Source organism: Coriobacteriia bacterium (assembly GCA_013334745.1).
Lineage (GTDB): Bacteria > Actinomycetota > Coriobacteriia > Anaerosomatales > JAAXUF01 > JAAXWY01.
On record JAAXWY010000002.1, the window covers coordinates 114,557 to 163,980 of the forward strand.

Below are 49,424 nucleotides of genomic sequence, written 5' to 3' on the forward strand. Positions count from 1 at the left end.
TCAGCCAATACGGACAGGCATAAGGAGATACAAGAAGCCGTCGTCCCCTTCAGTCTTTAACAGACCGGGCTTCAGGGGAGTCTCCACTTCCAGCCTGACCGTCTCCGCGTTAGCTGAGTTGATTCCATCCATCAAGAAGCCGTGATTGAAGGCTATCACCACGTCGTTACCTTCTGCCTTGACCATAAGGTCCTCGGAGGCGTCACCAACGTCTTGCGTGGTTGCTGAAAGCGAGAGGGTCTGATCGGCTACGTTCACCGAGATTCTGAGAGCCGTGTTGTGCAGCGCCATCAGCGAAACTCGCTTCACGGCCGCACTGAACTCTTCACGGGAGATGATCGCCGTGGTCTCAGCGGCCTTTGGAATGAGCTGCTTGTAGTTAGGGAACGATCCTTCGATCCGACGAGTGACAAAGACCGTCGAGCCGAATTCAAAGATGATCTGATTCTCGTTCACTCCGATAAGAACCCTCTCGCCGTCACCCGCGAGCCGGGTGACCTCTTCGAGAGCCTTTCCGGGGATGACCACTTCCGTGTCCTCTCCCGGCTTCTCTTCGAGAACAACCTCTCTGACCGCTAGCCGGTAGGAGTCGGTGGCCACCATCCGAGCACCAGGCCCGTCAATGGAGAACAGGATTCCTGTCAGGACCGCTCGTGTCTCGTCTCTGCTCACTGCACGGGACACTTGCTTGACCATCGCTGAGAGTGTTTCGGCTGGGATCGTAATCTGCTTATCGATCGCAACCTCCGGGAACTTCGGGAAGTCCCCCGGGTTGAGAGCCTTAACTGTGAAGGACGACTGCTGACAACGGACGTGAGCAACCTCCCCCTCCACCTCGATGGTTACCGCGGCCTCGGGAAGATTTCGAACTATGTCAGAGAGGAGCTTACCGGGAAGAACGGTCTGCCCCTCGCTCTCGACCAGCGCCGGCACGACACTGCGAATCGACACTTCAAGGTCTGTCGCCTGAAGCTGGATTTCTCCACCAGAGGCTACAACGAGAATTCCGGAAAGGATCGGCAGCGTGGAGCGAGCGGACATTCCCTTGCCGACGGTGGAGAGAGCTTCGAGGAGCTCGCTGCGAGCGATGCTGAACTTCATGTAGTGATCCTTTCCTTCAATCACCTAGCAGTAGAAGTAATAAGGCCTGTGGACATGTGTACATCCATCGTTCCAGCAGTTCACAGAAGGTGTATCTCATCAATTCTGACTGTGGACAGAGTGTTGCGCGAATCCACACTCTCCCCAGCCGGCGCTTCTGTCCATAACGAGTACCTGACTGTACCCAACTTCTCCCGATGTTGTCCCCAACCTTACCAACAACAACAGGACCCTTCTCCGACCGTCCGACCCTACGTCTTCTGCTTAATTACGTTCGTGAGCTGTTGTATCTGGTTGTAGACGTCACGCTGCTGCGTCATAAGCTTCCGGATCTTGGCCTCGGCGTGCATCACGGTTGTGTGGTCTCTCCCACCGAACTCTTCACCGATCTTAGGGAACGACATCTCAGTCATTTCTCGAGACAAGTACATCGCGATCTGCCGAGGATAGACGATCGACTGTGACCGCTTGCTGCCGACAAGCTCAGCCTGAGAGACGTTGAAGAATTTGCAGGTCTCACGCTGGATTGTAGCTATGGAGATGGGGCGAATCGAGTGCTCAGGGAACACCTTTAACAAGACCTCTTTCGCCATCTGCAGGTCAACGACCGGACGCTTTGAGAGAGCCAACCACGCGCCTATGCGGTGAATAGCGCCTTCCATCTCCCGGATGTTGGGAGTGGTTACATCGGCGATGTATGAGAGCACGTCCGCTTCAATCGGAAGACCCTCGGTTTCAACATAACGACGAAGAATTGCAAGACGAGTCTCGTAGTTGGGTGGCTGGATGTCGGCTGGAAGACCGCTGCCGAAACGTGAGCGATACCGCTCCTCCATATTGATGTCCTTAGGAGCCCTATCAGACGCGAGGACCACAGCCTTACCGCGCCGCTGCAGTTCGTTGAAGGTGTGGAAGAACTGCTCCTGGGTCCCCTCCTTCTTCTCCAAGAACTGTATGTCGTCGATCAACAACACGTCGACCGAACGGTACTTCTGCCGGAAGCGATCCGTGGTCTTGGATGGCAGCGAGTCGATGTAGTCGTTCGTAAACTGCTCAGAGGTCACATAGATGACCTTCTTCAGGGGGAAGTTCTCGGTCACGTAATGCCCTATAGCGTGGAGAAGGTGGGTCTTCCCAAGCCCCGGTCCACCAAAGATGAATAGAGGATTGAACTTAGCTCCCGGCATCTCCGCCACCGACAACGCGGCCGTTCTCGCGAAGGCGTTCGAGTCACCCACAACAAACGAGTCAAAGGTGTACTTCGGGTTGAAGGGGCTCTCGACCGGCGCAGCAGCGTGGTCGTCCGCCGCCACACGGGGCTGATCGCGAGAAAGCGAGGGTTCATCAGCCTCAGGGCGTGAGTCCACCATGGAGCCGTCGACGATTACGTTAAAGGTCAGAGCCACGCCGGTGACCGCAGTCAGCGCGGCACTTAGGCGAGGGGTATAGCGGTCAGCAAGCCACCCCCGGGCGAATTCGTTCTGCACTCCGACAATGAACACGGCGTCGTCGGTCAACTCCACGGGCCGCGCATGCTCGAACCAAGTATGGAAGCTCGTAGCGGTGATCTCAGGCCTGATGATGTCGAGTACTCCCGCCCACACCGCATCGATGTCTATCGATGGCGTGATGTGATCAGGCATAGCAGCAGGAGCCAGTGACGCATTATCGGGTGACAAGGTGATCCAGACTCCTCAGGCCGTCGTCGGTGAGCGTACGCTTGCCACCATCGCTAGAGATCAAGCCGAGCTCCTCAAGAGAGGCCAGGTCACGATACGCGGTGGACACACCACACCCGAGCTCGCGGGACACAAAGCTTGGGCCGGCAGAACCGGACTCCATGACCAAGGCCAAGACCTGCTTCTGCCGAGTCGACAACCGAATCCTGCTCAGGGGGGCGAATCCATCGAGCGGGGTCTGGTTGTCCTGCTGATGCCCCTGGGAGAACGGGCTAAGGCCCGACTCAGCCACCGTGTGCGTATCCGAGGGAAACTGTGTCTCACGTGCTCGCCGGCCACACACCGTGACAACCGAACCCCCACCAAGGTTGTCCTCGATAACAAGGCTGCCTCCGGAGAGGTTCAGAAAGTCCCGCACGATCGGAAGACCAGACCCCACTCCTCGGATGTAGCGCTTCATCTCGCCGTGGGCAGTTGTGAAGCCAGGCTGAACGGCCCGGACCTTATCACTGATGCCCGGACCTTGGTCGGCGAAGCGGACAGTCATCCCCTCATCCATGATGGAGACGACCGGCTCGGCGAAGTCCGCGTGGATGAAGTTCTCAGCCACCTCACGGATGGCGGCGTACGGCAGGGAGCCTCCCTGTTCCCGCGCGAGATCGTAGACGCGGGTCGTGAGGGCCTCGATGAACGCTTCCACCGAAGCCGGTTCAACATCTTCGACTCGAGGCGCGGCACCCGGAGACTCATACACAGCGACGCGCGCACGCGTACATATATAAGTGGTCGGAGCCGTAGGGGTGTCACTGATTGCGGGAGGGATCTGCAGGACCTGTGGTGGTGCGGGGTCATTCCCGCGCGTGGCGTCGGCCACATAAAACGATTTCATAGCCCCCAGCTTTCCAGACGTGCCGGATCAATGATGAGATGTGCACAGGTTAAGCAGCTCCGCGACCTAGAAAACGCCTGCTCTCACCCGTATCTACCGCCGGTCTCCCCCGGACTTTCCAACCCATCGCGCCTCTAACCAGCGGTTTCCGTGACTGTCCACAAGGCTTTCCACAACTGTGGAAAGAATGGCAAGCTGCCTGACCGAGGAAACCGCATTTGCCTGCTCGGGAAGCGCGTTTGCGAGGAAAGGAGCACCAGACCGTGTGGAAAGCGCTCCGATCATCGACTGTCGCTTGTGGAAACCCCGTGGAAGGTCGGGCGGCTCTCTTGGAAAGAGAAGCCGTGACGCTGGGCCACAGATTCGCGGCGTGGCGTAGAGGGCGATGAAAGGTAGATATGCTGCGCTGAGCGGCGCTTTTCAAGGTCAACAGTGCACTTATGCACAGGTTCTTGCGAGGGGCCGATGATAGCAAGTGGCGCCGGCGCCCACAACGCGCCTCAGGGAGTTGTCCACAGGTTCCACAAGCGTGAGTCCTGCGTTTTCCACAGTGTCCACAGATTCGCAAGGAGTTTTGCGAGGTCTTGAGCGGGGTTGGGCTTGGTGCGCAACGACTACAAGCATTCAGCACACACCACGCAGTTAGTAGTATGCTCCACGTCCGCATGCGGAGAACGGTGGGGTGTATTCACTCCGAGTACACGATGGTGATTGACACCCCGATTCACCCGCGCATATAATCGTCGGGCTTTGCCCCAGATCCAGGGGGCATCCCTAGGAGGAACAGTGAAGAGAACTTACCAGCCGAATGTTCGGAAGCGTGCGAAGACGCATGGCTTTCGTGCTCGCATGTCGACCCGGGGTGGCCGCGCCATCCTGGCCGCCCGCCGTCGCAAGGGACGCAAGGTCCTTAGCGCCTAGTGCCGCCAGGCGCTAGTAGGGTACACGCCAATGAGCACAATCAAGTCGACGCGCGAGATCGACGGCATCTTCCGGTCCGCGAAGAGAGCGGCCCACCCGGTGCTGATCGCGTTGACGACAAAGACGCCAGAAGGACGCGGCCCTGAGGGCCGCGTTGCTTTTGTTGCTGGCAAGAAGCTGGGCAACGCCGTCCACCGGAACAGGTCCAAGCGTGTGCTTCGTGAGATGGCCCGTCGAGGCGGGGCCCCATGGGACGGATACGACGTCGTTCTCATAGCGAGGCCGGGCACGGCCGATTCCGCTGCGCGTGAGCTCGACGCCGCCCTGGTGGCGGTCCTGCTGAAGGCCGGGGTAACGAGATGAGGAACCTCGGTGCGTGGCTTCTGCTTCTCCCCCGCCGGATCGGCGTGTTGCTTATCCGCTTCTACCAGCGGTTCATCTCCCCCGGGCTGCCAAACACCTGCCGGTTCACGCCGAGTTGCTCTGCATATGCGCTAACATCAGTGGAACGGTACGGGCTCCTCAAGGGAAGCTGGCTCGCGGCGTGCCGCATTGGCCGATGCCACCCATGGAACCCAGGAGGCTACGACCCCGTCCCCTAAGGGACGGTTTCCATTTCGGACCAGGAGGTCTTTGTGGGCGCACTTTGGGCACAGTTCCAGGGCCTGATCTTCCAGGCGCTGCTCTACCTGGAAGGAATTACCAACGACTGGGGCATGGCGATCATTCTGTTGACGCTCGCCATCAGGATGATGCTGCTCCCTCTGACCTGGAAGCAGACCAAGTCGATGGTCGAGATGCAGCGCGTGCAGCCGCACCTCAAAGCCCTGCAGGAGAAGTATAAGGACGACAAAGAGAAGCTCCAGGAAGAGACCCTCAAGTTCTACTCGGAGAACAAAGTCAATCCGTTCGGCGGGTGCCTTCCCCTTCTGCTCCAGTTCCCGGTTCTGATCGCGCTGTACGGAGTCTTGGGACCTGGGAACCCGAAGAAGGGTCAGCCCGGACTGATGATCGACTACCTAGCCAAGCACGGCGAGGTTGGCACGTTCTATGGGATAATTCCAGATATTTCCAAGACACCAGCAGCCGTATGGGCATCTCATGACTACATCACCTTCATCCCGTACATCCTGCTGGTCATTCTCTTCGCCGTCAGCATCTGGTTGCCGCAGGCCCTCATGCCCGGAGATAAGCAGCAGAAGATGATCGGCGGCTATATGGCGGTCATCATGCTGTATTTCGGCTGGGTCTCCCCCGCCGGCGTTCTCTTGTACTGGGACGTCTCATCTCTCTTCGGGATCGCTCAGCAGCAACTCACTATGTCTGTCACCAAGCGAGACCTCGAGAAGTTCGAGAAGGACGTCGCTGATGCGAAGGCGGCCGAGAAGGCCGCGAAGAAGGCCGGCGGCGCGACTGACGCCCTTGCCGGCAAGAAGCCAGCAAACACCGGTCAGAAGAAGTCAAAGAAGAAGAGCTGATCTGATCGGACTGGTTCTGGCCACACGGCATGACCCGCGTCCGCAGACGGACGCTGCATGAAGGAGGATCGGCATGGAACGGGAGTGCATCAAAGAGGCGGCGACGGTCGCTGAGGCGGTGGACGCCGCTCTGGAGGAGCTTGGCGTTCAGCAGGATGCCGTGGGCTATGAGGTTCTCGAAGAGCCCGGGCGAAAGATGTTCGGAATGGGGGCCGAGCGTGGCGCCAAGGTGCGCGTTTGGGTCCGAGATGAAGCTGTTGCAGAAATCGAGGACGCAAAGCGCATTGCGCGCGAAGTGCTTGAGATCGAGGAACAATCCCCCGGCGCCCCGGTTGTAATAGTCGAGGATGGCGGCACCGAAAACAGTCGCGGAATCGAGAGGCCAGATCTCAGCGACGAGGAGCTCGACAAGGTCGCGGACACTGCGGTCGAGGTTGTCCAGACGATACTGAAGACCTTCGGGATTGAGGGAAGCAGTATCGAGGAGTACGAGGGCGACGAGGGTGAGATCATCCTGGACGTCGTCGGAGGCGATCTGGCGGTGCTCATCGGGCGCCACGGGCGTACTCTGGACGCGCTCCAGGCGCTATCTTCGGCGATAACGAGCCGAAAGCTCGGGTTCCGGTACCCGATTATTGTGGATGTCGAAGGATATCGGCACCGCCGCCGCCAGAAGCTAGAAGACATCGCACGTAGGTCTGCGGACCGCGCAGCGCGTCAGCATATATCCGTCAAGCTCCGCCCGATGACGGCGTTCGAGCGCAGAGTTGTTCACGTTGCGCTGCGAAACGACTCACGTATCGTCACACAGAGCGAGGGCGAGGATCCGTTCCGTATGGTGGTCATCGTACCCAAGTAGTCTGAGTGAGTATAGGTAGTGCAAAAAGGGCGCCCCGAGGGGCGCCCTTTGTTGTGTCAGCAGTAGCGAGACGGGCTTGATCGCTCAGCCTGCGGGGTAGACGGCCGGGGAAACTCCTCCTCCTCGGCGGCCACTCGGCAACCGGCAATTCGCCGCGTCAGGCTCGCTTCAGATGCTTGACGTACGTGCGGAGCCGAACGTGGCAAGGTGGTCTTCAGGGAACGAAATAGCGACACGTGCACTTACCGGACTGCCGCTGTCACAAGACGGCGATGTTTAGGGCGCCGACAGGCGTCTAGCCTACTATCGGCGGTCCCACGGCTCCTGTGCGGCCGGATCGACCCCCGTTTATGGTGTTCGTACAAAGCCCCCACGCGATTGAATGCGGAACAAGTGCCCGAGAGCCACGAGTCGTGGATTCTAGGCGCCAGAAGGCATTTGGCGCAGCGCGGCATTATCGATCTGCCGCAGCCAGGGCGGCCGGTCGGCCGACTAGGCTCGGAACGAGGACCGGATCGCACGACTGAGTCTGGCCCGTGATCTCGGGCCCGCAGTCACAGGCAAACGGACTTCTCCCCGAGCCGCTTGATGTTTCACGTGAAACATCCGTCCGAGCAGTGCTACACTCTCGGCACGGGTGAAGGAGGAATGTTTCACGTGAAACAATTGACAGGGGACGCGCTGCTGGCCTCACTACTCAATGAGGCGGGAATTGAGATCTCCCCTGAAGCTCAAGGCGCGATCCTTTCGTATCTCCGCGCGCTTTCTGAGATCAACACACGCATCAACCTAACCAGAATCGTCGACGAACAGGACGCAATCCGCCTCCACCTAGTCGACTCGCTCCTTGCTCTTTCGGAGGTCCAGGACGCGCCGGCCGGCGGGATGCTCGATCTTGGCACCGGGGGAGGCTTCCCCGGAGTTCCCCTTGCAGTCGCATCAGGGCGACATGTGGACCTTCTCGACTCGGTCGCGAAGAAGGTCAGGGCGGTGGACGATGTACTTCATGGTATTGGGCTTCAGCATCTGGCGGCGGGTGTGCCAATGAGGGCAGAGGAACTTGCCCTTCAGCGGCGGGACTCCTACTCGGTGGTGACCGCTCGTGCGGTAGCGGAACTTCCATGCCTTGTGGAGCTGGCTTCACCATTGCTTGCCACAGGAGGTCGACTGCTCGCTTTCAAAGGCTCGCCGTCGGAGCAGGAAGTAGTGCGTGGCATAGATGCTGGCAAGATTGTGGGAATGCGCCTACTGCGCCGCTCGGAGTTCGACCTCCCCGGAGGCGGCGAGAGGCGATCGATCATTGTCTACGAGAAGGTTAGTCGTCCACGGGTGGCCTTGCCTCGCCGAGTCGGTCTGGCAAAGCATTCTCCCCTTGCGTAGTCCTGGGGTGTCTTTCGTCCACCGAGTCGACTATACTTCTGTGTCGCATTGGGTAGCACCCGAGAGGGGGGCACGTGAATTGGTCGAGTGATCAGGGACCGGAAGCTGCGAAGCGCGCCAGAGTTCTCGCGATCGTCAATCAAAAGGGTGGGGTGGGGAAGAGCACAACCTCCGTCAACCTTGCTGCCGCATTGGGCCAGGCGGGCAGGAAGGTCCTTCTCTTGGATCTCGACCCCCAGGGAAATGCGACGTCGGGATTTGGGCTCAACAAGAATCAGCGCGAGCTCTGCATCTACAATGCGCTCCTTGGCGATACCCCGCTCGAGCAGATTATAGAGCCTGTCGAAATCGAACACGTGTTCGTAGTCCCGGCAACAATTCAGCTGGCCGGTGCCGAGATTGAACTGGTCAGCGCGATTAGCAGAGAGGGCCGGCTCAAGGCCATTCTGGCTCCGGTGCTGGCGGACTTCGAGTTCATCATTATCGACTGCCCGCCGTCACTCGGTTTGCTTACGATCAATGCCTTGACGGCCGCTGACGGCCTTCTTATTCCAATCCAGTGCGAGTACTACGCACTGGAAGGACTTTCCAAATTGTTGGACAGCGTGCGCTTGGTACGCACGCACCTGAATCCTCAGCTTGAAGTGTTCGGCGTGGTCATGACCATGTATGACTCTCGAACGCGCCTCGCGCAGCAGGTGGTTGACGAGGTCAGGGACTTCTTCGAGGAAAAGGTCTTCAACACGCTCATTCCCAGGACGGTTCGCCTTTCCGAGGCCCCGAGCTTCGGGCAGCCGGTCCTGCTCTACGATCCCAATGGCAAGGGTGCGGATGCGTATCGGAACCTGGCGAAGGAAGTGATGGACCGTGTCTAAGCGGGGGCTCGGCCGAGGACTATCGGCGCTCATACCCAGCGCATCGCAGGAATCACAAACATCCGGGGAGGTCACTGAACTGGCTGTCGACATGATCGCGCCGAATCCGGAACAGCCGAGAACCGATATCACCGAAGAGGGCATCGCGGAGCTCGCAGACTCCATCAAGAAGGTGGGCCTGCTCCAGCCGATCATCGTACGTGCTCACGGCGAGGGATACCAGATAATCGCAGGTGAGAGGCGGTGGCGGGCTTCTCGGCAGGCTGGTTTGGACCGGGTGCCGGTACGCGTGCTGTCGAAGAGCGCGACCGAGTCGCTCGAGATCGCGCTGATCGAGAATCTACAGCGAGAAGACCTCAATGCGATCGAAGAGGCGAGGGGTTATCGAAAGCTGCTATCCGAGTACCGAATGACCCAAGCCGAACTCGCGGACAAGGTCTCGAAGTCGCGTTCGACGATCACGAACTCGCTACGCCTGCTTGATCTTCCGGATGAGGCGCAAGAGCTCGTGTACACGGGCAAGATGTCTGCCGGCCACGCGCGCGCTGTGCTCTCCGTGCCTGACGAGGCTATCCGCATGAAGCTCGCCGCTCGGATTGTCGAAGACGCGCTGTCGGTTCGAGAGGCCGAGAATCTCGCGAGGCTGTATGCGGCCGGTCAGACCGAGAGGACGCCGCGGCCGGCATCTCCGAAATCGTACAAGGTGGTTGCTCGCAAGCTTCGACGGATTCTCGGAACGAACGTTCGCGTCAAGAACGCCAAAGACAAGGGCAAGATCGAGATCGACTTTCAGGGCGAAGAAGAGCTGGAGCGGATCTTCCTGCTGCTTGCGACGGGCGAGGAAGCGTCGTCGGAGGATGAAGAGTGAAGCGGAACCTGGAATATCTTGCCATTGGACTGATCGTCGGAGCGCTCACCGGCTTTGTCGCCGGACTGCTGTTCGCGCCGAGTAGCGGGTACAAGACGCGACAGCGCCTTGCGAACGAGGCTCTGAGGGCGGCTGACGCCGCGCGAGCCATCGCGGAGCGAGCGGAGCACGCCGCGCAGGTGCTCAGCGGTCAGGTCGAGCACTACCTTGGTCGCGACGAGGAGTTGGCGTGGCGCAAGGTGCGCGAGATTCGCGAAGGCGTCCAGCGCTACACAGAGGCGCAGGCTTAGATGTCAGACCCCCGAGGCAAGATGGACGGACCATCGACGGGGGAGTGACGTGGCGCTACATCTGATCACGGGGCCGGCGAACGCCGGGAAGACGGGGTTGCTAAACGAGCATCTCTTTGGCGCACTCGAGCGCGGGCAGTCTCCGACGTTGGTGGTGCCCAGTGTTGCCGATGAGCGTCGAGCCCGGGCCGAGCTCGCCCAAAAGGCGCCGGTCGGCGTCACCATCACGAGCACCCGTCGGTGGATTCAACGACTTTGGCTCGGGAACGGTGACGGGCGACGGATCGTCGGCAATGTCGCACGTGAGGCGCTCGTCCGTCAGGCGATCGACGACGAGAAACCGGTGGAGTTGTCGGGCATCGCACACACTCCCGGATTTGTGCGGTTGATAGCGAGCGCAGTGAGCGCCATAGAGGGAGACTTGGAGCCGGAGACCGCACCGACCGCAGCGATGGCTGAAGCGGTTCGAATCTGTGGCAGGTGCAGGGATCTTGAGGTAGCCAACGGCCTGGTGGACTTCGCGGAGGTTGTGCGCTCGCTGACGCAGGCACCGCCGGCGCTGGACGGACCGGTACTGCTCAACCGCTTCATCGCGGTGGACGACGGGCTCGTCGAGCTCTGCCTTTCGCTTTCGACCAGCTCAGATGTGGTGATTGCGCTCTCGTGGCAGGAGGGCGCGGTCGCCTCTCAGGCGCTCGGCGGCGCCGTCGAGCGCTTGGCACAGCGAGCTAAGTCGCACGTGAAACCTCCGGTCGTCGCACGTGAGACCGAGATTGATCAGGTGCTGCAGCACCTCTACATCAACACACCTACGGCAGTGCGTCGGGAAGACTCGGTGCGCTTCGGTGTCGGGACCGGCGTTGACGCTGAAGCGCATCTTGTAGCGGACGCGGTGGCCACGGCGCTCGCAGACGGCTTCCGGGCAGAGCGCATCGCCGTGGCGTATCCCCGCCTTGAGGAGCCGCTTCGGCCTCTCTGCAATGCGCTCGATGTTCTCGGAATCGCATACGACATCGATGTCACGCGAGCCCTCACGGTGACGCCGTTCGGTCAAGCGATCGGGGCGGTGGCCGACCTGGCGCTGGGGCGTGCGGACCGAGCGACGGCGATGAGCGCGCTGCTCGGGCCGTTCTCTGACCTGTCTGCCGACGAAGCAATCAGGCTCGATGCCGTCTGGCGTGGGAAGCGGGTCGAAGAACCGGCCATGTTCAGGCGTGACGTGCTTGCGCTCAGCCGGACGGGGCAGAGGCTTCGTAAGGCCGTTGACCTCATCCGAGAAAGCGCCGAGGGTCCTCTTGATGCGGCAGCTGCCAATAAATGGCAAACGGCTCTCGATCTGCTGCTGACCTCTCGGCTCGTGGGCGCCCACCGGGCAGGCATCGAGCCGCTGGAGTCCAGAGTGACTCTGGCCGAGGACGCTGCGGCATCCAAGGCCCTCGCTCGCACGATTTCAGAGATGGCTGCCGTTGTCGGCTCGCCGTTCACGAGTCTGGATGTGCGAGAGGGCATGCCTGACATCGACGTCGGCGGGACCAAGGGCGAACCGGAAGGGCGCGTGCAGGTCACGGAGTTCGCGCGCATCCACTCACGCCGCTTCGACGTGCTGATACTGGCGGGCCTCACCTCGGACGAGCACTCACTGGGAGATCCCGATTCACTCGGCGCCCAGCTGAGGTCGCTTGTCGGCGCGCCGGCACCGGCGGACGAAGAGGCGGCCCTGAGGCTGACGTTTCACACGATGCTGTCCAGAGCGCGGGAGCGAATCGTCTTGCTCAGGCGAGGGGCGGACGAATCGGGTACGCCCGTCGCCGCCTCATTCATGTGGGATGAAGTCGTTGCGACCTACGCGTCGGAGACGGATGAAATAGGGGAGTGGCCGGCCGCCGCACCTGAGTTGGTGCGGTTATCGCAGGCCGACATCGCCGGTACCGCTCCCGCGTTCACGATCGGGCGGCAGGAGCTGCGCAGACGGGCAACAGAGGATGTCGAGGGTCGTCGTAGGTCTACGGCATCGACACTTCGCGACCCCGAGGTACTCGCACAACTGGCTGCGAAAGAGACGTTCTCAGCAAGCGAGATCGAAACGTACCTGAGCTGCCCATATCGATGGTTCTACGCGAAGCTGGTCAATCCGCAGGAACTTGACGAGCAGGTCGACAGCCGGGCCTACGGGACGCTCGCGCACGGTGCCCTGGCGGACTTCTACGGAACCTGGGGGAGTCGACGCGTGGCGGCTGCCGACTACGATGCCGCGCTTGAGGTCATGTCGAGCGTGTTTGCCGACCGAGTGCGCAAGCTGCCAGAACTCACGCTCGCCGAGCAGGTGCACGTGGAGCAGGTCGAGCGCTGGGTGCGCACGGTGATCTCGGACGACATCGAGATACTCCCCGACTTCCAGCCGGCGCGATTTGAGGAGTCCTTCGGGCCGAAGGTCGGGACACCCGTCACGATTGGCGGGGTCGTCTTCAAGGGGCGTATCGATCGCATCGATGAGAGCGCCCACGGCTGCTTTGTCACCGACTACAAGACGTCTTCCAGCGTGAAAGGGCACGGCGGGTTTGAGAAGGAGGGCCTCGTCCAACCGGTCGTCTACGCGCTGGCCGCCGAGGCCCTCACGGGGAAGCCGGCGACCGGGTCGATGTACCGCTCGATCAAATCCCGAACGATGCGTGGGTTCTTCCTCGACTCTGTCGATCGCGGAGGCAGGCTGATCTCGAGCGGGGACGCGTGCACCGTCGATGAGGTCGCAAGAATCATCGACGGTGCAGAGGGGCGGATCGCGCGGGCGGTCGAGGGCATCCGGGCCGGTCGCATACCACGAGAACCGCACTCCTCGGCCGCATGTAGGTACTGCGACCTCGCGTCCGTGTGCGAGAAGGGGGGAAAGTGATGGCTTTCAAACTGAATCCCGAACAGGAGCAGGCTGCCACGACCCTCACCGGAACCGTACTCGTTGTGGCGGGCGCGGGCTCGGGCAAGACCAGAGTGCTCACCGAGCGATTCATCAATGCGGTCAAACCCGATGCCGTGGACAGGTGGGCCGTCGCCGATGTGGGCGAGATTGCGGCCATCACCTACACGAACAAGGCGGCATCGGAGCTCACAGAGCGAGTGCGCGCAGCTTTGCGCGCGGCGGGGCTCGACGAGGCATCTCGGCACTTGGACACCGCCTGGGTGTCGACGATCCACGGTCTCTGCAGCCGCCTGCTCCACCGCCATGCGTTCGAAGCCGGAGTGGATCCGCAGTTCGCTGTCGGGGACGGCGTCATCGTGGATCGGACCAATTCGGCCGCCCTTGATGAGGTGGCCGCCGCGCTCGTGAGATCCGATCAGGGCGTCGCCGAGCTGTTCGATATCTACACTTACGCAGCCGTGCGTGCTGCGGCCGAGGAGCTCGCGACCGCCGTGGCGACGAACCTCCTATCCTTCGACGACGTGCGAACTGAACCGGCAGCCGGGGTCGACGAGGTGCTCGTCGGGATGCGCGAGGTCTTCGAGATGGGCGTCGGCATCTGCTCGGATGTGGACATGGCGAATCCCGTCAAGCATCTGCTGGCGTGCCAAGATCGACTCGATGCGATCAATACCATGACGCGTGTCGACGGGGCTGTTCAGGCCAGCGATCTGATTCGCTGCTTCTCGGGATTCAGGCCGATGAAACCGCAGAAGGACGTGGACTACGAGGAATGCGTTCTTCAGGCGATTCGCTTCGAGACCGTCTCCGATAAGCTGGCGAGACTTGTCTCGGCGCACTTCTCGGCGGCCCTCATTCGCCTTGCGACCGCGTACTCGGTCAAGGTGGCCGAGGCGAGGCAGGATGCAGGCATCCTCGACTTCGATGACCTGCAGGTCGAGGCGGTCCGACTGCTCACGGAGCACCCCGAAATCGCGCAGCGCTACCGCGAGAAGTTCAGACTCGTCATGGTCGATGAGTTCCAAGACACAGACCGACTTCAGCTCAAGCTCGTTAACGCGCTCTCCGACGATGACCTGTGCACGGTAGGCGACGAGAAGCAGTCGATCTACCGGTTCCGCGGTGCTGACGTGGAGACCTACAGGCGCCATCGCAAAGCCGAGATCGCGAACGGAGCGGTTCAGGTGTCGCTGAGCGTCAACTACCGATCCCACCCGGACATCCTTGGGTTCGTGAATGCGCTGTTCGCTGGGCCGGAGTACTTCGATGACATGCTGCTGCTCGATGCCCCCGACGGCGCGATCGAAGCAGCCGACGCGCAGCCCAAGGGGCTACCGCCACGTATTGAGGCGATCTTCATCGATGAGGCGTGCGGCAACGTCGCCGAGAAGCGGCCAACCGAAGCCGAGGAGATCGCGAAGCGGTTCATCGCCCTACACGAGCAGGGAGTCCCGTACGGGGACATGGCCATCCTGGTGCGCAAGTACAAGCAGGCCGAACATTTCATTGACGCGCTGTCACGCAGGGGCGTTCCCGCGACTGTACTCGGCGGCAGCCGCTACTTCGGGCTGAACGAGGTCGCGGTACTGAGGTCTCTGACGCGCGCGATCGCCAACGTGAAGGACAGTGCAGCCATCGGCCGGTTGCTCGTATCGGATTTCTGTCCACTGTCTGAGGACTCACTTGCGCTTCTCGGATTGAGCAATGCAGACCGGGGCGCCGACCTGTGGCAGTTGCTCGGCGAGTGTATGGCGCGGCTGTCTCCGGCAGACGGGGCCGCCGTGGCGGCGTTTCGCAGTGCGATTGAGAACGCCACTGCCGAACTGGGCACCAGACCGCTCTCCGAGGTCCTGCTTGGCGCGGTTGAGCGTTCGGGATGGGATCTGCGCCTGCTCCAGCAAGGGAACCGCGGACGGGACGCGTTCGCTAACGTCCTGAAGTACTCACGGCTGGCTGCAGCGTTTGAGTCGAACCTGGGCACCGGTCCGGCGGCTTTCGCAGAGTATCTCGATGCGCAGGAGGATGCCCGAGAGAAGCAGTCCGCGGCGGTGATCGCCGATGACGGCACGCAGGCGGTTCGCATCATCAGCGTCCACTCGGCGAAAGGGCTCGAATTCCCGGTGGTGGCGGTAATCGAGCCGGACGCCGGCGGCAGGAACTCCGGGCCGCTTGCGCGCATCGAGGCAGATGACGCCGAGATTCGCCTTGCCGTGAAGCCTGCCAAGATCGAGGACAACCTCGAGGCCCCTGCAACTCCATGGTGGACCGCGATGGAGCAGGAGGACAAGGCGGCTTCAGCGGAAGAGTCCAAGCGGCTTCACTACGTGGCGCTCACACGCGCCCGCGACCACCTCATCGTGAGCGGACCGCTCGCGCTCGCGCCCGGCAAAGCGAAGTCGGGCCACATGGCTCTGCTCGCGGCAGCGGTCGGGTTGTCCGAGCAACCGGCCGACGCCGACGAATTCGTCGCCACGCTGATCGATCCCGCGTCCGCTCGGGAGATTGCGTGTGCGGTTTCTCTGGTGCGTCAGCCGTGGTGCGAGGAGCCTGACGGCGAAGACGCCGATTCCGGGATTGAGGTCGCCGGCCAGGGCACCTGCGAGCCGGTGCGTCGCGATCGCCCGCAACCCGCCATGCCCGAGCGCCTGTCGTACTCCGCCTTCTCGCTGTATGCGGACTGTCCGCGCAAGTTCCTGGCGCATCGCGTGCTGTCCATGGGACGGATCGAGGTGTCGGAAACCGGGTCCACCGACGCGCTGACGTTTGGAAGCGCGATGCACTCGGTGCTTGAGTTGGTGGGTGCCGACGGCCGACTGCCTGCTGCGGAGCGAATAGACGCCCTCGCCCGGTACTACGAGCTCGCGGACACCACGCGCGTCCGGCTCGACGATGCCTTGCGCCGCTATGTTGACTCGTCGGTCGCGCGAGACGTGCTTGCTCATGAGCGCATTGCGCGAGAGATGTCATTCGATCTTCCCATCGCGGACGGACGCGCTTTGCTCGGCGGCAACATCGACATCTACGCGCGAACGGGCAGCCGGGGGCTCGTCGTCGACTACAAGTCTGGCCGCTCGAAGTCTCCTGGCGAGATTCTCGAGAAGTACGAGCTGCAGGCCAAGTGTTATGCGCTCGTCGCGTTGACCGACGGATGCGAAGAGGTCGACGTGGTCTTTGTGATGCCAGAGCGCACTGCCGCTGACGGCAGCGCGGAGACGGCCGTTCGAACCTTCACCTCGGCGGACGCCGACGCTCTGCGGTCGGAGATTGATCGCCGCTACTCGGAGATCGCGGGGAGCAGCTTCGATCCGCTGCCGAAGTACAGCGAATGGATCTGTGGTGAATGCGCAGCGCCCAACGGGCTGTGCCCCAACGCGAAAGCGTAGGTACGGAGTTGCGGCAGCACACGGACGACGGGGCGACGAGCGGGGGGCTATCCTCCGGCCCGTTGCCGTAGCTGTCCGCAAGCGGCATCGATGTCCGCGCCACGCTCGGTGCGCACCGACGCCTCGATGTGAGCGGCCCTCAGAGCGCGCTCGAACGCAAGAACACGATCCGACGCTGAGCGCGAAAAGCCACTCTCTGTGACCGAGTTGATCGGGATCAGGTTCACGTGGACGAGCATGCCGCGCGCGAAGTCCAGAAGCGCGGTCATCTCGGCATCGCTGTCGTTGACGCCCTCAATCAGCGCGTATTCCAGGGAGGGCCTTCTCCCGGTGGCCCCTGCGTACGCTGTGAGCGCCTCTCGCAGCTCCGGAAGCCGCATGGCACGAACGCCCGGCATGAGCCGATCGCGGGTCTCCTGGACCGCCGAGTGCAGCGACACGGCCAACGTGAACTGCTCGGGCTCCTCGGAGAAGCGGCGAATGCCCGAAAGCAGCCCGCAGGTCGACACGGTGATGTGGCGCGCACCGATGTTTGGCCCATTGGGGGCGTTGAGGAAGCGAAGCGCGCCGAGCGTCGCATCGTAGTTGGCGAACGGCTCGCCCTGACCCATAGCGACGGCGTTCGTCACGCGGGTCCCCAAGTCGGCAGCGACGAGCCGCACCTGGTCGACCATCTCTCCTGGACCAAGGTCGCGCACGAGTCCGGAGATGCCGGTTGCGCAGAAGGTGCAGCCCATCGCGCACCCTGCCTGGGTCGAGAAACACACCGTGAGCCGATCGCCCGAAGGCAGTCCGACGGTCTCGACGGTCGCTCCGCCAGCGAGCTGCAGCAGGTACTTGACGGTGCCGTCGCTCGAAGCCTGCCGTTGGAGTACGACAGGGGAGGGAAGCGCGAACCGGCCTGCGAGGGATGCTCGCAGGCCGGTCGGCAAATCGGTCATATCGTCAAACGTCTTGGCATCGCGCTCGTACAGCCAGCGCTCGATCTGGGCCGCTCGGAACGCGGGCTGACCGAACTCCGCGACCAGGGCCACAAGCCCCGGTCGGTCGAGTGCCTTGATGCCGGCGACGTCGGATCCGGGCGTCACTACGCGTTCTCGAGCTCCTCAAGCGCGGAGACGTACGCGCCGCGGTGCTCGGCCTCGAACTTGCCGACGACGCGGAAGTAGCCGGCGATATCGCTCAGACCCTCTGCATCGGCGGTCTCAGCGAACGACGGATACATCTCGGTGCACTCGTAGTCCTCGCCACCGGCAGCGGCCTTGAGGTTCTCCGCAGTGGTGCCGAACCCTCCCATGTAAGCGAGATGGCCGAGGGCATGCGCGGTCTCCTCGGCTGCGGCACGATCGAACGCGGCCAGAGCGGAGGCGGGAGCACCCTCGAGCTCGGCGATGCGGCGCCACAGGGTGTACTTGCGATTGGCCTGGGACTCGCCGGCGAACGCCGCCTTGAGATTCTCAAGCGTCTTGGTGCCCTCGAGGTTCGGCAGCTCCGTGAAGGGGGAGAAGGCCGATGCGGGGGCTCCGCAGACGGGGCAGTGCTCGGGCGCAGGACCGACGTGCAGGTAGCCGCAGGCGCAGCGATTCAACTCAACCATGGTTCTTCCTTTCGTACGTGTATGCGTGGGTGTACCTTGATAGCGTTCGTACCCGCTTACGCGAATCGAAATGCCACCGCGATAGTAGCATATGACCGGGGCGGGTGTTCAAGAGCGATCCTTCGGGGAGAAGGGGCGATAAGGGTGCGAGGCCTTTCCCGGCTCTTGCTGCTGGTGATCGCGGTTTGTCTGCTCGTGGGCGCAGGCGAGGCGACGGCGTTCGCCGCCCCGGTGCCCGTCGAGGAGAACGTCGTCGGCCCAACGCAGTTCCCGCAAGGTCCGCAGTGCGTCTGTCACGGTGTGCTTCTGCGCGACTGGCAGGAGTCAATGCACAGCCAGGCGCTGACAGATCCGATCTTCCGCGCGAAACTCGCCGAGACGGAAGCCGCAGCCGGCAAGAAGCTGGGCAAGTTCTGTCGCCGCTGCCACGCTCCCGTCGCATACATGACCGGGCAGGACGGCAAGGACACGCTCACTCCCGCTGCAGGGCAGGGCGTGGTCTGCTCGTTCTGTCACCAGGTCACCAGCCTCACAAAGCCGCTCGCCAACGTCCCCCATCTGCTCGAGCCGACCGGCGTACTGCGGGCGCAACTGAAAGACGCGCAGGCGCCGCATTTCACGCAGTACTCGGCGCTGCATGAGTCATCGAGGCTCTGCGGCGGGTGTCACAACGTCAACCATCCGGGCAACGGGCTGAAGCTCGAGACGACCTACGACGAGTGGGAGGCGAGCCCCCAGGCGGCCAAAGGCATCCAGTGCCAGGACTGCCACATGAGCGAGGCGCCGCCGATCGTGGGCCCAACAACCGGCTTCGCTGCCGAGAATGCGCCGCAGCGCTCGAACATCTACCGGATGACCTTCGCAGGCGCGCAGGTCGCGCTCGGTAACGCCGCACGCGCGACGGCGCTGCTCAAGAGCGCAGCGAAGATCGAGCTCGTCGTCCCCGAAATAGTCGGCACAGCGAAAGCCGACGCGAAAGTGACCATCACGAATGTGGGCGCCGGGCACTACCTTCCCACTGGGCTGACCGATGAGCGGCAGATGTGGCTGAGCGTCGTGCTTGTTGATTCGGACGGGGTCGAGACGGAGATCGGCCGCAGGCAGTTCGGCACCGAATTCAAAGACGCCAAGGGCCAGCACCCCGTCGGCGTTCCGGAGGCCACCGGGATTGCGAAGGACGATCGCATTCCGCCCATGAAGTCCGTGAGCGAGACCTACGCGTTCACCCTTTCCAAGGGCGTCGAATCCGGCGAGGTGGTTGCTCGGTTGCTCTACAAGTCGGTCCCCGACGAACTGGCGAGGAAGGCGAACGTCGAGAATCCGACCACCGTCATGACCGAGGCGGCGATACGCGTTTATGCGACCCCCGAGGCCAAGGCGGTAGGCGTGCAACAGCCCCGCAACGAAGGCGATGCCCCTGCGGCTCAGAAGTCGCCTCTCGGGCCCGCGCTGTGCGGGGGATCTCTCCTGTTCGTTGCGGTTCTCGGTGGGGTGATGTTCATCCGATCTCGGCTTCGGGGTGGAGGAGACGATGAGCCGCGGGACGATCAGGGCTAGAGGCACCTTGACCGAGGCAAGGCACTGGCCCCTCCCCATAAATGCACTCGCCGTGGTAGCATATCGCCTCGATATCGCCGTCGCTGCCGGGTGACGGCACTGCCGCCCAGGAGGTACCGAATGTCCGCTTCACGCTTCATGTCACGACTCGGGCTGCTGACGCTCGCCTTTTCCGCGCTCTTGGCGGTGCAGGCCTTCGCCGCGCCCGTGAAGGTCGCGCCGGGTACCGCCGCGTCAGCGCAGTTCCCGCCCTCGACCTCGTGCCGCTGTCACGGCCAGCTCGTCTCGGAGTGGCAGAAGTCGCTGCACAGCAAGGCGCTGAGCGACCCGCTGTTCAAGGTGAAGGTCGCCGAGGCGGAGAAGGCCGCTGGCAAGGAGATCGGCGTCTTCTGTCGCCGCTGCCACGGTCCCGTCGCGAACATGTCGAAGGAGGACGGCGGTCCGATGAGCCCGGTCTCGGCCGAGGGCATCACGTGCTCGTTCTGCCACCAGATCACAGGAGCCAAGACACCGCTCGGGAACGTCTCGCAACTGGTCGAGCCCAACGGAGTCATGCGCGCACAGATTCAGGATCCGAAATCGCCGCACAATCCGGCCTACTCGGAGTTCCATACGACGTCGGACATCTGCGGCGGCTGCCACAACGTGAACCACCCGATCAACGGGATGCACCTGGAGTCGACGTACGCGGAGTGGAAGAAGAGCCCGCAGGCCAAGCAGGGCACGCAGTGCCAGGACTGCCACATGAGTGAGACCCCGCCGCTGGTGGGCCCGTCGACGGGTCAGGCCGCGACGAACGCGCCCCAGCGCGACAACATCTATCACATGACCTTCGCGGGCGCGCAGGTTGCGCTCGGCGACGCGGGACGAGCGACGGCGCTGCTCAAGAGCGCTGCGAAGGTCGACGTGGTCGCGCCTGAGATTCTCGCTGGCACGACCGCCCCCAAGGTGGAGGTCACGGTCACCAACGTCGGTGCGGGGCACAAGCTGCCCACCGGCCTGACCGAGGTGCGCCAGATGTGGCTGGTCGTCGTCGCCACCGATGAGACGGGCAAGGAGACCGAACTCGGTCGCCACGTGTACGGCACCGAGCTCAAGGACGCCAAGGGCAACTCCCCGGTCGAGCTGTGGGAAGCCGTCGGCATCGCGAAGGACGACCGTATCGCGCCGGGCGGCTCGTCGAAGGACTCCTACGAGATCGCGTTGCCCGCTGGAGTCGAGGCCGCCGACATCACCGCTCGACTGCTCTACAAGTCGGCGCCGGATGAGCTCGCAAAGAAGGCTGGAGTCGAGAATCCCACGACCACGATGGCCGAGGCCGTGACCCGCGTCTTCGCGACCGAGGAGGCCAAGGCGGCCGACGCTGCAAAGCCCAAGCCCACCGAGGAGGCCAGCGCTTCAGCCGCAGGCTCGACCTCGGGCAGCTCGTCGATGCCGTGGATCATCGGCGGTATCGTTCTGCTCGCCGCGGGCGTACTCGGCGCCGTCATCTACTTCGGGGACAAGCGCAAGCGGGCGTAGCGCCCGAATGACCGGCAACGCGAAGGGCCCCGGCAACGCGCCGGGGCCCTTCTTCATGGTGTGATGCGGAGGCGATCAGTCGCCTGATGAACTCGTGGTATCCGTGGAGGGCATCGAGAAGTCACCCGGCTTGTCGCCGACGACCACGTCAAGCTCGAGCGTCTCGGTTCCGCGCATGACGGTCAGCTTCACGGTGTCGCCGATCGCGTGACGCCTGACGGCGATCACCAGCTCGTCCATGGAGCGAATATCCTTGCCATCGACCTTCGTGACGACGTCGCCCACTCGGACCCCGGCCTTATCGGCGCCAGCGCCCTTGGTGAGGCTATCGACGAGTGCGCCCTGCTCGACCGAGGTCTTCTCTTTCGCGGCCATCTCGGGGTCGAGCGTCAGTCCGATGAGCCCGATGAACGGGTGACCGACCTTGCCGCCGGCGATGAGTTCATCGGCGACGCGAGAGGCTGTGGAGACGGGAATCGCGAAGCCGATGCCGCCGCTCTGACCGGTGTCGCTGTAGATGGCGGTGTTGATCCCGACAAGGCGGCCGGACTTGTCGACCAAAGCTCCGCCGGAGTTGCCGGGATTGATCGCGGCGTCGGTTTGGATGACGTCGGCCAGCGAGTAGCCGGCACTCGCGGAGTTGCCGTAGTTGGAAAGCGAGCGGCCCAGCGCCGAGACGACGCCGGATGTGACCGAGTGCTCGAAGCCGAACGGTGAGCCGATGGCGACCACGGTCTGACCGACCATCAGCCTGGTCGAGTCGCCGGTCTCGATGACCGGCAGTTCCTCGGCAATGCGAACGACTGCGATGTCTGTGTCCGGGTCGCGTCCGACGAGTGTGCCCTGGTACTTCTTGCCGGAGGAGTCGGCGACGGTGATCTTGGTCGCGTCCTCGACCACGTGATTGTTGGTCAGGATGTACGTGCCGCCGCTGTCGACCTTCCTGAATGCGACGCCGGAGCCGTTGCCGCCCTGCGGCACGCTCGGGTGCGACTGCGGCAGACCGCCCTCACCCTCCGAGACGGCCTTGCTGGTGACGTCGAGATTCACGATGCTCGGTACGGCGGCAGCGGACGCCGCGATCACGGGCTCATCGGTGGTCTGCGGAACGACCTTTACGGTCTGTGTTCCGTCACCGGTCTTCTGTGCGAAGACCTGCGAGCCGAGGATTCCTCCGCCGACCCCTGCGATCGCGCCCATCACAAGTGCGGCGACAATCGACAGGGTGACGATGGCGGCACCGTTGCCGTGGCTGTGCGGCGGCTGTGGCTGCGCGGCCGCGACTGGCGGCGCGGTGGGCGCAGGCGGCATCGGCGGTACAGCCTCGGGAGCGGGTGGCGCGGCGAAGGGCGGCGCAGGCTGCGGGGGCGCGCTCTCCGGCGCGTAGACGGGCGGCTCGGACGGAGGCGCGGGCGCCGGTGTCGGTGGCTGCTCGGCGGGTACTCCGGGCTGGAGGTTCTCGTCGGACATGGTCGTTGCTCCTTCGTGCTCGGCTGTGCGACGCTGCACGGCAGGCACCGGCAGCGGGGTAGACTGTTCGTCAGTCGATTACGAGCATACGCGCGGTTCATGCCCGCCCGATGGCTACGCGGGGGATTCCATCACATCTACATGCCCGATTCACACGGCTGCGCGCCCCTAAGCAACGCGTAGTTGAGCGGAACGCCTCGGGTGCGTAGACTCACCGAAGGCGATTGAGGAGAGGTGCATGGGGGAGATCGAGGACGGTGTGGGCGAGGGAGCGGACGGCATCGAGTCGGTTCCCGTCCCTGGCGAGCCGATGTCAGCCGACCTGATTGTGCTGGGTGAGGCGGAAACTCAGACGGAGCCGGCGGTCGAGCCGGAGCCTGAAATCGCCGCGATTCAGCAGGAGCTCGAGGCGGAGCCAGCTGCCGAGCCGGAGCCAGCCGCTGGGCCGGACTCGGATGTCACCTCCTCAGCCGCCGATGAGCCCCTCGTTGAAGACGCCGACACGCAGCCGGATGTCGCAGAGGGGTCGCAGGCCGACGAGACCGAGCCAAGCGATGCCGCAGAAGTCACCGAGGTCACCGAAGCTGCGGAGACCGCCGAGGGGGCGGACGCAGCTGCTGACGACGATATCGACGACATCGCAGCCGCGGTCGCCGCGGCAGACGCTCAGGTGGGTGCGGAGTCGACTCTCGACGACATAGCCCCGGGATCAGTCCACACGGACGACGACGCCGAATTCGATGACGGCACGAGGCGTTATGGCGCTCCGTGGTGGCCCTACCTGGTCTATCTCGGGCTGTGGGCGATTCTCTCGGGAGTCGCGATCTGGCAGTTCGAGCAGTTGCCCGCTGACGCGGTTATGTACGAGACGCTGCAATACACCATCTTCGTGTTCGCCGGGCTCGCTCTCGGCGTCATCGGCATCTTCCTCATCGTGGGCGTGTGGCTGGCGAGCCGAGCCAGCGAGAGGCGGCACCGTGCGGGTCTGCTCTCATCGGCGATGCTCAAAGGAGCGATCGTGGTGTTCGCCGGCGTCTTCATCTGGTGGGGCACGTTGTTCGTGCTCGACTACCTGCGGTTCGGGCGGCTTCTCTAGCTCACCTCCCCGCCTGACCTTCTCGCCGCACGCTGCTCGTTGGGGTACCATCGCCTGCGAAGGGGAGTAGCTGCCCGACGAGTGTTTCGTCGGGATGCAGGCCGTCATCACGAGCCACCGAAGGCTCCGGTCCTGCAACGGAGAACCCGATCCCTAGCGAGACCTTCGACGACCGCGGCCACGCCGCGCGAGGAGGATTGCGCATGCCCAGCGTTCCCACTACGCCCGAATCACCGCATGCACTTACGGTGGACGAGGCGCTCAGCGCCGTTGCGAGCTCACCCGAGGGGCTCGGCGCCGCCGATGCAGCGGCCCGGCTCGCCGAGATCGGCCCCAACGAGTTGCCCGAGGCCGAGACCCGCTCGATCCTGGCGATGATCGCCGACCAGTTCAAGGACTTCCTGATTCTGCTGTTGCTCACGGCCGCCGTGATCTCAGGCGTGCTCGGAGAAGTCGCCGATACGATCGCCATCCTCGTGATCGTCGTGCTCAACGCCGTCATGGGCGTCGTCCAGGAGTACCGCGCTGAGCGCGCGATGGAGGCGCTTCGGCAGATGGCCGCCGAGACGGCCGCAGTGCGCCGCGATGGCGTCGTCACCGAGATACCCGCGTCGGAGCTCACGCTCGGCGACATCGTGGTGCTCGACGCAGGGCGGGTCGTACCCGCCGACATCCGTCTGGTGGAGACCGCGAGCCTGCGCGCTGCCGAGGCCGCGCTCACCGGCGAGTCGGTGCCGGTGGAGAAGGACGCCTCGGCCGTCGTGGCGCCGGACGCGTCGCTCGGCGACCGCCGCAATATGGCGTACAAGGGCACGCAGATCGTCTACGGTCGCGGACTGGGTCTCGTCACGTCGGTCGGGCTGCAGACCGAACTCGGCCGCATCGCGAACCTGCTCGAGTCGACCGGTGACGTGAAGACGCCGCTGCAGAAGCGACTCGCGGCGTTCGGCAAGGGCCTCGGCATCGCTGCGGTGGGACTGTGCGGCCTCGTCTTCGCGATTGGAGTGCTGCGAGGCGAGAACGTCCTCGACATGTTCCTGACCTCGGTGAGCCTTGCGGTCGCAGCCGTTCCCGAGGCACTCCCGGCGGTCGCCACCATCACACTGGCATTCGGCGCACGACGACTCGTAAAGACCAACACGCTGGTGCGCAAGTTGCCGGCGGTCGAGACGCTCGGCTCGGTCACGTTCGTCTGTACCGACAAGACCGGCACTCTGACCGTCAACTGCATGACCGTGGAGCGCGCGGCCACGGGCTCTGCGCTGCAGCCCGCCGAGAAGCTGCCTGCCAAGGGCGCGGGCGACACCGCGTGGGACAGACTGTCGATCGCGATGGCGGTCTCCAACGACGTCACCGGCGAACACGGCGACTACGTGGGCGATCCGACCGAGGTGGCGTTCCTGGTCGGGGCGCTCGAGGCGGGCTACGAGCGGGCCGCGATCGAATCGACCCTGCCTCGCTCCGCCGAGATCCCGTTCGACTCGGACCGCAAGCTGATGACCACGGTGCACACCGCCGAGAACGGCTCGTACGCGGCGTTCACGAAGGGCGCCGCGGAGTCGGTCGTCGACCGGTCGGTCGGTGCGCTCGCGGCCGACGGCAGCATCGTCGATATCGACCGGGCAGCCGCGCAGGCGCTCATCGACGCGTGGTCGGCCGACGGTCTGCGCGTGCTCGCCTTCGCGACGCGCGAGCTGACCGCACTGCCGTCGGAGGACCACTACGACGGTATCGAGACCGACCTGGTGCTGCTCGGCTTCGTGGGACTCGCGGATCCGCCGCGTCCTGAGGCGGCCGTCGCTGTCGCTGAGTGCATCAAGGCCGGCATCGTCCCGGTCATGATCACCGGCGACCACCCGGCGACCGCGCTTGCGATCGCTCGCAGGCTGGGAATCGCGGAGCATGAGCACGAGATGATGACCGGCGCCGAACTCGACGCGATGAGCCTCGAGGAGTTCGAGACCCGCGTGGAGGAAGTGCGCGTATACGCGCGTGTCGCTCCCGAGCAGAAGCTCAAGATCGTGCAGGCGCTGCAGGACAAGGGCGAGTTCGTCGCCATGACCGGTGACGGGGTCAACGATGCGCCCGCGCTGGCGCGTGCCGACATCGGCATCGCGATGGGGGTCACTGGCACCGACGTGGCCAAGGAAGCCGCGGCGATGGTGCTGCTCGACGACAACTTCGCATCGATCGTCGCGGCCGTCCGAGAAGGCCGGCGCATCTTCGACAACATCCGCAAGTTCATCAAGTACGCGATGGCGTCGAACTCCGGCGAGATATGGACGATCCTGCTCGCGCCGTTCTTTGGTCTGCCGATCCCGTTGCTCCCGATTCACATCCTCTGGATCAACCTGGTGACCGATGGTCTCCCCGGGCTCGCGCTGGGCTCGGAGCCGCAAGAGAAGGGCATCATGGAGCGCCCCCCGCGCCCCCCGAAGGAGAGCATCTTCGCCGACGGGCTTGCGGTGCACCTCGTGTGGGTTGGACTGCTGATGGGTGGCGCGTCGCTTGTGACGCAGGCGCTCGCGCTGAGAATGGGCTGGCACTGGCAGACGATGGTCTTCACCGTGCTGTGCTTCTCGCAGATGGGCCACGTGCTTGCGATCCGTTCGGACCGGCAGTCGCTCTTCAGCCAGGGACTCGGCTCGAACAAGCCGCTCACCTGGGCTGTCCTGCTCACCATCGTGATGCAGTTCGCGACGATCTACGTGCCGATGTTCCAGACCGTGTTCAAGACGCAGCCGCTCACCGGTGTCGAACTCGCGGTCGCTCTCGCGATGTCGACCATCGTGTTCTGGGCGGTCGAGGTCGAGAAGATACTCAAGCGACGCAAGGACGCACGGCTGCGCGCCGCGTAGGGAAGCAGTCGTACGCCCACTAGTGCGTGAGCGGCAGCTCGATGCGCACGGTGGTGCCGCCTCCGGGTCGATCGAGGATCCGAGCGGTGCCGCCGTGCGCGCCGACCACCGACGCCACGATCGAGAGCCCCAGACCGGTACCCGGTAGCTCGGCATCGCGATCGAGGCGCTCGAACGGCTCGAACAGACGCTCGTGGTCTTCGCTCGGTATGCCGGAGCCGCGGTCGCTCACCTCGAGTACCGCGATGTTGCCCATGGATTGCGAGACCTCGCTCGCGACCCGGATCGTGACCACCGACTCGGCGGGGGAGTACTTCGCAGCGTTGCTCACAAGGTTTGAGAGCACGCGCGCGAGTGCTTGCTCGTCGCCGACCACAGCCGCATCATCAGGCGCTTCAACGACGACAGTACGACCGGTCGCGGCGCGCTGCTCGGCGGCCACGTGTTCCGCGAGCGCCCACAGTCTGAGCGGGGAGCGCGGCACAGCCGCCTGCGTGCGGACCGGCTCGCCCGCCAGAACCGCCGAACACAGCGCATCCGCACGCTGGACCGCCCTGCGGATGCCGTCGAGCGCTGCCACTCGGTCGTCGTCGTGCAGGGGCCTGCGCAGGATGTCGCTGTATCCCGAGATGACCGTCAGCGCGCCGCGAAGCTCGTGAGCGAAGACGGCGAACTCCTCCCGTGAGACGGGTGGGCCATCGTGTCTGTCGTGAGGTGCGGATGCCACGGGCGACCATCCCTTCAGCGGCGCGGTGTGAGGGTCGCGCGCCGTGCCCACATGATAGCGAGAGCGTGTGAAGGAGCGCGAATACCGACCGAGCACGGCGGGAATCGGCTGCGTACTCGGGTAGACTGTTCGCTGAAGCGGGCCGCTTCGAGCGGCGAGGTGCGTTGAGAGGATACGGCGCGTGGCGAAGAAGATCGCGGTTCTCATGGGCGGGCGCTCGCTTGAGCGCGAAATCTCGCTGCAGTCCGGTGCCCGCGTGGTCGCTGCGCTCGAAGCGCGCGGACACCACGTACTCGCGCTCGACCTCGTCCCCAAGCTCGTCGACACTCTTCGCTCCGAGCGCCCTGACGCCGTCTACATCACGCTGCACGGCAAGTTTGGCGAGGACGGCATGATCCAGGAGCTGCTCGAGTTCCTCAAGATCCCCTACACCGGCCCGGGCGTGCTCGCGTCGATGCTCGCGTGGGACAAGGACCTCACCAAGCGGCTCTTCCTCACCAACGACATCCCCACGCCGCCGTGGATCGCGTTCTCCGCCGAGGCGATCAAGGAGATGGGCGCCGCATCCGCGCTCGACCTGGTAGGCGAGGAGATCGGCGGCTTCCCGGTCGCGGTAAAGCCTGCCGAGCAGGGCTCTGCGCTCGGACTGTCGCGCGTGAGCGACGCCAAGGGACTCGCCGAGGCGATGCTCACGGGACTCGGCTACGACAGCAAGGTGCTCGTCGAGAAGTGGATCGACGGAACCGAGATAGCCATCCCGATTCTCGACGGCCCGAACGGCACCGAGGCACTGCCCGCGGTCGAGATCGCGCCGAAAGCCGGCCTCTACGACTACGAGTCCATGTACACGCCGGGTGAAACCGAGTACTTCGTGCCCGCCCGTTTGCCCGAAGACGTAGCGGCTCGCGCCACCGAGATCGCGACCCGCGTGTACACCTCGCTGGGTTGTCGCGACGTCAGCCGAGTCGACATGGTGGTCGCCGCTGACGGCACGCCCTACGTGCTCGAGTGCTCGACGTCGCCCGGCCTCACCGAGACCAGCGTGCTCGCGATGAGCGCCGAGGCCGCTGGCATCAGCTTCGAGGAGTACGTCGACCGCATCGTGAGCGCGGCGCTCGCGCGGGGATAACGGCGACGCCTGCCGGTAGAACTCTGTTTGGGATCGGTTTGGAGAGACCCGGCACCGTGAGACGTCCACGGTTTCAGCCACGTGCTTGAGGACGACATGCGTGCACCCGACCTGGCTGCCGCTCAGCAGAATGTCGCTAGCACTCTATCCCGAAAAGGTATAGTTTCTATACCTGACATCGCAATAGAGGCGAAGATGTCGCACTTCTTCGAATTCGATGCAGCGAAGAGCGCCGCGAACAAGGCGAAGCACGGAATCGATTCCATCGAGGCCCAGAATCTATGGCTCGATGACGAAATCCTGCGAGTCCAGGCCCGCTTGACGGGCGAGGCGCGATTCCTGTTCGTCGGGCTCATTGAGGGCCGGCATTGGTCGGCGATCGCGACCTATCGAGGCGATGCAATCCGCCTCATCTCGGTCCGACGTTCACGACCTCGGGAGGTCGAAGAGTATGAAGGCGAGTGAGCTCGATAGGCGGTTTGACGAGGGCGCGGACGACGTCATCGACGAGTTCGACTTGTCCGCGGCCGTACGTCCGAACCGCGAACAGAAGCGCGTCAATGTCGACTTCCCCCTGTGGATGGTCGAGTCGCTCGATCGCGAGGCAGGGCGGCTGGGCGTGACTCGGCAGTCGATCATCAAGGTGTGGATTGCAGAACGTCTGGAACGGGCGGGCTGAAGCCAATGGCGCGCGGACTGCCAACTACACTCGCTTCGTGCCCTTCGCGGCTTCGATGTCGGCAAGCAGATTGCGGTCCAGCGAGAACGTGAGCGACATGCGGGCGGCGGCGTGCTTGAGCGCCGAGCCGAGCAGGCGGTCGAGCAGCTCCGGAAACGCCACGCCGCTTGCCTCCCACAGGTAGAAGGCGAGCGAGCCGGGCACGGTGTTGATCTCGTTGACGGTGACCTCGTCGTCCTTCACCAGGAAGTCGACGCGCACGAGCCCATCGCACGTGCACGCGGTGAACGCGCGCTTGGCGTCGGCCTGGATGCGCGCGGTGAGCTCATCGGAGATCGGCGCGGGGATGCGATGTCCCTGCACGCCCTCGGCAGGAGCGCCTTTGACCGGCGCACCCTTCACGGGCGCGCCCTTGGCTCCGCCACCGGTGCTCCACGCGAGGTACTTCTGCTCGTAGGTGAGGAATCCGCCGGAGGCATCGACGAGCTCGAGCACGCTCGCCTCGACGGTGTCGCCGTACTTCAGCACCGAGCAGTTCACCTCGGCGGCCCCCATGATGGCGGTCTCGATGACCGCCTCTTCATCGAAGCGCAGCGCGAGCTCGATGGCGGTCGCGAGCGCTTCGCGATCCTCGACGAAGGTGATGCCGATGCTCGATCCGCCGCGAACGGGCTTCACGAACAGCGCGCCTTCGGCGAGCGCGTCGACCTTTGCGAGCTCACGGCCGGGATCCGCGCTCCAGCCGGCGCGAGTCGCGACGACGTAGGGGACCTGAGCGAGCCCGGCGGCGATGAGCATCTGCTTGGTGGCGACCTTGTTCATGCACAGCGCCGAGGCGAGCACACCCGACATCGCGTACGGAATGCCGAGCATGTCGAGCGCGCCCTGCAGCGTGCCGTCCTCGCCGTTGGGGCCGTGGATGAGGGGGAGTGCGACGTCGACCGCGATGGTCTCGGCCTTCGCGAACAGGCCGGTCTTCTCGGAGGTGAAGACCTCACGCTCCATGGGGCGAAGCGAGATGGGGCGGCAGTCGGCTTCGAGGGTCTCGGGATCCGCGAACTTGTCGAGGACGTTGAGTGCCTCGCCGGTCAGCCAGCGGCCGGACTTGGTGACGTAGACGGGGACGACGTCGTAGCCGTCCATCTCGCGCAGGACCGCCATGGCCTCGTGCGCGGTGAGAATCGATACCTCGTGCTCGGCGGAGCGGCCTCCGAAGATGACCGCGACTATGGCGTTGCCCACTGTGTTCCCTCCACGTCGTTCGAAACGTCGCCCAAAGTGCGGCGCTCAGTCTCTCATGCATCCCCGAGGTCATGGTGACCTGTTCGCGGGCTGTTGCTTTTGTTCGTCGCCGCACGGCGACCCGCATGAAAGACTAGCGCGACTCGCGTCTCGCCGCTATTCGCGCCAAGGCCCCGCCGCAGCTGCGACGGGGCCTCGAGTGCGAGCGCAGCCAGGCAGCTGCGCTACGGAGCGATCACGCCGCTCAGGTCGGTCGTGACCGTCAATGTCGCTCCGGGATCGAGCGCGAGCACGCTCGCATTGGCGATACGTGCCTGGTGGTCGTAGAACTGCGTCAGGTTCGACGGCGTCGTGCCCGTGAAGCGCAGGTGGTAGGTGCCGGCCGGGATGCCGGAGATCGAGTACTCGCCATTCGCGTTGGTGAACACACCCTTCACGTGCGCGTGCGTGGTCGCGTTGAACACGCTCACCACGATGCGGTTCTGCGGCACCTCTGAGGCGGTGACAACGCCCGAGATGGTCTGGGTCGCGGCAGGAGCCAGGTCCGATGAGACCGTGAGCGTCCCACCAGCGGTCAGCGTCAGCACTGTCGCCTCGCTGATCGGCACCTTGTGGTCGAAGTACTGCGTCATGCTTGCAGGTGACGTCACGCCGAAGCGCACGTGGTAGGTACCCGCCGGGATACCGGTGATGGAGTAACCACCGGCTGCGTCGGTGAACACGCCCTTGACGTCCCTGTGCGTCGTCGAGTCATACGCTGTGACCACGATGCGCTCGAGCGGCAGACCGCTCGCTGTGACCGTACCGGTGATGCTGGCCGCCGGCTTGGTCATCGGCGTAAGGTCATCGGAGACTACGAGGGCCTCGGTTGCGAGCAATCTGAGCAGCGGTGCGTCGGTGATCTTGACCACGTGGCGGTAGTACTGCTCGAGGCCCTCGGCGAGCACGCCGTCGGCCGCCTTGGTGAATCGGAGGTGGTGGTAGCCCGAGCGCACCCACAGGCGATAGCGCCCGGCGGCGTCGGTGAACACGCTTTGCTCGTAGCGGTCGTTGGCCGCATCGAATGCCGTGACCACGATGCGCCCAAGCGGAGCCCCGCCCGCGGTGATGGTGCCCTCGATCGCCTGGTAGGGGCGAGGCAGGACCGAGATGGTGACCGTCGCCGGGGCACTAGTGAGGTCGCCGTTCGTTACGGAGTAGGTGAAGGCGTCCGTGCCGCTGTAGTTCATGTCCGGCGCGTAGGTGAAGCCGCCGTCGGCGGAAAGCGAGAGAGCGCCGTGCGAGACGCCGCTTTCGAGCTGAGCGCTCAGACCCGACCCGCTGTCGTTGCCCAGCACGCCGGGAGCGTCCACGGTCGTCGTCTCGTTGGCGGAGGCGTCATAGGCGTCGTCGTTGGCGGTGAGGTCGAGTTCGAACGCGGCGACGATGCTGTGTGCACCGGTCACGTTGGTGAAGGTGTAGACCCCGTCCGTCAACGACACGGGCTCGTCGTCGACGAGGACCGAGGCGACCTTGTAGCCGGCATCCGGCGTCACGGCGAACGTGGCGTCAGCGCCTGGAGCGAAGCGCGTCACTCCGGCAGGGCTGATCGTGCCGCGCGCTCCGAAGTACTGGACCGTGGCGCTCGCAAAGTCCGAGACGTACGCGTGCCCATTCGGTGCGAATGCGACGCAAAGCGGCATCGTGAACTGCCCGACTCCGGAGCCCCCACCGCCGAGCTGACCTCGGTAGGTTCCCGTTGCGCTGAAGTACTGGACGCGAGAGGCACTCGGGTCGTCATCGTTGACGTCGGGGACGTACACATCGCCGTTGGGGGCGACGTCAAGAAGCATGAGCCTGTAGAACTGGCCCGCGCCAGTCCCCTCGGTACCCCACTGGCCCTTGTAGGTCCCTGTGGAACTGAAGTACTGCACTCGGTAGTTCCGTACATCGCCGACGTACACGTCGCCGCTTGGTGCGACTGCGATGCCGACGGGGGTCTGGAACTGTCCGTCGTCGGTTCCCTCGGCGCCCCACCTGCCCTTGTACTCGCCGGTGGGAGTGAAGTACTGGACGCTATGGAGGATCCCATCGGTCACGTAGACGGTGCCGTCGGACGCGATGGCGACACCTATAACTGAGCCGAACTGGCCGCCGACACCTCGACTGCCCCACTGCCCTTTGTAGGTGCCGGTGGCATCAAAGTACTGGACGCGACCGTTCCACTGATCGGTGGCGTAGACGTCCCCGTTGGGGGCGACTGCGACGTCCGCCAGGCCGTCAAACTCGCCATCGCCAAAGCCTGGGCCACCCCACGAGCCGAGTAGGTCGCCGCTGGAACTGTAGTACCGGATACGATTGGCTCGTGAATCAGCAACGTACACGATGCCGTTCGGTGCGACGGCAACACCGGCGCCGGTGGACTCGAGTGTGCCTAGGTACTCGCCGTTGGAGGACGTGTAGGCGGTGATGGGGAAGTCCTGCTCGAAGGTCGCCGAGATGACGTGCGGCTCGTTGACGCCCGTGAATGAGTAGCGGCCGTCGGTCAGCGTCGCGGGCTCGCCATCGACGGTCACATCCTTGAGGTGGTAGCCGGCGTCAGGCGTCACGGTGAACGTCGCATCGCCGTTCTCGGCGACGCGTGTTGCGCCGGAGGGCGTGATCGTTCCACGCGCACCGAAGTGTTGGATGCGGGAGTTCTGCATGTCCGCCACGTAGGCGTCGCCGTTCGGTGCGATGGCGATTCCGGTCGGCTGGGAGAACTGGCCGTCGTTTACGCCCCCAGTGCCCCATTGGCCGAGGTAGGTTCCCGTGGCACTGAACCACTCTACGCGGTTGCCCTCCATATCCGTCACGTACACATCGCTGTTGGGTGCGACGCTCACGAATACGGGAGTTGAGAACTGACCGTCATCGGTACCCGGCCCGCCCAACTGTCCCTTGTATGTCCCGGTGGAGTCGAAGTACTGGATACGACCGTTGCCGGCATCGGCCACGTAGACGTCGCCGTTCGGCGCGACAGCGAGTCCGTACGGCATGCTGAGCGTTCCCGCCTCGGTGCCCTCGCTGTTCCATTGGCCCTTGTACGTGCCCGTGGCGCTGAAGTACTGGATGCGGTTGTTCTCAGCATCCGATACATAGACGTCGCCGTTGGGTGCAATTGCGAGGCCGGTGGGGTTCTTCATCTCGCCGTCTTGCGAGCCGTACCCGCCCCAGTAGCCCTGGTATGCGCCGTTGGAGTCGAAGTACTGAACAAGGCCGGTGTCCATGTCGGACACGTAGACGTCGCCATTGGGCGCGACCGCGATACCGAACGGACGGCTGAGAGGAGAAATGGCCGAGTCCGCGCCGTTCCACTCGCCCTGGTACACACCAGCGGAGTTAAAGTACCGTACGCGCCTGCTGAGCAAGTCGGAAACGTAGACGTCGCCATTGGGCGCGACCGCGATACCGAGCGGCGCGGTCTCGATGCCGGGCTCGAGGTCGCCCCCGGAGCCCCACTTGTCGAGGAACGTGCCGTCCGACGGAGTCGTGGCGGTGATGGGAACACCCGTGAGCTCGAAGTTCGCGGTGTAGGTAGCGTTGGAGGACACCACCGTGTCGGTCCTCGGATTCGCCGTGGACTCGTCACTCCACTTCACGAAGCGGTAGCCGTCGTCAGCGAGGGCGGAGACGGCGCTGGCGTCGCTCCCGTACTCGACGTTCTGTGCGAGCACAGTCGCGGTGCTCTGGCCGTCGCTCACCACTCCGCCAATGCCCGCCCTGTAGGCGACGCGGTAGACGTTGATCGCGAAGCTCGCGGTCACGGTCATATCAGCGGTGACGTTGGTGACGGTGAGCGGGTTTGCCGTCGTGGTCTCGAAGGACCCCGTGCCGGTCCAGTTCTCGAAGTGATACCCGGGGCCGGCCGTGGCGGTGACTTCAGAGGAGCCTGAGCCGCTCTCGACGACCTGCGGGGTCGCACCCTCGACCGTGCCGCCCTTACCCGCCTCGAAGCTGACGGTGTAGGTGGTGGCCGCCCACTGCGCGTAGACGGTGATACCCGTCGTTACCGGCGTGGTCGCGTCAAACGCCGTACCCGTCCCATCCGAGGCCGTGTTCCAGCCCACGAACGTGTGCTGCGCGAGCGTCGGATCGGCGGGCATCCCGGCGCCCAACGGGGTGTCGTACTCGACACCGGAGACCGGCGAGACGTCGCTGCCGCCCATCGAGTCGAAGCTCACCGTGAACGTATCGGGAGCGAAGTGCGCGGTCACGGTCGTGTCGGCGGTGACGTTGGTGACCGTGAGTGGATTGGCAGTCGTGGTCTCGAAAGAACCCGTACCGGTCCAGTTGGTGAAGTGGTGTCCGGTGTCCTGGTTCGCGGTAACAGCCGAGCAGTCCGAACCGGTTGCCACAATCTGAGTCGCTGAGCCCTCAATCGAGCCGCCGGTGTCGGCGACAAAGGCCACCAACGGATCGAGGTAGGCGGTCGGGACGCTGCCCTCGTCCGGGTTGCCGGTCGGCGCCCATGGCGCCGGAGGAGTCGGGAAGCCGGTGGCAGCGCGGTAGTGATGGACGACGATCCCCCACGCGCCCGAGAACATGTATGCGCCGCTTGTCGTGGGTGCATTGCCCAAGAACGTGGCCGAAGTCAATCTCTCGCACCCGTAGAACGCGACCCTGCCGACGCTGGTTACGCCAGCGGGAATCGTCACATCTGTCAGGTTCGAGCACCACTCGTACGCGCCCTCGCCGATGCTCGTCAGGCTGCTTGGGAACGTCACACTAGTCAGGTTCGAGCATGCCCGGAAAGCCTGAAAACCGATGCTGTTCAGACCCTCAGGGAGGGCCACGTCCGTCAGGCTCGAACACCCGTAGAACGTATAGTCGCGAATGGAGGTCACCCCGGCAGGGATGCTCATGCTCGTCAGGCTCGAGCAGCCGTAGAACGCATACGCGCCAATGCTGGTCACGCCCTCGGGGATGCTCACGCTCGTCAGATCAGTCCTGTATAGGAACACGAGGTCGTCGATGGCGACGACGGGGTAGCCGTCAATGACGGCTGGAATGGTGATAGTCGTGTCGGTACCCGCGTAGCCGATGATGGTGGCGTTGTCGTCGCCATCGAGCCTGTAGGTCCAGTCGGTCGTGAAGTTGGCGGTGTAGGTAGCGTCCTCGGTGACGTTCTCCACCGTGAGTGGGTTGGCGGTCGTGGTCTCGATTGAGCCGGTGCCCGTCCAGTTGACGAAGCGGTAGCCGGTATCCGGCTTGGCTTCGACCTCGGTGGCGGAGCCCCCAGGCTCCACACTCTGCGTCGCGGAGCCCTCAAGCGAACCACCTGCACCCGCTCTGTAGCGCACGGTGACCGGCGGCGGAGGCGCCTGGAACCAGCTGACGGTGCTGGCGCCGGAGTTTGCGGTGTAGACCTTACGGTCGGTCTCGTTCAGCGCCATGCCGAACGGATGGAGCCCAACCGTGACCTTATCGATCATGGCGTCGGTAGTGCGGTCGATTACTCGCACCCAGCCATCCGCCACGCACGACACGTAGATCTTGCCGAGCGACGAGTTGATGGCCAAAGCCGTTGGCTGCCCACCCGTCATGAGCTGCTTCGTGGTGTAGCCACCCACCACGTCGATCACGGTGACGTCGGACGAAAGCTGGTTCGCCACGTACACCTTGCCGGTCACCTCATCGACGGCGACCGTCTGCGAGATGTTACCGGCCTCGGCGGTGCGTTTGAACTCGTTGGTGGTGCCGTCTATGACGCTGACGCCGTTGTGATCGCAGACGTACACCTCGCCGGTAGTCTGGTTGACGTCAACAGCACGCGGCTCCCAGCCGACCCCAATGGATGTCGATGTGAACCCAGCGGCCGCATCAATCACGGTGACGGAGTTGCCGTCCTGATTCGTTGTGTACACCTTGTGCGATGTGTTGTTCAGCGCTATCGCGTTCGGGAACTGCCCTACCGCAACCGTCGTCGTGACCAGGCTCGTGGCCGCATCGATCACTGTGACGTTGTGCGACCAGAAGTTGGCGACGTAGAGGCGCCCTGCGACCTCGTCGACTACGAGATCGAGGGGACCGGTTCCGACCGTGATGCTTGAGACCGCATTCGTGGCCAGGTCGATCGCCGATACGGTCGTCCCACTGTTGTTGGGCCCCGCATTGGCAACGAACAGCTTGTTGCGTACTCGGTCAACGACGAGTGCTTTCGGATTGGCCCCTACCGTGAATGTGCCGACCACGGAGCCGGTGGCTCCGTTGATGGCCGTCACGTTGCCGCTGTCGTAGTTGCTCGTGTAGACCATGTTCGTGTTGGGATTGCATACGACGCCGATCGGAGTCGCGCCCACGCCCACGCTCGTCGACGTCGTGGCGCTTGCCACGACGGGAGCGAGCAACAAAGCAAGTGAGGCTGCGAGGATGATTCCCCGGGTCCAGCGGCGTGCGCCACCAAGTGACGGCGCGAGACAGCGACTACTCATGGCTAGAGCCCCCTCAATCTTCAACTGCCGAAGAAGAGACAGCCCCGCGGGCATACAGCCCCTGTCCCTCGAGAGGCAATTACCCCAATGTCTGGGTCTACTAAACGGCGAGGCAGGCGGCGCAGTTTGCGGGGGTTGCTGCTACCCGCACAGAGGCCCCGCCGCTTGCGCGACGGGGCCTCGTTTGCGAACGCGGCGGGGCAGCCGCGCTACGGAGCGATCGGTCCGCTCAAGTCGGTCGTGACCGTGAGCGTGGCACCCGGGTCAAGCGACAGGGGCGCCGCGTTCCCGATTCGTGCCTGGTGGTCGTAGAACTGCGTCAGATTCGATGGAGTGGTACCCGTGAAGCGCAGGTGATAGGTCCCTGCCGGGATGCCCGATATCGAGTAGACGCCCGACGCGTTGGTGAACGTCGCCTTCACGTACGCATGCGTGGTCGCATCGAACGCCGTGACCACGATGCGGCTCATCGGCAGCTCGGAGTTGGTGATCGTGCCGCTGATTGTCTGGGTTGCGGCGGGTGCGAGGTCCGAGGAGACCGTGAGCGTTCCGCCCGCGGTAAGCGTCAGGACCGTCGCCTCGCTGATCGGCACCTTGTGGTCGAAGTACTGCGTCATGCTCGCAGGCGAGCTCACGCCGAAGCGCACGTGATAGGTGCCTGCCGGGATTCCGGTGATGGAGTAGGCGCCGGATGCGTTGGTGAACACGCCCTTGACGTCTCTGTGCGTCGTCGAGTCATACGCCGTGACCACGATGCGCTCCAGCGGCAGGCCGCTGGCTGTGATCGTACCGGTGATGCTCGCGACGGGCTTCGCGATCGGCGTCAGGTCGTCGGAAACGACGAGCGCCTCGGCGGGCAGCAGCCTGAGCATTGGTGCGTCGGTGAGCTTCTGGACGTGGCGGTAGTACTGGTCGATGGCCTCCGCATACTGAGCATCGGCCGCACGCGTGAAGCGCAGGTGGTAGTAGCCCGAGGGAACCCACAGGCGATAGCGCCCGTTGGCATCCGTGAAGACCCCCTGCTGGTGCCGATCGTTTGCCGCATCGAACGCGGCGACTACGATGCGCGATAGCGGCGCGCCTTCCACCGTGACGGTACCCTCAATCGCCTGGTAGGTGCGCGGCAGGACCGTGATGGTGACTGTGGCCGACTCAGTCCACATCCCGCTGTCACTGCCGCGATAGGTGAACGTGTCGGTGCCCGAGTAGTTCATGTCCGGCGTGTAGACGAATCCACCGGTCGAGTCGAGCACCACGTCACCGTGCTCGGTGCCCGTGATGAGCTCGACCGCGGTGACGTTGGCGTCGTTTGCAAGCACGCCTGGTGCTGTGACGATCGTGGTCTCGTTGGGCTGAGCGGTGAACGTGTCAGGGCGAGCCGCGAAAGGCTCGAATAGCGCGGTGTAGGTCGCGTCATCGGTCACGTGGGCATCGGTGCGCGGGTTGATCGTCGACTCATTGGACCACTTCAAGAAGCGATAGCCGGAGCCGGCGTGGGCCGCGACTTCGGATCCGGAGGCATCGTAATCGATGACCTGCGTTGCAGAGCCGTCGATGCTGCCGCCGGTGTCGGCGGTGTAGGTCAGGGTGTGGGTGTCGATAGCGAACTGCGCCTCGACCGTGACGTTGGCCTTCACATCAGCATCCGTGCGCTTGGCCGTCATCACGTCGTCGGACCACTTCACGAAGTGGTAGCCCGTGATGCCCTTGGCCTGCACTTCGATGCCGGAGGTGTTGTAGTCCACGACCTGCGTTGCCGAGCCCTCGACGGAGCCGTGGGGGTCTGCCGAGTAGGTCAGCGTGTACGTGTCGATCGTCCACATCGCGTAGACGGTGACATCACCGGTCACATGCGTGGCTGCGTCGAACGCGGTCCCCGTGCCGTCGGCTGCCGTGTTCCAGCCGGCGAAGGTGTAGTGCTCACGCGTGGGATCGGCGGGCATGCCGGCACCAAGAGCAGTGTCGTAGTCCACGCCGGTGACCGGCGAGACCTCGCTGCCGCTCTGTGAGTCGAACGTCACCGTGAACTCATCGATCGCGTAGTTGGCCGTGAGTGTGATATCTGCAGTCACGTTCATGAGCGTCAGTGGGTTGGCGATAGTCGGAGTGAATCCGCCCGTGCCGGTCCAGTTCACGAAGTGGTAGTTGGCAGGAGCCATCGCGGTGACGGCCGCTGCCGACATGCCTTCAAGGACCGTCTGCGTTGAGCTGGTGACCCAAGAGCCGGGGGTCCCGTCGGTGACGAAGGCGACCGTGTAGGGGGCGGGCTCGAATGCTGCGAAGCCGGACTTCACCATGCCACCGACGGTAGTGAAGCTGCCACTCGCATAGAGCGTTGAGCCGTCGATAGCGAGGGCATTGACCCCGTAATTCGCGTTCGGATCCCACGCCGTTGCCGTCCCGGTGGAGCCGACCGAAGCGTCCAGTGCGGCGAGGTTGTTGCGTGCCACGCTGCCGATGGTCGTGAAGTCCCCACCCGCGTAGACGGTCGAGCCGTCAACGGCTAGGACCCTGACCGCGCCGCCAGCGCCCGGGTTCCACGCCGTTGCCGTCCCGGTGGAGCCGACCGAAGCGTCCAGTGCGGCGAGGTTATTGCGTGCCACGCCGCCGATGTTGGTGAATTCGCCAGCGGCGTAGACCGTTGATCCGTCAACCGCGATGGCGCAGACGGCAGAGCGCGATTCGAAGGGGAACTCCGCAACGGGGCCACTCGCGTTCGGATCCCACGCGGTCGCTGCTCCGGTCGAGTTGTCTAGTGCCGCGATGTAGTTGCGCGCCGCCCCACCGATGGTCGAGAAGTTGCCACCGGCATAGACTGTCGATCCGTCGACCGCGAGGGCGTTGACTTGACAGCGCGATTCGAACTCCCCACCGGGGCCACTCGCGTTCGGATCCCACGCGGTCGCTGCTCCGGTCGAGTTGTCTAGTGCCGCGATGTAGTTGCGCGCCGCCCCACCGATGGTCCTGAATCCGCCACCGGCGTAGACGGTCGAGCCGTCGACAGCGAGGGTGTAGACGCTGGCATTGGCATTCGGATTCCACGCGGTCGCCGTCCCGGTGGAGCCGGCCGAAGCGTTGAGTGCCGCGATGCAACCGCGTGCCTCGCCACCGATGGCCCTGAAGTCGCCACCTGCGTAGACGGTCGAGCCGTCTACCGCGAGGGCGTACACGGCATCACCCGCGTTCGGATCCCAGTCGAGATCCAGCGTGCCGTCGGCCTTGAGTTTTGCGAGGTTGTTGCGTGTCACGGCACCGAGGGATGTGAACCTACCACCTGCATATATCGTCGAGCCGTCGGTTGCGAGGGTGAGGACCATGCCATCCGGGCGCGGATTCCACGCCGTCGCCGTCCCGGTCGAGCCGGCGGAGGCGTCGAGTGCTGCGATGCCGCTGCGTGTCGCGCCGCCAATGGTGGCGGAGGTGAAGTTGCCAGCAGCGTAGACCGTCGAGCCGTCGACCGCGAGCGCCAGAATGCCGTCACTCGAGTTCGGGTTCCACGCAGTCGCCGTCCCGGTCGCGCCAGCTGCGGCGTCCAGTGCTGCGATGCCGCTGCGTGTCGCGCCGCCAATAGTCGTGAAGTAACCACCGACATAGACGGTCGATCCGTCGACGGCGATGGCGCGGACGCCGGAATTGGCATTCGGGTTCCACGCGGTCGCCGTCCCGGTCGACCCAGCCGAGGCGTCGAGTGCGGCGATGTCGTTGCGCGCCGCCCCACCGATGGTCCAGAAGTTGCCGCCCGCGTAGACGGTCGAGCCGTCGACAGCGAGGGTGTAGACGCTCGCATTGGCATTCGGATTCCACGCCGTCGCCGTCCCGGTCGAGCCAGCCGAGGCGTCGAGTGCGGCGATGTAGTTGCGCGTCGCGCCACCGATGGTCGTGAAGTCGCCACCCGCGTAGACGGTCGAGCCGTCGACGGCGAGGGCCATGACGATGGTATTCGCGCTTGGATCCCACGCCGTCGCCGTCCCGGTCGAGCCGGCAGAAGCATCGAGCGCCGCGATATTGCGGCGCGCCGCCCCACCGATGGTCGAGAAATAGCCACCCACGTAGACGGTCGAGCCGTCGACCGCGAGGGCTTTGACGTAGCTGTTCGCATTCGGATTCCAGCTCAGGTCGAGTGTTCCGTCCGCCAGGATGTGGGCGATGCAGTTACGGCCCACGCCCCCCACTGCCGTGAACCCGCCACCGATGTAGTATCCGCCGCTGCCGTCAGCGATGGCGGTCTCGATGGCGCCACCAGTGACCTGCAGGTGCGACGCCAAGAGGGCGTCAGATGTGTTCAACACGGCACCGGAGCCCGTACTCGTCGGCGCAACGCTGGAGAACCTGCCGCCGATGTAGACGCCGCCGTCGGCAGCCGGTTGAACTGCGTAGACGGTACCATTCGTGCCCCAAGTATCCGCCCTCGGAGTCGAGAATACGGCCGCCATTGCCTTCGTCGTGAACCCTGGCGCTGCCAGGGCCAGCAGGCAGGCGAGCGCCAGCACCACTGCCGTGAACGTGGACCTGACTCCAGAAGCCTTCGCCGACGCGGTCATCGTCGTCCCCCTGCCTGCGCGCGTCCGCTGATCGGTCGCGCGCTCCAGTAATGGGCCCGCCTGCCCGGCGAGCATCTTCGTGTGCTGGAGCGTTCCGACTTTGCGGTCACAGACGCGCGGACGCACGCGTACATACGCGAGCGCCCCTTCGCGGTGTAGTCCCCCACTTCGATCGCGCCCCTTTCGGAGCGAAGCGCCCAGGCCCCCCCTGAGCGTGCGATCAACTTGCTGTAGATATGCATACCCAGACCACGTCGGCATCTAAACGCGGGGTCGGGAAACGCATCAGATGCGCACGGCGTCGTCCACACCAAAGGCCCCGCCGCTCTTGCGACGAGGCCTTGAGTGCGAGTGCGGCGGGGCAGCCGCGCTACGGCGTGATCGGTCCGCTCAAGTCGGTCGTGACCGTGAGCGTCGCTCCCGGGTCGAGCGTGAGCGGTGTCGCCGCGTTGATACGTGCCTGGTGGTCGTAGAACTGCGTCAGGTTCGACGGTGTCGTGCCCGTGAAGCGCAGGTGGTAGGTACCCGCCGGAATTCCCGAGATCGAGTAGACGCCCAGTGCGTTGGTGAACGTCGCCTTCACGTACGCGTGCGTGGTCGCATCGAATGCCGTGACCACGACGCGGTTCAGGGGCACCTCGGCGTTGGTGATCGTGCCGCTGATGGTCTGTGCCGTCGGCGGTGAGGCCACAAGATCAGCCGAGACCGTGAGTGTTCCGCCGGCAGCCAGCGTCAGCACGGTGGCCTCGGTGATCGGCGCCTTGTGGTCGAAGTACTGAGTCATGCTCGCGGGTGTCGTACCCGAGAAGCGCACGTGATAGGTACCTGCGGGGATGCCGGAGATGGAGTAACCACCGGATGCGTTGGTGAACACGCCTTTCACGTCCCGATGGGTCGTCGCGTCATAAGCTGTGACCACCACACGATTCTGAGCGACGCCACTGGCCGTGACCGTGCCCGTGATGCTGGCGGTAGGCTTGGTCATCGGAGTCAGATCGTCGGAGACGACGAGCGCTTCTGTCGCGAGCAGCCGCAGCAGCGGTGCGTCGGTGATCTTCTCGACGTGACGGTAGTACTGCGCCAAGTCCGCTGCGAGCACTCCATCGGCGGCCTTCGTGAAGCGCAGGTGGTGGTAGCCCGAGCGCGCCACAAGTCGATAATGACCGGCCGCGTCGGTGAACACACTCTGCTCGTAGAGGTCGTTTGCCGCGTCGAATGCGGTCACGACGATGTGGCCAAGCGGAGCGCCGCCCGCCGTGATCGTGCCCTCAATCGCCTGGTAGCCGCGCTGTGGCACTGTGATGGTGACCGTCACCGGCTCAGTCCAGAGCACGCCGTCGCTTGCTCGGTAGGTGAAGGTATCGGTGCCGGAGTAGTTCATGTCCGGCGTGTAGGAGAAGCCCCCGTCGGCGCCCAACACCACGTCGCCGTGTTCGGTGCCCGACACGATCTCGACAGCGGTGACGCCGGCGTCGTTGGAAAGCACGCCCGGAGCGGCGACCGTCGCCGTCTCGTTGGCCTGTGCGGTGAATGTGTCGGGGTTGGACGCGAACGGAGCGAACGCAGCCGTGTAGATCGCGTCTGCCGTGACGTTGGTGTCGGTGCGCGCTGCAGCCGCCGACTCGTCGGACCACTGCGTGAAGCGGTAGCCGGCATCGGCGGTCGCGGTTACGGTCAACGCGGACCCGCCATCCTCGACGACCTGCGTCGCCGAGCCCTCGATCGAGCCACCAGTGGTGGCAACGTAGCTGACGGTGTGCGAGGTGATGGGATCGTCAGCGTCGATGTAGGCGGTCGGATAGCTGCTGCCCCACTCTTCACCGTCCGGTGTCCACGGACCCGGCACCGCCGGGAACCCGGTAGCCGCGCGGTAGTAGTAGATGGTGAACGACTCAGCCACGTCGGTGAATGCTGAGGCCCCGATAGTTGTCGGCGCATTCCCAAGGAAGTACGCGGCGGTCATGCTCGGGCAGTTGTAGAACGCGACGCTACCGATGTCGGTAACGCTCGCCGGGATGGTGACGCTCGGCAGGCTGGAGCAGTCCCGGAAGGCGCCCTCGCCAATCGTTTCGAGGGTCGCCGGCAACGTCACGCTCGTCAGCTGCGAGCAGGCCCCGAACGTACCGCTGCCGAGGTCCGTGATGCCGGACGGTACGGCCACGCTCACTAGACTGGAGCAGTTGTTGAATGCGCTCGCGCCTAGGGATGTCACGCTGTCAGGCAGGGAGACGCTCGTCATGCTCGTACAACTCGCGAATGCGCCTTCTCCGATGGTGCTCAGCCCATCCGGCAGCGTCACGGATTGCAGACTGTAGCAAGCCTGGAAGGCAGAGCCTCCGATGCTTGTCAGCCCATCCGGCAGCGATACTTCGGTCATGTTCTCGCAGCCCCAGAACGCGAGGTCGCCTATGCGGGTCACGCCGGCCGGGACGGTGACGCTCTTCAGGGAGTTGCTCGTGTCGAACGCCTGATTGGCGATCGCGACCACGGGATGCCCCTCGAACGCGGACGGGATGGTGAGGGTCGAGTCGAGGCCGGTGTAGTCGGTGATCGTGGCGTTGCCATCGATATCGAACTCGTAGGCCCACGCTGACATGGACGTGTCCAGGCTGTACGGCGAAGCGTCGGAATCGATCCACCGACCCGTGTTGCCGCCCTGGTAGAAGTAGCCGTCCTTGACGAACCAGACGACGTACTCCGTATTGCCCGGAACGGGCAGCGAGTACGAGCCGTCCGAGGCGGTCAGAGTCGTTGCCTGTGAGATCCAGGAATTCCAGAACGGAATCCAGGCCTGAACGGTCACGCCGCTGATCGGATCGCCGCTCTCGCGATCGGTCACGACACCCGCGTACCGAATCCAGTCCGGCGTGATGTTGACGACCTGCTCGGGGGTCTCGGAGGTGGGAGTGATGTCGGTGGCGTTGTCGTAGTCGGTGTTGGCGTACCACTGGCCCATGAGAAGGTCGGTGCTCTCGGTGTAGAGCCTGTACGCGGTGTCGATTTCGGCGGGAATCGAGTACTCGCCGTTGACGTCGGTGAAGGTCGCGAGTTCGGGGTAGAAGTCCCCGTCAGGGGTGATCCACACCGAGACGTCCTCGACCGGATTGCCATCCGGGTCCGTGACGCGGCCCTTGATCTGCGGCACCGGCACCGGCGCGAGCGTCGCGTCGGCTGTGGCCTCACGGGCGTCAGGGATCAGTTCGATGGTTGTCGCGTCATCGATCGACGCCGCGTTCTCGTGCCACTTCTCGAGGTGGGTTTCGGGCAGGAACTGGAGCCGGTACTGGCCCGGTGCCCACGGCTCGTAGAGATAGGCGCCGTTCTCGTCGGTCGAGAGGCTGTCCCAGTCCTCCCAGATTGCGTCAGTGTCGTTCCACTTCCAGATCTCGACCGTCTGATCGGCGATCGGATCGGACGTGACGGAGTCGGTGATGGTGCCGGTGATGGAGTAGTAAGGCGCGGTCGCGAGGCTCATGTTGGCGACGACGGTTGGAGCCGTGTTGAGCGGTGTGACGAGCGTCGCGTCTTCCGCGAGCGCCACGTCGTCGTAGAACTCGCTCACGAAGCCCGTGGCGTAGACGACGATGCGATAGTCGACGCCGGCGTACGCGGGGATGTCGTAGTGCCCGAACTCGTCGGTCATCCCGTAGGTGTCGCCGTAGTCTGTGGTGGTGTTGGTGGCGTGGACCAGGGCCGAGCCGATTGGCAGGCTCGAGTCATCGCTCGTGACGGTTCCCTCGATCGAGCAGAGGGGACCCAGTGTTGCGCTGATGCTCGCGCGAGGCCCGTCAGCAGCCGTCAGCGTCACCTGGGTGACGTCGCCTCGATGGGCGATCGGCTGATTCTCAAACGTCATGGACTGGTAGCCGGACTTGGAGAAGTTCACCATGTAGCCCCGCTCGGGCTCAAGTGACGCGCCCGACGTGTATCGGCCGGCTTCATCGGTGACGGTCTCCCAGGCGTAGGACATGTAGCCGGCGTCGCTCCAGTGTCGGAACTCGACTTTGGCTCCCTCGATCGGGGCGCCCAAGAAGTCGGTCACGTAGCCGGAGATCGAGAGCGGCGCGATCGCCGCATCCACGACGGGATCAGGGCTCGCTTCCGTCGCGCGCACCGAGGTTGCGGTGGCGTAGCCGGTTTCATCGGCGTGCCACTCGGTGACGTAGCGGTCCTTCGAGAACTTCAGCACGTAGTCGGTGTCCACGCTCACGCTGAACGAGTAGAGACCCAGCTCACTCGTGGTTGTCGAGGCGATGACAGTGCCGTTCTCGGGGTTGCACAGATCGACGGTCGCGCCCGAGACGAGTCCGAGCGACTCGGCGCTGGTGACCGCGCCGCTGATCGAGTAGGTGTTGAGGGCGAAGTTGGCCGTGAAGAACTTATCGCCGGACACCGCGAGGTCTTGGCGCTCTGCGGTCGGTACACCGTCACTCCAGCCGGTGAAGTGGTAGCCGCTCGCTGGTATCGCGGTGACGCTCGTTCCGTCCAGGCCCAACGCCACCATCTGAGGAGACGTCCCGGTCACCGAGCCGCCGGTCCCCGCGGCGTAGGCGAAGGTGCACGTGTCGCCGAACTTCTGGATGCGGTGGTTGTACGTGTCGGCGACGTAGGCGTTACCCGCCGAGTCGATCGCGATGCCGTTGGGGGAGGAGAACTCGCCGTTTGAGCTGCCGGCGATTCCCCACTGCTTCACGTAGTTGTCGCTCTCGTCGTACACGACGATGCGACTGTTGCCGCCGTCGACCACGTACACGAAGCCGTTCGAATCGACGGAGACGCCGCCCGTGTAGTTGAACTGCGTATCGCCCGAGCCGGCGCTGCCGAACTTCGAGACGAACGCGCCGGAGGTCGTGAACTTCTGGATCCGCTTGTTCTCCTGATCGGCCACGTAGACATAGCCGGAGGCATCCACACCAACACCGACGATGTTCTTGAACTCGCCGTCGCCCGCGCCGTACGTGCCACCCCAACGCGTGATCTCGTTGAGGCTGTCGTCGTACTTGATGACGCGCTGCGCGTACATGTAGCTCACGTAGACGTTGTCGTTCGAGTCGACAGCCACACCCGTGGGCCAACTGCCGTCGGACTTGGTGCCAAGCACCGTGCCGTTGGGGGCGAGCTTCACGACGCGGTGGTTGTAGCAGTCGGCGACGTAGATGTTGCCTGCCGAGTCCACCCCGATGCCCCACGGCTTATTGAAGCCGCCGAACTGCGACAGATACGTGCCGTCGCTCGCGTACTTCATGACCCGGTTGTTATAGAAGTCGGTGACGTAGGAGTTGTTCGACGAGTCCAGTGCGATGCCACGCGGTTCGTTGAACTGGTTGTCGCCGCTGCCCGAGCTCGGGCCTCCGGCCGTCCACCACCAGTCGTTGTTGCCGTAGGCGAAGTGCGCGGAGTAGGTCTCGTCCACCGATACGAGCACGCTGATCGGGTTAGCGGTCGACGCGCCGCCTCCCGTGTCCGACCAGTGCTCGAACCGATAGCCGACACCTGCGAGCGCGGTGACGTCACTGCTGGACTGACCGTCGAGGACCACCTGCGTTGTCGAGCCCTCCAGCGAGCCGCCCGTGCCCGCGATGAACGTGAGCGCATGGTGCGGATCGATGTAGGCAATCGGGTAGTCGCCGTCAGCCGCGGTGCCGTTCGGCGTCCACATGCCAGGCGTGGTCGGCCAGTTCTTGGCGCCAAAGTAGCGATACGCCGAGAAGGTCGGGGCGGCGTCATAGAACAGATTCGCGCCGCACGACGGCTTGTTGCCGAGGAAGCGAACCGATGTCAGGCCCGGCATCCAGGCGAAGGCGTTGTCGCCGAGCGTCGTGACCGATGCGGGGACAGTGACCGAGGTAAGTCCGGACCCGTTGAACGCGAAGCCGCCGATCGACGTGACGCCGCTGGGAATCTCAACTGAGGTCACCAGGGGGGTGTAGAGGAGGAACCCCTCAGGGATCGACGTCACACCCGACGGGATGGTGAACGTGCCCGCGAGACTCTGGCACTGGGTGAACTGGTATCCCGCAGGAGACAAGGTGGTCAGCGACTCAGGAAGCGTCACGCCGGTGAGCTGACCGCATTCAGCGAAGACGCCGCCGCCCAGAGTCGTCAACGTACTCGGGAGCGTGACTGAGGTAAGCGAGCCGCAGTTGCCGAAGGTCTGCAAGGGCAGGGTGGTGTAGCCCTCGGGAACGGCGAACGTTATGAGGCCCGTGTGGTAGAAGGTGCCCTTGCCCCACGAGGTGATTCCAGCGTGCATCGAGGCTTCGCTCAGTGAGGTGCAGTCCAAGAAGGCCCAGTCGCCGAGGGTGCGTAGACTCTCGGGCAAGTGGGCGGCAGCGAGCGCGCCGCATCCGTCGAATGCGCTCTCGCCAATCGACTCGATTCCCTCGGCCAGGGTGACATCCGTGAGCGAGGCGCAGTCCCTGAACGCGAACTTGCCAATCGTCTTCACGCCGCTCGGGATGGTGACGCTCCTCAATGGGTCGCCAGTGAGCGCGCTATCCCCGATGGCCACCACGGGATGAACCCCGAGGGCTGAAGGCACGGTGACGGTGGTGTCGGACCCGGTGTAGCCGGTGATGGTCGCGTTGCCCTCGAGGTCAAGGGTGTAGCTCCACGAGGTAGTGAAGCTCGCGGTCACGGTCTTGGTGGCGAAGTCCGAACGCGACGCTGCCAAGACGAGGTCGCTCCAGCCTGCGAATTCGTAGCCGGCGTCAGGCACTGCGGTCACGGTGGTGCCGTACGAGCCTTCAGTAACCGATTGCGTCGTAGATCCGACGATCGATCCTCCGGGGCCTGCGGTGTACTCGAGCGTAAACCGGGCCGGGTCTGCAGCGAAGCTGGCTGTGACCGACTTGTCGGCGACAACATCGGTATCTCGCCGCTCGGCGGTGAGTACGTCGTCGCTCCAACCTGTGAAGTGATAGCCCGCTGCCGGCGACGCGGTCACGGTTGTGCCGTCAGAGCTGGCAGCGACCATCTGTGTGGCCGAGCCCTCGATCGAGCCGCCGGTTCCTGCGGCGTAGGTGAGCGTGAAGGTGGGACTGAACTTCTGGAGGCGGAAGTTGTAGGTGTCCGTGACGAAGACGTTGCCTGCTGCGTCGGTTCCTATTCCGCCAGGCTCGCTGAACTCCCCATCGCCGCTGCCCTCGGAGCCCCATGCGCGCACGAATTCATCGGAAGAGTTGTACTCGGCGACGCGATTGTTGCCGGAGTCTACAACGAACACGTTGCCAGCGGCGTCCACGGCAACCCCGGCCGTGCTCCCGAACTGCGTTTCGCCGGTTCCGGCGCTCCCAAGTGTGGAGACGAGTGTCGCCTCGCTGTTGGAGGTGGAGAACTTCTGGACACGTGCGTTGTTCTCGTCGACCACGTAGACATAGCCCGATGAGCCCGCAGCCACTCCCGAGATGTTGTTGAACCCGTAGTCGCCGCTCCCTAGAGAGCCCCAGCTGAAGATCTCGTTGAGCTGCGAGTCGAACTTGGTCACGTGCTGCATCCAGTCGGCGGTTGTGCCGGCGTATCCGACGTACACGTTGTCATCGGAGTCCACGGCGACAGCGGTGGGCCCATCACCGAAGGTGTTCTCGCCAACCACGTTGCCGTCCGAGTCGAGCTTGACGACCCGGTCACGAATCCAGTCCGCGATGTAGATGTATCCTTGCGAGTCGACCGCGACACCCCGTGGCGTCACGAGGCCACCGAATTGGGTCATGTAGGTGCCATCACTTGTGTACTTCACGACGCGGCCGTTCAGGAAGTCGGCTATGTAGATGTTGCCCCAGGAGTCGGTCGCAACGCCGCGGGGCATGCTGAACTCGTACTCCCCGGACCCCGGGCCGCTGCCTAACGACCACGACCAGGAGTAGCCCGCCGCGAAGGCGGGCGTTGCGATGAGGAAGACCGCCATGAAGATCGCGAG

The 49,424-nt window shown here is 64.2% G+C and carries 29 protein-coding genes; 18 read left to right on the forward strand and 11 right to left on the reverse strand.

Going from position 1 to position 49,424, the window contains the following annotated elements:
• The 3 genes from dnaN to HGB10_01550 all read right to left on the reverse strand — a co-directional run bounded on the left by dnaN (window position 1) and on the right by HGB10_01550 (window position 3,480).
• On the reverse strand, window positions 1-1,101 hold the full coding sequence (gene dnaN / locus HGB10_01540) for a DNA polymerase III subunit beta (GenBank protein ID NTU70497.1): 1,101 nt from the start codon (window positions 1,099-1,101) through the stop codon (window positions 1-3).
• Window positions 1,102-1,352: 251 nt separating this feature from the next.
• The gene (gene dnaA, locus HGB10_01545) at window positions 1,353-2,744 is read right to left on the reverse strand and encodes a chromosomal replication initiator protein DnaA (protein ID NTU70498.1); all 1,392 of its coding nucleotides are present in this window, start codon (window positions 2,742-2,744) and stop codon (window positions 1,353-1,355) included.
• 22 nt (window positions 2,745-2,766) lie between these two features.
• Window positions 2,767-3,480 (reverse strand): histidine kinase, encoded by a 714-nt coding sequence (locus HGB10_01550; GenBank protein NTU70499.1) that lies wholly within the window; start codon window positions 3,478-3,480, stop codon window positions 2,767-2,769.
• A 975-nt stretch (window positions 3,481-4,455) separates the two neighbouring features.
• On the opposite strand from HGB10_01550, the gene rpmH reads away from it, so the two are divergent.
• From rpmH to HGB10_01605, 11 genes are all read left to right on the forward strand, one after another.
• The gene (gene rpmH / locus HGB10_01555; GenBank protein NTU70500.1) at window positions 4,456-4,590 is read left to right on the forward strand and encodes a 50S ribosomal protein L34; all 135 of its coding nucleotides are present in this window, start codon (window positions 4,456-4,458) and stop codon (window positions 4,588-4,590) included.
• A 30-nt stretch (window positions 4,591-4,620) separates the two neighbouring features.
• Complete coding sequence (gene rnpA, locus HGB10_01560; protein ID NTU70501.1) at window positions 4,621-4,953, forward strand: ribonuclease P protein component; 333 nt, start codon at window positions 4,621-4,623, stop codon at window positions 4,951-4,953.
• Window positions 4,950-5,192, forward strand: a complete 243-nt coding sequence (gene yidD / locus HGB10_01565; protein NTU70502.1) for a membrane protein insertion efficiency factor YidD — start codon at window positions 4,950-4,952, stop codon at window positions 5,190-5,192. The genes rnpA and yidD overlap by 4 nt, the downstream gene beginning before the upstream one ends.
• 33 nt (window positions 5,193-5,225) lie before the next feature.
• Window positions 5,226-6,068, forward strand: coding sequence for a YidC/Oxa1 family membrane protein insertase (locus tag HGB10_01570; protein ID NTU70503.1), 843 nt, complete (start codon window positions 5,226-5,228; stop codon window positions 6,066-6,068).
• A 73-nt stretch (window positions 6,069-6,141) separates the two neighbouring features.
• The gene (locus HGB10_01575) at window positions 6,142-6,927 is read left to right on the forward strand and encodes a KH domain-containing protein (protein NTU70504.1); all 786 of its coding nucleotides are present in this window, start codon (window positions 6,142-6,144) and stop codon (window positions 6,925-6,927) included.
• 657 nt (window positions 6,928-7,584) lie between these two features.
• Window positions 7,585-8,307: a 16S rRNA (guanine(527)-N(7))-methyltransferase RsmG gene (gene rsmG, locus HGB10_01580; protein ID NTU70505.1), complete on the forward strand. Its 723-nt coding sequence runs from the start codon at window positions 7,585-7,587 to the stop codon at window positions 8,305-8,307.
• Window positions 8,308-8,381: 74 nt separating this feature from the next.
• Window positions 8,382-9,182 carry a ParA family protein gene (locus HGB10_01585; GenBank protein NTU70506.1) on the forward strand — a complete coding sequence of 267 codons (801 nt, stop codon included), beginning with the start codon at window positions 8,382-8,384 and terminating at the stop codon, window positions 9,180-9,182.
• Window positions 9,175-10,050, forward strand: coding sequence for a ParB/RepB/Spo0J family partition protein (locus HGB10_01590; protein NTU70507.1), 876 nt, complete (start codon window positions 9,175-9,177; stop codon window positions 10,048-10,050). Before HGB10_01585 ends, HGB10_01590 begins: the two co-directional genes overlap by 8 nt.
• On the forward strand, window positions 10,047-10,340 hold the full coding sequence (locus HGB10_01595; GenBank protein NTU70508.1) for a YtxH domain-containing protein: 294 nt from the start codon (window positions 10,047-10,049) through the stop codon (window positions 10,338-10,340). The genes HGB10_01590 and HGB10_01595 overlap by 4 nt, the downstream gene beginning before the upstream one ends.
• Before the next feature lie 49 nt (window positions 10,341-10,389).
• Window positions 10,390-13,230 carry a PD-(D/E)XK nuclease family protein gene (locus HGB10_01600; protein NTU70509.1) on the forward strand — a complete coding sequence of 947 codons (2,841 nt, stop codon included), beginning with the start codon at window positions 10,390-10,392 and terminating at the stop codon, window positions 13,228-13,230.
• Window positions 13,230-16,637: a UvrD-helicase domain-containing protein gene (locus HGB10_01605; protein NTU70510.1), complete on the forward strand. Its 3,408-nt coding sequence runs from the start codon at window positions 13,230-13,232 to the stop codon at window positions 16,635-16,637. The genes HGB10_01600 and HGB10_01605 overlap by 1 nt, the downstream gene beginning before the upstream one ends.
• 47 nt (window positions 16,638-16,684) lie before the next feature.
• Here HGB10_01605 and rlmN read toward each other — a convergent pair whose 3' ends face one another.
• Complete coding sequence (gene rlmN, locus HGB10_01610) at window positions 16,685-17,725, reverse strand: 23S rRNA (adenine(2503)-C(2))-methyltransferase RlmN (protein ID NTU70511.1); 1,041 nt, start codon at window positions 17,723-17,725, stop codon at window positions 16,685-16,687.
• The gene (locus HGB10_01615) at window positions 17,725-18,234 is read right to left on the reverse strand and encodes a rubrerythrin (GenBank protein ID NTU70512.1); all 510 of its coding nucleotides are present in this window, start codon (window positions 18,232-18,234) and stop codon (window positions 17,725-17,727) included. Before HGB10_01615 ends, rlmN begins: the two co-directional genes overlap by 1 nt.
• Window positions 18,235-18,378: 144 nt before the next feature.
• On the opposite strand from HGB10_01615, the gene HGB10_01620 reads away from it, so the two are divergent.
• Both HGB10_01620 and HGB10_01625 read left to right on the forward strand, forming a co-directional pair.
• Window positions 18,379-19,791, forward strand: a complete 1,413-nt coding sequence (locus tag HGB10_01620; protein NTU70513.1) for a hypothetical protein — start codon at window positions 18,379-18,381, stop codon at window positions 19,789-19,791.
• 120 nt (window positions 19,792-19,911) lie between these two features.
• The gene (locus tag HGB10_01625) at window positions 19,912-21,312 is read left to right on the forward strand and encodes a hypothetical protein (GenBank protein NTU70514.1); all 1,401 of its coding nucleotides are present in this window, start codon (window positions 19,912-19,914) and stop codon (window positions 21,310-21,312) included.
• Window positions 21,313-21,387: 75 nt separating this feature from the next.
• Here HGB10_01625 and HGB10_01630 read toward each other — a convergent pair whose 3' ends face one another.
• The gene (locus HGB10_01630; GenBank protein NTU70515.1) at window positions 21,388-22,782 is read right to left on the reverse strand and encodes a PDZ domain-containing protein; all 1,395 of its coding nucleotides are present in this window, start codon (window positions 22,780-22,782) and stop codon (window positions 21,388-21,390) included.
• A 238-nt stretch (window positions 22,783-23,020) separates the two neighbouring features.
• Here HGB10_01630 and HGB10_01635 point away from each other — a divergent pair, with 238 nt between their 5' ends.
• Both HGB10_01635 and HGB10_01640 read left to right on the forward strand, forming a co-directional pair.
• Entirely contained in the window at window positions 23,021-23,878 is an 858-nt protein-coding gene (locus tag HGB10_01635) for a hypothetical protein (protein ID NTU70516.1), read from the forward strand.
• Between the two features lie 203 nt (window positions 23,879-24,081).
• On the forward strand, window positions 24,082-26,736 hold the full coding sequence (locus HGB10_01640) for a cation-translocating P-type ATPase (protein NTU70517.1): 2,655 nt from the start codon (window positions 24,082-24,084) through the stop codon (window positions 26,734-26,736).
• A gap of 19 nt (window positions 26,737-26,755) precedes the next feature.
• On the opposite strand, the gene HGB10_01645 is transcribed toward HGB10_01640, so the two are convergent.
• Window positions 26,756-27,463, reverse strand: a complete 708-nt coding sequence (locus HGB10_01645; protein ID NTU70518.1) for a HAMP domain-containing histidine kinase — start codon at window positions 27,461-27,463, stop codon at window positions 26,756-26,758.
• Between the two features lie 181 nt (window positions 27,464-27,644).
• Between HGB10_01645 and HGB10_01650 the strand changes: the two genes are divergently transcribed.
• From HGB10_01650 to HGB10_01660, 3 genes are all read left to right on the forward strand, one after another.
• Window positions 27,645-28,592, forward strand: coding sequence for a D-alanine--D-alanine ligase (locus HGB10_01650; protein ID NTU70519.1), 948 nt, complete (start codon window positions 27,645-27,647; stop codon window positions 28,590-28,592).
• A gap of 195 nt (window positions 28,593-28,787) precedes the next feature.
• The gene (locus HGB10_01655) at window positions 28,788-29,057 is read left to right on the forward strand and encodes a BrnT family toxin (protein ID NTU70520.1); all 270 of its coding nucleotides are present in this window, start codon (window positions 28,788-28,790) and stop codon (window positions 29,055-29,057) included.
• On the forward strand, window positions 29,044-29,271 hold the full coding sequence (locus HGB10_01660; protein ID NTU70521.1) for a CopG family transcriptional regulator: 228 nt from the start codon (window positions 29,044-29,046) through the stop codon (window positions 29,269-29,271). Before HGB10_01655 ends, HGB10_01660 begins: the two co-directional genes overlap by 14 nt.
• Before the next feature lie 24 nt (window positions 29,272-29,295).
• On the opposite strand, the gene HGB10_01665 is transcribed toward HGB10_01660, so the two are convergent.
• From HGB10_01665 to HGB10_01680, 4 genes are all read right to left on the reverse strand, one after another.
• A complete protein-coding gene (locus tag HGB10_01665) occupies window positions 29,296-30,513 on the reverse strand; it encodes a D-alanine--D-alanine ligase (protein NTU70522.1) in 1,218 nt (405 codons plus the stop codon).
• Window positions 30,514-30,737: 224 nt separating this feature from the next.
• Window positions 30,738-36,965, reverse strand: coding sequence for a leucine-rich repeat protein (locus HGB10_01670; protein ID NTU70523.1), 6,228 nt, complete (start codon window positions 36,963-36,965; stop codon window positions 30,738-30,740).
• Window positions 36,966-37,174: 209 nt separating this feature from the next.
• A complete protein-coding gene (locus tag HGB10_01675; protein ID NTU70524.1) occupies window positions 37,175-41,506 on the reverse strand; it encodes a cadherin-like domain-containing protein in 4,332 nt (1,443 codons plus the stop codon).
• 370 nt (window positions 41,507-41,876) lie between these two features.
• The coding region (locus HGB10_01680; protein NTU70525.1) for a leucine-rich repeat protein at window positions 41,877-49,424 on the reverse strand (7,548 nt) is incomplete at its 5' end.

Coding starts and splice junctions, on each gene's coding strand:
- dnaN (NTU70497.1), bottom strand. CDS start 1,101: ATGAAGTTCAGCATCGCTCGCAGCGAGCTCCTCGAAGCTCTCTCCACC.
- dnaA (NTU70498.1), bottom strand. CDS start 2,744: ATGCCTGATCACATCACGCCATCGATAGACATCGATGCGGTGTGGGCG.
- rnpA (NTU70501.1), top strand. CDS start 4,621: ATGAGCACAATCAAGTCGACGCGCGAGATCGACGGCATCTTCCGGTCC.
- yidD (NTU70502.1), top strand. CDS start 4,950: ATGAGGAACCTCGGTGCGTGGCTTCTGCTTCTCCCCCGCCGGATCGGC.
- HGB10_01575 (NTU70504.1), top strand. CDS start 6,142: ATGGAACGGGAGTGCATCAAAGAGGCGGCGACGGTCGCTGAGGCGGTG.
- HGB10_01605 (NTU70510.1), top strand. CDS start 13,230: ATGGCTTTCAAACTGAATCCCGAACAGGAGCAGGCTGCCACGACCCTC.
- HGB10_01615 (NTU70512.1), bottom strand. CDS start 18,234: ATGGTTGAGTTGAATCGCTGCGCCTGCGGCTACCTGCACGTCGGTCCT.
- HGB10_01625 (NTU70514.1), top strand. CDS start 19,912: ATGTCCGCTTCACGCTTCATGTCACGACTCGGGCTGCTGACGCTCGCC.
- HGB10_01630 (NTU70515.1), bottom strand. CDS start 22,782: ATGTCCGACGAGAACCTCCAGCCCGGAGTACCCGCCGAGCAGCCACCG.
- HGB10_01635 (NTU70516.1), top strand. CDS start 23,021: ATGGGGGAGATCGAGGACGGTGTGGGCGAGGGAGCGGACGGCATCGAG.
- HGB10_01640 (NTU70517.1), top strand. CDS start 24,082: ATGCCCAGCGTTCCCACTACGCCCGAATCACCGCATGCACTTACGGTG.
- HGB10_01655 (NTU70520.1), top strand. CDS start 28,788: ATGTCGCACTTCTTCGAATTCGATGCAGCGAAGAGCGCCGCGAACAAG.
- HGB10_01660 (NTU70521.1), top strand. CDS start 29,044: ATGAAGGCGAGTGAGCTCGATAGGCGGTTTGACGAGGGCGCGGACGAC.
- HGB10_01670 (NTU70523.1), bottom strand. CDS start 36,965: ATGAGTAGTCGCTGTCTCGCGCCGTCACTTGGTGGCGCACGCCGCTGG.
- HGB10_01675 (NTU70524.1), bottom strand. CDS start 41,506: ATGACCGCGTCGGCGAAGGCTTCTGGAGTCAGGTCCACGTTCACGGCA.